Annotated in this window: 49 protein-coding genes (1 of these 49 running past the window's edge); 25 read left to right on the top strand and 24 right to left on the bottom strand. The window is 68.6% G+C overall.

The genetic code is table 11. The annotated features are described in order from the left end of the window. Together ACFVJX_RS25205 and ACFVJX_RS25200 are read left to right on the top strand one after the other, a co-directional pair. Nucleotides 1-1149 carry the 3' portion of a mobilization protein gene (locus ACFVJX_RS25205; RefSeq protein WP_384128276.1) on the top strand. The gene continues 594 nt to the left of window position 1, outside the view, so 1149 of the gene's 1743 nt are visible here — the last part of the coding sequence; the start codon falls outside the window, past its left edge; it ends in the stop codon at nucleotides 1147-1149. A gap of 108 nt (nucleotides 1150-1257) precedes the next feature. Continuing rightward, on the top strand, nucleotides 1258-1638 hold the full coding sequence (locus tag ACFVJX_RS25200; RefSeq protein WP_384128277.1) for a hypothetical protein: 381 nt from the start codon (nucleotides 1258-1260) through the stop codon (nucleotides 1636-1638). A gap of 258 nt (nucleotides 1639-1896) precedes the next feature. Here ACFVJX_RS25200 and ACFVJX_RS25195 read toward each other — a convergent pair whose 3' ends face one another. Further along, on the bottom strand, nucleotides 1897-2715 hold the full coding sequence (locus ACFVJX_RS25195) for a DUF317 domain-containing protein (protein WP_384128374.1): 819 nt from the start codon (nucleotides 2713-2715) through the stop codon (nucleotides 1897-1899). 534 nt (nucleotides 2716-3249) lie between these two features. Here ACFVJX_RS25195 and ACFVJX_RS25190 point away from each other — a divergent pair. Continuing rightward, complete coding sequence (locus ACFVJX_RS25190) at nucleotides 3250-4176, top strand: hypothetical protein (RefSeq protein ID WP_384128279.1); 927 nt, start codon at nucleotides 3250-3252, stop codon at nucleotides 4174-4176. 148 nt (nucleotides 4177-4324) lie between these two features. On the opposite strand, the gene ACFVJX_RS25185 is transcribed toward ACFVJX_RS25190, so the two are convergent. Next, nucleotides 4325-5278 (bottom strand): FAD-dependent oxidoreductase, encoded by a 954-nt coding sequence (locus ACFVJX_RS25185; RefSeq protein WP_384128281.1) that lies wholly within the window; start codon nucleotides 5276-5278, stop codon nucleotides 4325-4327. A 10-nt stretch (nucleotides 5279-5288) separates the two neighbouring features. Then, entirely contained in the window at nucleotides 5289-6734 is a 1446-nt protein-coding gene (locus tag ACFVJX_RS25180) for a carph-isopro domain-containing protein (RefSeq protein ID WP_265690516.1), read from the bottom strand. 202 nt (nucleotides 6735-6936) lie between these two features. Between ACFVJX_RS25180 and ACFVJX_RS25175 the strand changes: the two genes are divergently transcribed. The 9 genes from ACFVJX_RS25175 to ACFVJX_RS25135 are packed head-to-tail and all read left to right on the top strand — an operon-like array spanning nucleotide 6937 to nucleotide 16216. Then, a complete protein-coding gene (locus tag ACFVJX_RS25175; RefSeq protein ID WP_384128283.1) occupies nucleotides 6937-7464 on the top strand; it encodes an ATP-binding protein in 528 nt (175 codons plus the stop codon). A 44-nt stretch (nucleotides 7465-7508) separates the two neighbouring features. After that, nucleotides 7509-8819 carry a glycosyltransferase family 4 protein gene (locus ACFVJX_RS25170; protein ID WP_384128285.1) on the top strand — a complete coding sequence of 437 codons (1311 nt, stop codon included), beginning with the start codon at nucleotides 7509-7511 and terminating at the stop codon, nucleotides 8817-8819. Next, complete coding sequence (locus tag ACFVJX_RS25165; RefSeq protein WP_384128287.1) at nucleotides 8816-9814, top strand: D-2-hydroxyacid dehydrogenase; 999 nt, start codon at nucleotides 8816-8818, stop codon at nucleotides 9812-9814. Before ACFVJX_RS25170 ends, ACFVJX_RS25165 begins: the two co-directional genes overlap by 4 nt. A 3-nt stretch (nucleotides 9815-9817) precedes the next feature. Beyond that, on the top strand, nucleotides 9818-10930 hold the full coding sequence (locus ACFVJX_RS25160; protein WP_384128288.1) for a radical SAM protein: 1113 nt from the start codon (nucleotides 9818-9820) through the stop codon (nucleotides 10928-10930). Continuing rightward, the gene (locus tag ACFVJX_RS25155) at nucleotides 10930-12048 is read left to right on the top strand and encodes a hypothetical protein (RefSeq protein ID WP_384128290.1); all 1119 of its coding nucleotides are present in this window, start codon (nucleotides 10930-10932) and stop codon (nucleotides 12046-12048) included. Before ACFVJX_RS25160 ends, ACFVJX_RS25155 begins: the two co-directional genes overlap by 1 nt. Nucleotides 12049-12064: 16 nt before the next feature. Continuing rightward, a complete protein-coding gene (locus ACFVJX_RS25150) occupies nucleotides 12065-12862 on the top strand; it encodes a radical SAM protein (protein ID WP_350686882.1) in 798 nt (265 codons plus the stop codon). Between the two features lie 23 nt (nucleotides 12863-12885). Further along, on the top strand, nucleotides 12886-14610 hold the full coding sequence (locus tag ACFVJX_RS25145) for a carbamoyltransferase C-terminal domain-containing protein (protein ID WP_384128292.1): 1725 nt from the start codon (nucleotides 12886-12888) through the stop codon (nucleotides 14608-14610). A gap of 5 nt (nucleotides 14611-14615) precedes the next feature. Then, nucleotides 14616-15230, top strand: a complete 615-nt coding sequence (locus tag ACFVJX_RS25140; RefSeq protein ID WP_384128294.1) for an HD domain-containing protein — start codon at nucleotides 14616-14618, stop codon at nucleotides 15228-15230. Then, nucleotides 15227-16216, top strand: coding sequence for a glycosyltransferase (locus ACFVJX_RS25135; protein WP_384128296.1), 990 nt, complete (start codon nucleotides 15227-15229; stop codon nucleotides 16214-16216). The genes ACFVJX_RS25140 and ACFVJX_RS25135 overlap by 4 nt, the downstream gene beginning before the upstream one ends. A gap of 11 nt (nucleotides 16217-16227) precedes the next feature. Here ACFVJX_RS25135 and gltX read toward each other — a convergent pair whose 3' ends face one another. From gltX to ACFVJX_RS25120, 3 genes are all read right to left on the bottom strand, one after another. Continuing rightward, nucleotides 16228-17601 (bottom strand): glutamate--tRNA ligase, encoded by a 1374-nt coding sequence (gene gltX / locus ACFVJX_RS25130; RefSeq protein ID WP_384128376.1) that lies wholly within the window; start codon nucleotides 17599-17601, stop codon nucleotides 16228-16230. Between the two features lie 321 nt (nucleotides 17602-17922). Continuing rightward, nucleotides 17923-19158 carry a hypothetical protein gene (locus tag ACFVJX_RS25125; RefSeq protein ID WP_384128298.1) on the bottom strand — a complete coding sequence of 412 codons (1236 nt, stop codon included), beginning with the start codon at nucleotides 19156-19158 and terminating at the stop codon, nucleotides 17923-17925. Next, nucleotides 19155-21563 (bottom strand): ATP-binding protein, encoded by a 2409-nt coding sequence (locus tag ACFVJX_RS25120; protein WP_384128300.1) that lies wholly within the window; start codon nucleotides 21561-21563, stop codon nucleotides 19155-19157. The genes ACFVJX_RS25125 and ACFVJX_RS25120 overlap by 4 nt, the downstream gene beginning before the upstream one ends. 305 nt (nucleotides 21564-21868) lie before the next feature. Between ACFVJX_RS25120 and dcm the strand changes: the two genes are divergently transcribed. Further along, nucleotides 21869-23833 carry a DNA (cytosine-5-)-methyltransferase gene (gene dcm / locus ACFVJX_RS25115; protein WP_384128302.1) on the top strand — a complete coding sequence of 655 codons (1965 nt, stop codon included), beginning with the start codon at nucleotides 21869-21871 and terminating at the stop codon, nucleotides 23831-23833. Between the two features lie 22 nt (nucleotides 23834-23855). Here dcm and ACFVJX_RS25110 read toward each other — a convergent pair whose 3' ends face one another. Then, nucleotides 23856-24302 carry a very short patch repair endonuclease gene (locus ACFVJX_RS25110; RefSeq protein WP_384128304.1) on the bottom strand — a complete coding sequence of 149 codons (447 nt, stop codon included), beginning with the start codon at nucleotides 24300-24302 and terminating at the stop codon, nucleotides 23856-23858. A gap of 57 nt (nucleotides 24303-24359) precedes the next feature. On the opposite strand from ACFVJX_RS25110, the gene ACFVJX_RS25105 reads away from it, so the two are divergent. Continuing rightward, a complete protein-coding gene (locus ACFVJX_RS25105; protein WP_145809442.1) occupies nucleotides 24360-24548 on the top strand; it encodes a hypothetical protein in 189 nt (62 codons plus the stop codon). Between the two features lie 18 nt (nucleotides 24549-24566). Here the strand turns inward: ACFVJX_RS25105 and ACFVJX_RS25100 are convergent, their stop codons facing one another. From ACFVJX_RS25100 to ACFVJX_RS25085, 4 genes are all read right to left on the bottom strand, one after another. Then, complete coding sequence (locus ACFVJX_RS25100) at nucleotides 24567-26576, bottom strand: AIPR family protein (protein WP_384128307.1); 2010 nt, start codon at nucleotides 26574-26576, stop codon at nucleotides 24567-24569. Beyond that, complete coding sequence (locus tag ACFVJX_RS25095) at nucleotides 26569-27579, bottom strand: PD-(D/E)XK motif protein (RefSeq protein ID WP_384128309.1); 1011 nt, start codon at nucleotides 27577-27579, stop codon at nucleotides 26569-26571. The genes ACFVJX_RS25100 and ACFVJX_RS25095 overlap by 8 nt, the downstream gene beginning before the upstream one ends. Next, nucleotides 27576-30362: a Z1 domain-containing protein gene (locus tag ACFVJX_RS25090; RefSeq protein ID WP_384128311.1), complete on the bottom strand. Its 2787-nt coding sequence runs from the start codon at nucleotides 30360-30362 to the stop codon at nucleotides 27576-27578. The genes ACFVJX_RS25095 and ACFVJX_RS25090 overlap by 4 nt, the downstream gene beginning before the upstream one ends. A 63-nt stretch (nucleotides 30363-30425) precedes the next feature. After that, nucleotides 30426-31901 carry an ATP-binding protein gene (locus ACFVJX_RS25085; RefSeq protein ID WP_384128312.1) on the bottom strand — a complete coding sequence of 492 codons (1476 nt, stop codon included), beginning with the start codon at nucleotides 31899-31901 and terminating at the stop codon, nucleotides 30426-30428. 226 nt (nucleotides 31902-32127) lie between these two features. On the opposite strand from ACFVJX_RS25085, the gene ACFVJX_RS25080 reads away from it, so the two are divergent. Then, nucleotides 32128-32838: a hypothetical protein gene (locus ACFVJX_RS25080; protein ID WP_384128314.1), complete on the top strand. Its 711-nt coding sequence runs from the start codon at nucleotides 32128-32130 to the stop codon at nucleotides 32836-32838. An 899-nt stretch (nucleotides 32839-33737) separates the two neighbouring features. Then, on the top strand, nucleotides 33738-34604 hold the full coding sequence (locus ACFVJX_RS25075; RefSeq protein ID WP_384128316.1) for a hypothetical protein: 867 nt from the start codon (nucleotides 33738-33740) through the stop codon (nucleotides 34602-34604). A 58-nt stretch (nucleotides 34605-34662) separates the two neighbouring features. Here ACFVJX_RS25075 and ACFVJX_RS25070 read toward each other — a convergent pair whose 3' ends face one another. Then, nucleotides 34663-34788, bottom strand: coding sequence for a hypothetical protein (locus ACFVJX_RS25070; protein WP_384128318.1), 126 nt, complete (start codon nucleotides 34786-34788; stop codon nucleotides 34663-34665). 471 nt (nucleotides 34789-35259) lie between these two features. On the opposite strand from ACFVJX_RS25070, the gene ACFVJX_RS25065 reads away from it, so the two are divergent. Next, entirely contained in the window at nucleotides 35260-36477 is a 1218-nt protein-coding gene (locus tag ACFVJX_RS25065; protein WP_384128320.1) for an alpha/beta hydrolase, read from the top strand. Nucleotides 36478-36666: 189 nt separating this feature from the next. Here the strand turns inward: ACFVJX_RS25065 and sigJ are convergent, their stop codons facing one another. Together sigJ and ACFVJX_RS25055 are read right to left on the bottom strand one after the other, a co-directional pair. Next, nucleotides 36667-37626: an RNA polymerase sigma factor SigJ gene (gene sigJ / locus ACFVJX_RS25060; RefSeq protein ID WP_384128322.1), complete on the bottom strand. Its 960-nt coding sequence runs from the start codon at nucleotides 37624-37626 to the stop codon at nucleotides 36667-36669. 196 nt (nucleotides 37627-37822) lie between these two features. Then, entirely contained in the window at nucleotides 37823-37993 is a 171-nt protein-coding gene (locus tag ACFVJX_RS25055) for a hypothetical protein (RefSeq protein ID WP_384128324.1), read from the bottom strand. 251 nt (nucleotides 37994-38244) lie between these two features. On the opposite strand from ACFVJX_RS25055, the gene ACFVJX_RS25050 reads away from it, so the two are divergent. Beyond that, entirely contained in the window at nucleotides 38245-39873 is a 1629-nt protein-coding gene (locus tag ACFVJX_RS25050) for an adenosine deaminase (protein ID WP_384128326.1), read from the top strand. A gap of 239 nt (nucleotides 39874-40112) precedes the next feature. Here the strand turns inward: ACFVJX_RS25050 and ACFVJX_RS25045 are convergent, their stop codons facing one another. Then, a complete protein-coding gene (locus tag ACFVJX_RS25045; RefSeq protein ID WP_384128328.1) occupies nucleotides 40113-40844 on the bottom strand; it encodes a TetR/AcrR family transcriptional regulator in 732 nt (243 codons plus the stop codon). Nucleotides 40845-40934: 90 nt separating this feature from the next. Between ACFVJX_RS25045 and ACFVJX_RS25040 the strand changes: the two genes are divergently transcribed. Continuing rightward, complete coding sequence (locus ACFVJX_RS25040; protein ID WP_384128378.1) at nucleotides 40935-41807, top strand: NAD(P)H-binding protein; 873 nt, start codon at nucleotides 40935-40937, stop codon at nucleotides 41805-41807. A 59-nt stretch (nucleotides 41808-41866) separates the two neighbouring features. Next, nucleotides 41867-42493 (top strand): precorrin-8X methylmutase, encoded by a 627-nt coding sequence (locus tag ACFVJX_RS25035; RefSeq protein WP_384128329.1) that lies wholly within the window; start codon nucleotides 41867-41869, stop codon nucleotides 42491-42493. A gap of 163 nt (nucleotides 42494-42656) precedes the next feature. Here the strand turns inward: ACFVJX_RS25035 and ACFVJX_RS25030 are convergent, their stop codons facing one another. Next, on the bottom strand, nucleotides 42657-43511 hold the full coding sequence (locus ACFVJX_RS25030) for a cobalt-precorrin-6A reductase (RefSeq protein ID WP_384128331.1): 855 nt from the start codon (nucleotides 43509-43511) through the stop codon (nucleotides 42657-42659). Between the two features lie 11 nt (nucleotides 43512-43522). Here ACFVJX_RS25030 and ACFVJX_RS25025 point away from each other — a divergent pair, with 11 nt between their 5' ends. Beyond that, the gene (locus ACFVJX_RS25025) at nucleotides 43523-44638 is read left to right on the top strand and encodes a cobalt-precorrin-5B (C(1))-methyltransferase (RefSeq protein ID WP_384128333.1); all 1116 of its coding nucleotides are present in this window, start codon (nucleotides 43523-43525) and stop codon (nucleotides 44636-44638) included. A gap of 304 nt (nucleotides 44639-44942) precedes the next feature. Beyond that, entirely contained in the window at nucleotides 44943-45749 is an 807-nt protein-coding gene (locus ACFVJX_RS25020; protein WP_384128335.1) for an SGNH/GDSL hydrolase family protein, read from the top strand. Nucleotides 45750-46025: 276 nt separating this feature from the next. On the opposite strand, the gene ACFVJX_RS25015 is transcribed toward ACFVJX_RS25020, so the two are convergent. Beyond that, a complete protein-coding gene (locus tag ACFVJX_RS25015; protein WP_384128337.1) occupies nucleotides 46026-46856 on the bottom strand; it encodes a class I SAM-dependent methyltransferase in 831 nt (276 codons plus the stop codon). 71 nt (nucleotides 46857-46927) lie between these two features. Between ACFVJX_RS25015 and ACFVJX_RS25010 the strand changes: the two genes are divergently transcribed. Both ACFVJX_RS25010 and ACFVJX_RS25005 read left to right on the top strand, forming a co-directional pair. Further along, nucleotides 46928-48769: a S9 family peptidase gene (locus tag ACFVJX_RS25010; protein WP_384128339.1), complete on the top strand. Its 1842-nt coding sequence runs from the start codon at nucleotides 46928-46930 to the stop codon at nucleotides 48767-48769. Nucleotides 48770-48899: 130 nt separating this feature from the next. Continuing rightward, nucleotides 48900-49904 (top strand): SURF1 family cytochrome oxidase biogenesis protein, encoded by a 1005-nt coding sequence (locus ACFVJX_RS25005; protein WP_384128341.1) that lies wholly within the window; start codon nucleotides 48900-48902, stop codon nucleotides 49902-49904. Here the strand turns inward: ACFVJX_RS25005 and ACFVJX_RS25000 are convergent. From ACFVJX_RS25000 to ACFVJX_RS24970, 7 genes are all read right to left on the bottom strand, one after another. Then, nucleotides 49871-51037: a hypothetical protein gene (locus tag ACFVJX_RS25000; RefSeq protein ID WP_384128343.1), complete on the bottom strand. Its 1167-nt coding sequence runs from the start codon at nucleotides 51035-51037 to the stop codon at nucleotides 49871-49873. The genes ACFVJX_RS25005 and ACFVJX_RS25000 overlap by 34 nt on opposite strands. A 125-nt stretch (nucleotides 51038-51162) precedes the next feature. Further along, complete coding sequence (locus ACFVJX_RS24995; protein ID WP_145767258.1) at nucleotides 51163-51738, bottom strand: SigE family RNA polymerase sigma factor; 576 nt, start codon at nucleotides 51736-51738, stop codon at nucleotides 51163-51165. Between the two features lie 375 nt (nucleotides 51739-52113). Continuing rightward, complete coding sequence (locus ACFVJX_RS24990) at nucleotides 52114-53178, bottom strand: aspartate-semialdehyde dehydrogenase (RefSeq protein ID WP_384128345.1); 1065 nt, start codon at nucleotides 53176-53178, stop codon at nucleotides 52114-52116. Continuing rightward, nucleotides 53175-54446: an aspartate kinase gene (locus ACFVJX_RS24985; RefSeq protein ID WP_384128347.1), complete on the bottom strand. Its 1272-nt coding sequence runs from the start codon at nucleotides 54444-54446 to the stop codon at nucleotides 53175-53177. Before ACFVJX_RS24985 ends, ACFVJX_RS24990 begins: the two co-directional genes overlap by 4 nt. A gap of 256 nt (nucleotides 54447-54702) precedes the next feature. After that, nucleotides 54703-55362, bottom strand: coding sequence for a DUF5063 domain-containing protein (locus ACFVJX_RS24980; RefSeq protein WP_384128348.1), 660 nt, complete (start codon nucleotides 55360-55362; stop codon nucleotides 54703-54705). 89 nt (nucleotides 55363-55451) lie between these two features. Next, entirely contained in the window at nucleotides 55452-56051 is a 600-nt protein-coding gene (gene recR, locus ACFVJX_RS24975) for a recombination mediator RecR (RefSeq protein WP_384128350.1), read from the bottom strand. An 81-nt stretch (nucleotides 56052-56132) separates the two neighbouring features. Beyond that, nucleotides 56133-56468 (bottom strand): YbaB/EbfC family nucleoid-associated protein, encoded by a 336-nt coding sequence (locus tag ACFVJX_RS24970; protein ID WP_073733753.1) that lies wholly within the window; start codon nucleotides 56466-56468, stop codon nucleotides 56133-56135. A gap of 385 nt (nucleotides 56469-56853) precedes the next feature. Between ACFVJX_RS24970 and ACFVJX_RS24965 the strand changes: the two genes are divergently transcribed. Further along, nucleotides 56854-57624 (top strand): SLATT domain-containing protein, encoded by a 771-nt coding sequence (locus ACFVJX_RS24965; protein WP_385745774.1) that lies wholly within the window; start codon nucleotides 56854-56856, stop codon nucleotides 57622-57624. Nucleotides 57625-57671 lie beyond the last annotated feature (47 nt).

The following is a 57671-nucleotide window of genomic DNA, read 5'->3' as shown; positions in this document are numbered from 1 at the left end:
GAGGAGCTGCGCGAGACCGTGCGCGGCGCGTCGGCCGGCGCCGCCTCCACAGATGAGTTCTTCGACCGTCTGGCCGCCGACGGCCTTCTGATCCGCAAGCGGATCGCACCCTCGGGCGATCTGCTCGGCTACAAGGTCGCGCTGCCCAGTGACCGCAGCAAGGACAACGAGCCGGTCTTCTATGCCGGCTCCACCCTCGCACCCGACCTGTCCCTGCCCCGCATCCGCGAACGCTGGTCCCTCCAAGCAGAAGCACTCACCGAGGGTGGGCCTGAGCCGGTGCAGCCCGCCCTGCCGCAGGTGACCCATCCCGCGTTCGCTCGGCGCCGGGCCGCAGCCGCCGGCTGGCAGGCCCTACTGATCATCGACCACGGCGACGACGGCATGGCGGCAGCGCAGATCGCCGAAGCGGGTGAGGTCCTGGACGCGCTCGCCAAGACCTCTGCCGCGCACACCCGTGCGGAACTGCGGGAGGCGGCCAACGCGTTCGAGCGGGCCGGCCGCTCCCATGTCCGCGCCGTACGCGGGCATGACCACGCTCTGCGGCAGGCCGCACACGATCTCGTCCACAGTGGCCCCGCACTCGGCCGCAGCGAAGACGGAGCCACCACGGCGATGGTCATCGACATGGCCATCTTCCTCGCCATCGCCGCAGCGAACTGGCACGCCAAAAGGCACCACAGCCAGCAGGCAGCCGCAGCCCAGCAAGCCGCCGAACACCTACGCACCGCCTACCAGGCAGCCGCAGCCCACCCCATCGCCACCCTCCGCCAGCGAGGCCAACGGATGGCACCGCGTATTCGAGAGAGGCAAGCCGATCTCCTGCACCAGGCACTGCCAGAGCTCGCCGAACGGATCCAGGCCGAGACCGGCTGGCCCGCCCTGGCCGCCACCCTCGCCGACGCCCGCCAAGCGGGCCACGACCCCGCCGCACTGCTCACCGACGCCGCCCGGCGACGCGAGCTCGGCAGCGCCGACTCCATCAGCGATGGCCTCGTCTGGCGCCTGCGCCGCAGCGCCCACCTGCCCGCAGCAGCACCCGAAAGCCTCCAGACCGCAGGCACCCGAGACGGCCGGCGCATCCCGACATCGGCCTCCGCCACACCGCCCGCGGCTCAGGCGTCGAACCACTCCAGCCGCAGGCACTGACCCGGGGAAACGGGCGCAACATAGCCGACGATCGCCGGTTAGCCCAACCGGCGATTCTCCAGACGATTAATGCTCCTCACCCAATCCCACAAGGAGCGTCACACCCGTATGACCGCACCCTCATCCCGACCCGACATCATCGCCCTCCTCGCCGACGCGGACTTCAAGTACCGAGCCGACACCAACACGTGGAGCCATCGCGATGGACGGCCGTTCAGCAAGGAGGAACAGGCTCATGTCCTCACAGCGACTCGCAGCGAGTTCCTCGATTTTGACGCGCAGTTCAAGCGCTTCGTGAAGCACCGGCAGGCACGGTCTGACGCCTCGGAAGCACTGCAGCGCTTCCTCGCCCCGTTCATGCAGCAGCTCACCGTGAAGAACCTCGGCAACGCCCATGAGCTCATGAGCGAAGAGGACCGGACGGAGTTCAACCGCTTGCTCGGCCTCGTAGCCAAACCCCCGCGCCCCTTCACCGCCAACACCTACTGACGAAGGGCCGCGTCGTTGTTCGACCAGGGCGAGGAATCGGCCTGGCCGGAGTGTCTGCCAGCCTCAGCGATCGGAGCGACGAGAGATCAGATAGGCACCGTCGCTCAGCGGTGCCAGCAAGCGGGACATAGCACCCAGTGTTGACACGGTCCCGCCCCAGCAGCCACGAGTCCGCTGCACACAAGACCTGCTAGAGCAGCACAAAGCCGGGCCGCCCAGACGGGAGGCCCGGCTTTGTTACGCGGGGGGGGGCGCTTCTCAGCTGGCGGGGGCGCACAGGAGCTGGTCCCGCGTGCTGTCCGGCAGCACCCGGCGCAGTACCGGTGCCGTGGAGCTGAGCGAGGAGGCGAACGCGGCGACCAAACGATGCGGCACGCTCGCGCTGAATGAGGCGGCCCACAGGTACGGAGCCCCCATTGCAGGCTCAGCCCACGCCTGCCAGCCCATCGCCACCTGCCCGTCCCCCTCGACGGTCAGGACGCTGGGGTCGGCATCCTGGATGAGGGGCGGCACCTCACCGAGGCTGAGGCGGGCGGTGAAGGTGGGGTGCATCGCCGCCGCGTGGGGTTGGTCGGCGTCGCGGAGCCAACCGTGCCCGGCGGCCGCAGCGAGGACCACCTCGGGATCGTCGTACAAGGTGGTGGGCTGGCTGCATTGGTCGAGCGCCAGGAGAAACTCGGTGATGGCCTCTCCCGGTACGCCTGGGGTGAAGTAGGCGGACCAGTCCGCGAGCGAACTGGTGGTGTCCGAGCGGGCCGAGACCTGCCACGCGACCGGCAGGCCACCGAGGTGGAACGGCTCGTCCGCCAGCATCCACTGTGCCCACCGAAGAGCGTCGGGACTGATGTGCAGGACGGTGCTGCGCACCACCTGGTGATCTCCCAGCTCATCGAAGTCTCGCCGTCCTCGCACGGCTGTCAGACTCGCCCAGCCCAGACCGGCGAGGCTGTCCGCGACGACATCGCAGAGACGGCCGTCATCGCCGGCCAGGTGTCGGGGGCTGACCCAGTACGCGGGAAGAGCGCCGGCCGCGAAAGAGGGATCGAACGGGTAGTTCGGATTCAGGAGTGCCTCCAAGGGCCGGGTTCGGGCGCACTTGCCGTCGGCAACGCGGCGCGGAAGCGCCTGGACGGGAGCCTGCCGGTTCATGGCGACGACTACCTCGGGCGGAAGGCGCCCGAGGTACACCGCCGGGGCGCCGGGCGGCAGCCCGGGTGTCGCGGCCGTACCTCGGGCGGCAGGCGCCCGAGCCCGCTGTCGGCGTCGCGCCGCCAGCTAGTTAAACGAGTGGTGAAGCTGCGGCCAGGGGGAGCCGCAGGCGCACCGATCAGCACTCTGACCTGGGGCTCTGGCGGGTCGTCTACGTTGACATCCCTCTGCCCTCGCTGGCCAGTCTTTCCTGGCTCTTCCCTGTCTGCCCACGGCGAACTGGGACACGGGCGACGCTTGAACGGTCTCAGATTTCGCTGCACAGTCTCACTCTGCGCTTCATATCAACTGCACTTATACAGCGATCGTGAGACATGACGGTCGGAGTTTTCCCCGCGTGGTGAGCGGTGGCTGTCAGGAAATGACGCCCGTCATGTCGGTGGGTGTCCGTACGCTCTCGGCATGAATGACGAAGAGACGCCAGAGGGCGAAGAGGTCCGCTTCCTGGACGTGCCGATCACCGACGCCTTCGCAGAGGCTGCGGCCGAGGTGCTTCGGGAGTACCGGGAGATGGTCGAGAAGAGCCTCGCGCAGTCCGAGGAGAGCGAGGATGCGCTGTTCCTGGCGGAGATCACCAGCATCATCAGCACCCCGAAGGTCGGTATGGCGAGAGGATCCCTATACGGGATGCTGCTGGAGATCGCGGGCATGTCGTGGGATACAGCCCTTGACCACGTGAAGGCCCTGGAGCACGACATAGTCCGGAAGCCTCCACCGGTCTGGTCGACCCTGGTCATGGCACGGGCCGTGCTGGAGAGCTGCCTCTTCTCCGATTACCTCTACGATCCATCAGTTTCTGGCTCGCTTCGGCTAGCCAGGTGCGCCGGGCTATGGCGCAAGGACACGGACCACAGCGCGAACCTCGCGCAGGTCCTTGAGCAGGAAGACGAGTTCGCGGAAGTCGACGACTACGTCACAAAAGCGCTGGCCGACTGCGGCATTGAGGCACGCCGAAGCAAAGCCGGAAAAATCACTGGGTACATAGTGGACGGCGAGGCTTCGAACCTCGACTTCAACATCACGGAGCGGGTCAGGAGCCGTCTGCCCGAGTGGCTGCCGATGCCATACGGCCTTCTATCAGGTGCCGCCCACGGCCGTCCTTGGATGACCAACAGAGCCCGGACCGTGTCGAAGGACCAGGATGGTCTTGTTGGCGAAGCGGCCACAGTAGTGACCGCGATCATGGTCGCGATGGCGTCGATGGAGATGTGCCTGCGGGACTTGCAAGGGTGCTTCGGCTACGAACTGGATGCTGCTCTGGCCGAGCTGGAGGAGTACCGCAAGGTCATGTCATTGCGTCTCATCGGTTTGGCGCACGCCCCGGAGTAGCTAGGAAGGCGTCCCGACGCTTCGGCCTGGACCGGATTACCGTCTCACCGGTCGCCCGCCACACTCCGGTGTCAGAACCACGTTGAGTCACGTCGTCCCTCCGAGAGCGTCGCGCGAAGCGAGAAATAGGGCGGCTGCAAATCCAGAGTCAGCCTAGAGCGAGCAAGCCCCAGACCTCCTCGGCACACCCCCACGACAGAGTGACACCGGCGCCTCCGTGACCGTAATTGTGCACGACCAGCGCACCGTCCTCCCCCCGCTCCGCCTCCACGCGGACCGTAGGACGGCTCGGCCGAGCGCCGATCCGGTGCTCCAGGACACGGGCGCGGGCGAGGCCGGGTTCGACCTTGACGCATCGAGCAAGAATGCCAGCCGCCGCCTTGTCGTCGGGGGCGAGGCCGCCTTCGCCGTCGATGGCTGTGCCGCCCAAGACGACGGTCTCTCCATGCGGGTAGAAGCACAACAGATCCGGTGAAGTGCCGGTGTCCTCGGAAAAGAACTCGGTGAGCCCCGGGTTGGTGACGACTACGTGCTGGCCGCGGATCGGCCGCAGTTCTGGATCCAGGACCAGGCCGCGGGCCCCCATGCCCGCGCAGTTGACGATCACGGTGGCCGGACTGACATCCGCGAACGAGGCCAGACGTCGCTGCTCAACCGTGCTGCCCGCTGCATGCAGCCGCCGCAGGAGGTAGTCGAGATACGCGGGCATGTCGATCAGCGGCACTGTGAACCGGTACCCGGCGGTGAACCCGGTCGGAAGTTCGGTCGGCTCGCACGGCCGGAACCCCGGCAGGGTCGTAGCCCAGTCCGGCGGAGACTCGGCCGTACGCGATGCCTCGATGCCGCTGGTGAGCCGGACACCCGTGGCCTGGTCCTCGGCCAGCTCCCGGAATACCTCCAGGGACCGCTGCCCCCACCGGTCGACCTTGTCCTTCGGCTCCACCAGGTACGGGCCCCACATCGCCCCGGCGGCCAGCGAGGTGACACCGGGCACCTGCTCGGCGATCACTCGCACCAAGGCCCCGGCCTCGGCGAGAACGACGGCGGTGGTCAGTCCTGCCACCCCAGCCCCGACAACAACAACGCGCTCCCCTGCGTTCATGATCTCGACATTAACGGCCGGGTGGCGTGGATGGAGCATGTCGGGCGAGGGCGTCTTCGAGGACCGGCAGGAAGCTGCGGACGTGTGGGTTGCGCTGGCGGCGGCGGAGGTCCGCGGCAAGCTGGTGCAGTAGGGCGGCGCTCCTCGGTGAACGCACGGCGTCAAGGCGGTCAGCCGCGATCTGTCCGATCTCGCAGGCCGCCTCCAGGTCTCCGTGAGCGCTGTGCCCCAAGGCCAGCCAGGCACCTTCGAACATGGCCCTCCGTTGGCTGGGATCGCCACGCGGAACGTCGTATGCCCCGGACCGGAGCATCTCGGTCCCCTGCGCGAGGAATCGTCGGGCCTTCGTGCTGCCGTCGGCCTTCTGCCGCGCGCGCCCCATCTGGATGAAGCCGTAGCCGGCCTGGCAGTCCAGGTGGTTGTCGGTCAGGAAGTACATCCACCGGGGCTCCTCCTGGCTGCCGTCCCGACTTGCGATCAGTTCTCGGGCAGAGCCCCGGGTGTGCGCGAAGTCGTTGTCACGGCCGGCGGCGGCATACGCGTAGGCGAGCCGAGAAAGGACGGATGCCCGGGCGGCGGGCGGAGCGGCTTCGCTGGCGCGGCGGGCGGCCTCGCCGAGGGCGATTGCGTCCGCTGGGTGTCCTCGGCTCGCTGCCTGGAAGGAGAGGTCGCCGAGGATATGGGCGCACAAGGGAAGGTCGTTGGCCTGATGCGCGGCTCGCAGTGCCGTGGCGAAGTAGCGCTGTGCCAGGCCGTGATCGGCGGCGTCGAAGGCCATCCAGCCGGCCAGCTGGCCGATCTCCGCGAGCGCGCGGATAAGCCTGCTTGTCACGACGGGCGAGTGACCACCATCGTGAATGAGTAGTCCCACCGCACGGAACTGAGCACCTACGTAAGGGAGATGTCGCGCTCCTCCGTGCTCGTCGTCAAGCAACTGGAGCATGGGCAGGTGCTGCTCAACCTGGTCGACAAGTGGATCGGCGCCGTTCGACGGAGCTATCCGGGGCGCGTACTGGCCTCGGCCTGCCGTTCCGTCAAGGTATTGGGCGACGATCGCGAGTAGCCCCGCGCCCGAGATCGCAAGGAATCGACGTCGGTCGACGAGCCCTCCCATCACCCAGTCTTCCACGATCGCCTCCATGCCCTGCACGGTCCAGGGCCGTGCGAGATCCGTGTCCGCAGGGACGAGAGCCGAGGAGTCGCCCGCGCGGCCTTGCCACAGTTCGGCCACCGAGATGGCTCTGCCCAGTTCCTGGGAGAGCACGTAGGCAGCCATCATCGGCAACGGCGAACGCGGAAGGGAACCGCCGTCCCTCCAGTGGTACGGCGCCGACTCAGCGACGGTGCCCGCTCCGAACACCCGGTTGAGCTTGCGAGCAAGCGCCTTGGGGCTCCATCCGAGTTCGTCGAGGCAGCCCGACAGCACGGCGTTCGGTCCCCCTGCCTGTTGTGCCACGTGCGACCACCTCGCGTCCCAGGGGTTCGTCGACCACTTCGCGCTCCCCATGGTGGGGCAGGCAGCTGCCGAATCTCCTACCTATCAAGGAAGTTGACCGAGTTGACCGGCTGATCGGGTGCTGCACGACCGGCCTCCTCCGGTGTTCTTGAGTCACGGCGGAAGGCGCCGCCTTCGACGCCGGCGGAGAAAGAGGTGGGCTTTGAGGAACCACACGAGCACCTCCCGAGACCGTCCGGGCAGTGTGCTGGAGCGCGACACCGGGCGACCGGTCTCCGCGCCCTCACACGGGTACGCCGATGGTGGCGGTACGACCACGCTGATCACGGACCTGCCATACGGACCGAGGGCGGCTGCGGTCGCTCGGGAAGCCGTCGCTGTGGCGCTCCTCGGCACAGAGGCGGACCTGCTCGACGACGCCCGACTGATCGGGTCGGAACTCGCAACGAATGCGTTCGCCTCAGGGAACCCGCCTCTGGTCCTGTGCGTGGACCGCAGGATCCCGGTCGTCGGTGGCCTGGAGGTCGAGATCACCGTGACCGACGGTGGCTGCCTTCGACCCGCGCCTACCTCTCACCCGGCGCCCGAGGAGCAGGTCGAATCGGGGCGGGGCCTGGTCCTCGTCGAGGCACTGGCCGACGCCTGGTCCCTGACGACCGGCGCCGACGGCACCCGCGCCTGGTGCCGGCTTACGCGCGCGTCCAGCGCTTCGCCTGCGAGAACGCTCTGATGCTCGCGCCTGCAAAATCCTGTCTTCGAAGGAGGCACCACACGGTGCGCATCGACCATGCGACCCCACCGCCCCCGTTCGCTGAAGCGCCGACGGCCGTCCGCCATCCTCGCGTAGTCGTCGCCCTTCACGAGGGCCTTTACGGCGCTGAGTCGGGCACCGGCTTCAGTAACCGTGCCTTTCTCACGGCGCTCGCTCGCCTCCTGCCGACGGGCCGCCTCTCCGTGATCTCCCCACCCGTCTCTGAAACAGCGGTCGCGCACGATCGGCGGTGGAGCCGCGAGGTCCAGCTCATGCTGGACGAGGCGGAGGCCGAGGTGTTCACGATTCCCGAGGTCCAGATGCCCCCGGATTCGGTCCGCGGCTCCACGCACCTGTGCGCCCTGGCGGGGAAGGCTGCCGCACGCGTCGCCGATCGCACGAGCCGCTGTCTGCTCGTCGGCCTCGACGTTCCCTTGCTCGGCCTCGCGGCTTACACGCCACCGACCACAGACCTGCTGCTCATCCCCCGCTCCGCAGCGGCCCTGACGCGGCCTGGAGACCTGTCCCGAATCCGCTGGGAACGTGAGGCCCTGCGGGCGGCGACCGCCCAGCGCGGTCGTATCGGGGCCATCTCCACCCACATGCGAAACCACCTCGTCACGAACTGTGCCATCCCGCAGGCGCACATCGTGAACATCCCGAACGGGCTGATCCGAGAGGAGATGGCCAGGCCGACGCATGTTCGGCCCCTGCCCTTCAAGGCCCGAGCCGGCTTTCTGCTTGCGATGGGGCGCGCGGTGCCCAGCAAGGGGTTCGAAGACCTCCTGGAGGCGCTGCACGTTCTGAAGGAACGAGGGGTCCGCCTTCCGCATCTGCTCCTGGCGGCCGTCACGTCATGTGAACACGAGCACCTGAGCTCGTACCAGAGGCACCTGGCAGCAGGTATCCGCGCCTCCGGCTTGGACGCGACGCTGATCACCCGCTTCACCCCCTCCATCCGCTCCTGGCTGCATAGCCCCGCGCTGCACGCGGTCGTCGTTCCCTCGCGCGAGGAGCCCTTCGGACGGATACCTCTGGAGGCGTTCGCGGCGGGGGCGGGGCCGGTCGTCGCGACCAGCGCCGGCGGACTGGCCCAGACCGTCATCGAAGGCGAGACCGGCTTCACCGCCGCACCCACGGACTCCCAGTCCCTGGCGTCCGCCCTGCACCGAGCCCTGACCGCCCTGCCCCGAGAACGCGAGCGGCTCCGGAACGCCGGTGCGGCTCTGGTGCGTTCACGCCACGACTACGAGGCCAACATTGGCTCCGCCATCGGCCGCATCGCCCCATGGGCTTTGGCCCCGTCGTCCACCGAGGAATACAGGGGCCGATGAGTCGGACGGTGGTACTCATCAGCCTGGAATCCCCGCACTCGTTCTGGCGGTTGTCCGCCGAGCACAAGCGTTCCCTTCGTGCTTCCTTCCCGGGCGTGGATTTCCGTACGGCCGCCGAGGAGGACGTGCCGTACGGGCTAGCGGAAGCCAGCATCTACTTCGGCTGGCGGTTCGAACCCTCCTGGCTGGCCGGCGCACCGCATCTGAACTGGATCGCATCCCCGGCCGCCGGCACCGACCATCTGCCCGTTGCCGAGGCGCACTCCGCCGGGGTGGCCCTGACCCGCTCGTACGGGTTCCACGGCCGTCCCATGGCCGAGCACGCCATGGGGCTGATCCTGGGCTTCTCTCGCGGGTTGTTCACGAGCCAGCGCGTTCAGCGGAACCGGATCTGGTGGAAGGACGACCTCGCCGAGGAGTTCTTCGACCTGGCCGGGTCGACGATGACCATCGTCGGTTGCGGCAGCATCGGAGGCCACCTCGCCCGCACCGCCCGCGCCTTCGGCATGGACGTGATCGGAGTACGCCGGACGCCGCCTGTGGCAGCGGGGGACGGGATCACCTGGATGCACGCCTCGGCGGTGCACCAGGCCGTCGCCATCGCCGACGTGGTGGTCGACCTGCTGCCGGCCACCCGGGCCACGCACCATCTCTTCGACCACGCCCTCTTCACGGCCTGTAAGCCGGGAGCCATCTTCCTCAACCTCGGCCGTGCGACAACCGTCGACCAGTCGGCCCTCCTGGCCGCCCTCCATACCGGCCACCTGCGGGGCGCCGCGCTGGACGTATCCGACCCGAGACCCCTGCCCGCTCGCCATCCGCTGCGGCTCCACCCCCGGGTCGTGCTCACACCGAAGAGCTCGACGCTCTGCCACACGTACATGGACAAGGCGGTCGCGTTCTTCGCCGAGAACCTGCGCCGCTTCCTTGCTGGTCAGCCGCTCACCGGTCTGGCCCAACCACCCGACGCACATTCCCCCCTCGCAGGAGGCTGACCCATGCCCACCACCCGCCACCGTGACCTGATCGCAGCCTTCGCGGCTACCGGCCGCAACCACCCCTACCTGGCCTTCACCCTGAACTCGTTGTGCAACCTGGACTGCGTGTTCTGCAAGCCCCGCTGCATGCCGGACTATGGGCACAAAGACCGCCCCCTGACCACCGCCGACTACGCGGCCATCGCCGCCGAAGCCGGGGTTTGGAAGATCCGGAAGGCGCACTGCTCCGGCGGCGAACCGACCCTGCGGGCGGACATCCTCGACGTGATCGAGGGCCTCGCCGACGGCCTCGGGTCCGACGCCGCGATCGGCATGACGAGCCACGGCAACCTACGCCGCGGGCTGAGCGTGGAGAAGCTGCACCGCGCCGGACTGACGTACCTCAACCTCAGCCTCCACAGCCTCGACCCGACGCGATCCGCCACGATCATGGGCGGCGGCGATCCGCGCACGACTACGCGCACCCTCGACGAGGCCCTCTCCCTCGGAATGCGGGTGAAGATCAACTGCGTCCTCCAGCGCACCTACCTGGACGACGCCTTCGCCGTGGCTGAGTTGGCCCGCGACCTACCTGTCGCCGTCCGTCTGATCGAACTCCAGAACATCGGGCCCGCACAGGCGCTGTTCGACACCGAGTTCATCAACGAGGCGGACGTCCGTGATCGTCTCCACGAATGGTTCGCGGGTGCGGGGGAGGTCTCTCGTGAACAGCTCGGGGTCCGTAGCCCCGGGCAGTATCTCCGTCCGGAAGGCTGGGCAGGCTCGATCGGCTTCATCTCCAACTCCAGCTGTGCCACGTGCTCCGACGCCAATCGCATCAAGATCACGCCCACTGGTGTGGCCCGCCCTTGCATCCTCCACAACCGTGACATCCCCCTGAAGCCCCACCTCGCCGACAGCACCCTCGGCAATGCCTTCGCCCACCTCTTCCAGGCCATGCTCGACCGCAACACGAACGACGCCTGGCAGGGCTTTCATTACGTCGACTACGACCTTCGCTGGGACCGGATGGAGCGTCCCGAGGGCACCCCGGTCCTGCTGCCCCTGCTCCCCGTCCTCCCCTCGGACGCGGCCCAGCCCTCGTGCACCCGAGCCTCCGCCGGAGAGCAGTGATGGTCGCAGCCGAAGCGCCGCCGCTCTACCCAGGTCTCGGAACGCTGTACGAACACGAGCTGGACGCCCACGAGGTCGGGGCCGTGATGCTCACGCACAAGTGGCAGCTGGCCGATCTGCTGGCTCCCCACTCCGACATCGACGTGCGTGTCCTCCTTCCAGAGGCACCCGCGAACTGGGAGGAGTGGAATCACCGTCTGGCCGCCGCGCATAAGTCCGCGGTCCGCCGGGAGGTCTCCCACGGGCGGCTTCTGGAGCATCCTCCCGGGTTCGCATTCACCGTGCCCGAAGCGGACGGACGGCTCGTCTGCGCACCTGAGCTCGCGACCTGGTCGCTGATCAGCGGTAGCGCCCGGGACTTCCAACGCTGGAGGTCCCGGGCCCAGATGGCCCCCTGGTGCGAGACCGACGAACGCTTCTACCGGGCAATCCTCCAGTCGAGGCTCGGAGGCCGGTACCAGCTCGCGGCGGATAGCACGGACAACGTGGTCGAGGACATCACCGCGTACAGGCGTCACTGCGTGGCCTGGCACTACCTCGCCCCCTGCTGGTTCGCCGCCGCCGCACTCGCGACACGGACGCGCTGCCCCGGCAAGACCGCCGCGCTCACCCAGTGGCGTCCGGACGGGCTGGACGCGTACGCCGAGCTGTTTCTTCGGCACTCCGAAGACGGACCCAACGGGCGACCCCGCAGCCCGCGCCACCTACTCCGGGCGGCACACGTCTCCCTAGAAGCGGCCATGCGCCGCATTCCACAGGCAAGCCACCCTCTCGACGAGGGCCAGGAGTCCGCTCCTACCGACTGGGCAATGACCGCCGGAATGCTCCGCGTACGTGTCGCCCGCTGGCTGTACTACCTCGATCCGCCGCCCGGTGTCGCGACCGAGTACCTGATCCGGCGGGAGGCGAAGGAACTCCGTTCCGCCGCACAGACCCTGAACGCGCTCGCGGAGGACGGGGCCACTCCCGCCCAACGTCTGGCCGCCCGAATGGCCGGGCTGATCCCCACCGGACCGACGACCCCCGACACCCTGCGCACCACCCTCGCGCTCTGGAACCGGCAGAAGTCCACGGTGCAGGAATTCCTGAGCCTCCCGCCCAGTGCCATCCACCCCTGACACAAGGAGCCCCGCCATGCCCGCGCGTGCGTCCCAGCCCCGCGCCCTGAAGACGGCGAAGATCAAGATCACGACGAAGTGCAACCGGTCCTGCGACTTCTGCATATTCGCCGACGGCGCCCAGGGCGAGAACATGGCCCCAGAGCTGTTCTCCACCATCCTGACCCGGCTGGAGACCATCCCTTTCCAGCAGTTGCACATCAACGGCGGCGAACCCACCGTGCACCGGGACTTCCCCGCTCTCAGCGAAGCCGCCCGGACACGCCTGCCGGACAAGGTCATGGTTCTGGGCACGAACGCCATCACGCTGGCCCGCAACCAGCGGATCATGGAGGCCACGCTCCGCTCGTACGACCAGATCCTCATCGGCTGCGACGACGAACACGAGAACTACGCCGAAGTGCACGCCGTCGTGCCCCGTCTCCGCGAAGCCGGCAAGACCGTGGTCGTCAACAGCGTGCTGGAAGGCATCAGTTCTTCCCGTCTCGTGGAGCTCGCGAGGCTGTGCGACACGTACGGCGCGATCCACGTCACCAACCACGTGCACCACGTCGACGTCGGCCAGCCGTCGAACGAGCTGCGCGGCATCTGCGACCGCTACCTCGACCAGCACCTGATGATCGAGATGGACGGCTCCTGCTACCGCTGCTTCAACGCCATGGCGAAGGTCGACAGCGAATTCAGCATCTGGGACGAGGACTTCGCAGCCAAAGTGTTCGCTCCCCGAGGCCATCACTTCCGGTTCTGCCTTCGCTGCCACGAGTACACCGACTCGGGCGCCGCTCTCCTGCCTGCCCGCATTCCGACCGCATGACTCCAGACCGGAGGTACACGACCATGCCCGCAGTCCTCGGGCTGAACTTCCACCACGACACCGCCGCCACCTTGATCGTCGACGGCCGCCTCTACGCGGCAGAAGAGGAACGCTGGAGCGGCGTCAAGCACAACCACCCCACCCGCAAGGGCACGCTCGCCGCACCGGTCCGTGCCCTTCAGTGGTGTCTGGAGGCCGCCGGCATCGAACCGCAAGACGTCGACGCCGTCTGGGCCGCCTCCATGCGTCCCAATCCTGCCGCCGGCTGGTGGCTCACCGAGGAGCGGGACGAACTCGCCGCTCTCTTACCTGCCCCGCTCGGTGACCATCTCCGCCTCCTCTCCCACCACACCGCCCATGTGCTCTCCGGGTACCTGCTCTCCGGACACGACCACGCGGCGGGCCTCGTCATTGACGCCGGCGGCTCCTCCTTCGGCTCCGACTTCGGTCCGGGGCGGGAACGTATCACCGGCTACGACCTGCGGCCGGATCGCATCGACCGCGTCCACCAGAGCATGCCGACCGTGGTTCCCGGCCCTGTCGGACCTCGGCGCGTTCACTCCGCCCTCGGGCACTTCTACCGAAACCTGGCCCGCAGAGTGATCCCGCCGGGCGACGAACCCGAGGGCAGCATGATGGCGCTTGCGGCGTTCGGCGACCCCCAGCGTTACGGGCCGCAGATCCGCGAACTCGTACGGCTCGGCGACGACGGCGAGGTCCGGATCGGCCATCCCTGGGGCTCGGCGGACAGCAGCACACCGCTGCTGCTCCGTGGCGGCGTCTGGACCGCTGACAACGTCGTGGAGCAAGCCGACTCGGATCGGGCCGACCTGGCCGCCGCAGTCCAGGATGTCTTCTCCGAGTCGGTCATCCACATCGCACGCCATCTTCAACGGCTCACAAGAGCCTCGGCGCTGGTGTTCTCGGGTGGGTGCGCCCTGAACTCCCACCTCAACGGCCGGCTGGCCGACGACAGCGGCTTCGGCACCCTCTTCGTGGCGCCGGCACCGCATGACGCGGGCACCGCTGTGGGCGCTGCCTTGTACGGCTGGCACTACCAGCTCGGGCAGGAACGTCTCCGGGTGCCGACCGACGCGGCCTGGGGCCCTAACCCGGGCATTCTGAAAGCGGGTGCGATGCCATCCGGGTACCGCGCTCTGACCGGCCTGGGGGCGGACCTGGCACCGGCGGCGGCAGCGCTGCTCGCTCAGCACCGCATTGTCGGCTGGGTACAGGGACCGCTCGAATTCGGGCCCCGGGCCCTCGGGCACCGCTCGATCCTCGCCCACCCGGGCCACGCCGCCACGCGGGATCGACTCAACGCGATCAAGCAACGAGCTGCGTACCGCCCGTTCGCCCCGGCCGTCCTCGCCGAGCACGCCACGGAGTGGTTCATGTCGGCGGGCGACCCCTTCATGAACCGCGTCGCCCACGTCCGCCGGTGCCGAGCCGACCGCATAGCCGCGGTCACCCACCACGACGGCACCGCGCGCGTCCAATCCGTGGCCACAGACCACCAGGGCCTGCACGAACTCCTCCAGCGGTTCCACGAGCACACCGGCCTGCCGCTGCTGTTGAACACCTCCTTCAACCTCAAAGGCACGCCGATCCTGCGATCCGCCGAGCAGGCCGTACAGGCGGCAGCCGGCCTCGGGCTCGACGCCCTCGCCGTCGGAGACACCCTCCTGATCGCCGACCACGTCCCCGACCCCCGGGCTCTACCCCAGCCATCCTTACGAGAGGGGTGACGGAAATGGCCGTTGCCAATCTGCCTCACATCCTGACCACACTCGCCACCAGCACATGGGCCGTCGGGGACCGTTCCCGCGCCCGTGTGGCTGCCGGTCTGGCCCTCGCGATCTACGCCGGGCATACCCGAGATCAGGGCACCCCGTACGTCCAGCATCCGCTCGCCGTCGTCGCGGTTCTGCGGTCCGAGCTCGGCGTCACACAGCCCGAAACCCTCCTCCTCGGCCTTTTGCACGACGCACTGGAGGTCGATCCGGGCTCAGAGGCTCTCGTCACCCACCAGCTGGGGGCACCCTTCGCTGAACGCCTACGCGCGATGACGCCCGACCATCGGCTCGAACGCCGGCCCAAGGTTCCGGGCGACGAGAACCGATGGCGCGTGAAGACAGCGGCCCTCCCCGCGGAGGAGCTCCTGGTACGGCTGGCCGACCGTATCCACAACCTGCGCGACCTGGCCGCCTCGCCGAACCATGAACGCCGGCGGAAGTTCGTACGGAACCTCACTGACTTCCACCTCCCCCTGGCCGCCGCCGCACGCCGCCTCAGCCCTCACCTGGAAGCCGCGCACACGCTGCTCAACGCCGAGTACATCCACCACCAACAGGAGATACGCCCGTGAGACGGATCGTGTACTCGATGGAGCCGGTTGGTCGGACCGGCGGCCGGGTCTACCTCCGGATGCTTCACGAGGCGACCGCCGGCGATGTTGAGTGGCACACGGTTCCGGACCACAAGCGCACCTACCGCGTCCGCCGCTGGCGGAAGATCCGCCACCTCGCCCGACTGGCCCCGACCGTCCGGGCGCTGAGTTCCGCCGCCACCGGCACCTTCGTGTGGGACGACCTCAGCCTGCTGCTCTTCACACCGGAGATGCGGGCCCGCACGGTGTTCCTCCTGCACCACTACGAGCCGTTACAGCACGACTCCACTCCTGTGGAGGCCATGCTCTGGGAACGGCTGTTCCGGGTGCTGCCGCAGTGTGCGGCCGTGGTGTGCGTATCCCCGTACTGGGCTGACTTCCTCCGGTCCCGCGGTGTCCACAACGTACGGGTGATCTACAACGCCTTCGACATGACCGAGATCGAACGGGCACGCGCCCTTGACCGGGCCGAGTGCCGCGCCGAATTCGACCTGGCCGCGGACACGATCGGCGTGTACGCGGGCAAGGCCGTCCACTGGAAGGGCACCGCGGAGGTCGCGGAGGCCCTGGCCGGCGCACCCGGGCTTCAAGTGATCACCAGCGGCAGCAACACCATCGGCTTCGGCGGTACGCACTACGACGTGGAGCGCGAGCGATACCTGCGGCTGCTGCGGGCATGCGACGTCGGCGTCTTCCTGCCCCGGATGCGGGAGGGCTGGAGCCGCTGCGCAGCCGAGGCACTGCTGCTCGGGCTGCCCTGCCTGATCCGACCGGTCGCGGGCCTCGGCGATCTCGCAGCCCTGACCGGCCAGCCGGCACCAGACCTCGACCGTCTGTCGACGCAGGTCCGGGAACACGCTACGGCGCGCCGAACCGAAGCCAAGGCCGCGTACGAGGCCCTGGCCCGGTTCGACCTGCACTACTTCGGAAACGCCTGGGGCGACCTTCTCGCGCAGGTGGCCTGACCAGGGGCCGCTTACGCCTGCGCGGCCAGCTTCTCGACCGCGGCGTCCAGACGGGCCAGCACGCGGTCCCGGCCGAGCAGCTGCATGGACTCGAACAGCGGGAGTCCGATCGTTCGGCCGGTGACCGCGACCCGGATGGGCGCCTGGGCCTTGCCCAGCTTCAGCCCGTGCTTCTCTCCCACGGCGAGCGTGACGGCCTTCAGACCGTCCGCTTCCCAGTCCGCGACGGTGGCGAACTCGGCGCGGACATCGGCCAGGATGCCGTCGGCGCCCGCCTTCATCGCCTTGTTCCACGACGCCTCGTCCTCGACCGGCGAGTCGAGGAACAGGAAGTCCACGTTGTTGGTGATTTCGGACAGCAGCGCCAGCCGGGTCTGGGCCAGCGGTGCGACCGTCTCGAAGACGGCCTGGTCGAACGCCTCCGGCTGCCACGGCGCGTACGGGGCGACGAGCCACGGCGCACAGGCGGCGGCGAACTGCGCGGGCGCCAGGGCACGGATGTAGTCACCGTTGAACGCCGTCAGCTTCTTCACGTCGAAGAACGCCGGGGCGGTGTTGACGTCCTCGATCCGGAAGAGCTGCTCCAGCTCCTCGTACGGCATGAGCTCCCGGTCACCGCCGGGGCCCCAGCCGAGGAGCATGAGGTAGTTCACCATCGCCTCGGGAAGGAAGCCCTCGGCGAGGTAGTCCTCCAGCGCGACCTTGTCCCGGCGCTTGGAGAGCTTCTGCCGCTTCTCGTTCACGATCACCGGCAGGTGCGCCCACACCGGCGGCTGGGCACCGAGCGCCTCCCACAGCAGCTGCTGCTTCGGCGTGTTCGACAGGTGCTCCTCGCCGCGGATGACCTGAGTAATGCCCTCATCCAGGTCATCGACCACGTTCGCGATCAGGAAGACGGGGGACCCGTCACCGCGGGCGATCACGAAGTCCTCGATCGCACTGTTCGGGAACGCCGGCTCCCCGCGGATCAGGTCGACCACGACGGTCTCGCCCTCATCCGGCGTCTGGAACCGCAGCGCCCGCCCCGCCTCGAAGGCCAGCCCCCGGTCCCGGCAGAACCCGTCGTACCCGAGGTGCTCCGACCCGGTGCGCTCCTTCAGCTGCTCCCGGGTGCAGTCGCAGTAGTACGCCTTGCCCGCCGCGTACAGCTGCTGGGCAGCCTCGCTGTGCCGGGCCGCGTTGTGCGACTGCAAGTACGGCCCCTCGAAGGCCGCGTCCTCGCCATGAATACCGATCGCCGCGAGCGCGTTGATGATGCCGTCGATCCACTCCGGCTTGTTCCGGGCCGCGTCGGTGTCCTCGATCCGCAGGACGAACGTGCCGCCGGACTGTCGTGCCACGGCCCAGTTGTAGAGAGCGGACCGTGCGCCACCGACATGGAACATGCCGGTCGGAGACGGGGCGAAACGAACGCGAACCGGGGCAGTAGACATGTGCTCCAGGGTACCGACGCCGGGCGCCCGCCCCCGACCACTCCGGCTATCCCCGCGCCCTCGTTTTCCGGCGGCCCTCGTCATCTACTCGTACGTCTGCTTCCACAGCTCCCGCTGCGGCCGACCCCTGCCCCAGACCGTCCAGTGCGCCGAGCGATAAAGATGGGTCTGTTCGCCGCTCCACCGCTTCGGCTGCGCAATGCACCCCAATTTCCCGCGGGTCGCGTCGTCGGCGACGGGTACGGACCACAGCCGACACCAACAGTGCAGAACTCAGGGGGTGATCACCGCCCCGTTCTGCGGGGCGGAGGACAGCTGCTCTGGGAAGCTCCCGGATTTCGGCTTCGTGAGCCCAAGCCGCATCTGCACCTCGTCGAAGCTGAGGTCCGGCGTGCCGATACGACCGACGGATCGGCTATATGCAATCAGCATTGCTTCGGAGAAGGGGCTATCGAGGGTGGCAACCCGCTTCCAACCCCGTGCCTCATCGAGCGCGACGGAGCTTACGTTCTCGAAGTCGATCACTAGATCCGGAACATCCAGATAGCGAGGGAGAGCACGGTAACGATTGTCATCGACTCTGAACGCGCGCTGCGCTAGGCCCTTGTCCCTATTACTCTTGGCGCTCGACTGCCACGCAACGATGGCCGGGGACTCGGAGCTGTTCCCCTCATCGGTAAACACCCGGTCTGCTTTGGCCAGGTGCACGTACTGGACCTTCGCCACACGAGGCTTCGAAACCCTTGATTCAGGACGGTCCTCGTAGAGGTCGCAAGCCGGCGTAAGGACCAGCCACCAGCCGCCTTGTGGGTCGATAAGGAGGTCTGTCGCCGTGAGGTGATGGGTCACAGGGGGCATCAGATAGACCCGTGCCGCCTCGGACCGCCGTGCTGTTGCGACGAGGTCACCCTCCACGACGCGATCCAGCTCATGAAGACCGTTCTCCTTGAGCCAGGCTGCGAGACGATTGACGATGACAGGAGCGATCTCATTCGGGTCGGCAGCTGCCATCTCGGTCCAGTGCGGAGCAACCACGTCGCGCATAAAGTCGCGGACTTGGCGCTCCACGAGGCCGGAAATGCGACGTGTCAACGCCGGCACTCCTGAGAGCAACCCCTCCCTGACCGCAGGGGCGATATCATCCAAAGCGTTCTTCGTCACCACTCGAATGAGGGGAGGCTCCTCCAAGCCGCGTACTTGCTGGGGGACGCCCGTGAAGAAGACCACTGGCACCCACCTGACGCTGGCGATCTTCTTGTACAGCTCACGTCCGCGCCCCTCGGCGTCTGCGGACGGGCTACCTTCAGTAACGTCCCGGACATCGAGGATGACCAAGTCGAAGTCTTCTTGGTTCAGCCGCTCCTCGGCGGTGGCAAAGTCTTGCTCGACTTCGAACTGGATGACTCCCAGATCCGCGAGCTCTTCCGTGAGGAGCCCACGAAGGTCCTCGGTCATCTTGGCGTCGTCGTCAACGATGAGCACGCGATACGCGGCGTCCGCCGTTGTCACCCAACTCTCCTTCGCAGTCGTGCCCGGAAACTCGCGCCGGAGAGGGCGCCGGGGCTTACCAGCGACAGGTCACCATCGTAGAAGTCCTTCACGACGCTGCCTGCGATACTGAGGCCGAGGCCGATGCCATCCGGCTTGTCACTGAAATAGGTGTCGAAGATCAGATCTTTGATCTCCGCACGCACTCCGGGCCCACTGTCGCTGACCGTGATATCCACCACGTCGGCTTCGCCCTCTTGGTTGCGCTCAGTTTCGATCAAGATCTCGCGGTCTGCCTCGCTGGGCATCGTTGACAACCAGTAGACCGCGTTATTGACGAGATTTAGCACGAGTGTCCTGATATCACCCGGCTCGGCCGTGACCTTTACGTCCTCTCCGCCGATTGTGACGGTCACACCGTACTTGGCGATCTCAGATTCCAGTACGGAGACAGCTGCAGAGACGCTCTGGTGAAGCGAGAGTTCTCGTGGCCGCCCACGCTGCCGACCACTGAGAGGTTCGATGCGAGTGAAGAGCCGGTCGATAGCCCTCTCCTGCGCAGTGAAATCCGTGTGCAGTTCCCCGAGCGCGTCGGACAGGTCGGTGTCATGGACCTCGACCTTTTCCGTGATCTTCCTAAGTCGGCGAAGGTCGAATGCGATGCGGGCCAGGGCGGTCCTACCCTCGTGGAGGACAACGTCGACAAGGGTGCCTAGTGTCGCGAGCCGGGAGAACTGGGAGATGATCTCCTGGACTTTTCGCACACCTTCGTTGATCGTCTCCGTGGCCTCCTCGATGGCTCGCCCCAAGACGACATCATCTGGATACCGCTCGCTGGCGACTTGCCGAAGAGGATCCAGGTTGAAACTCCGGAAGACTCCGTGACCTCGCCCTTCGGGAGGACTGACCAGGGGTTCGTCGGCCACTTCCACGGTGGACTCCGGACGGCGCAACTTGTAGCGCAGGATCTCGAGTTTCGAGATCGCCTGCACTATCACCATCTTCAGTTCCTCGTACTCCGGACTATCAATCAGCCCTTCCCGGTGCGACCGGTCCTGGAGGCCCGGGTTCTCGTCCGCCGAGATATAGACGAATCCGGCAACCTGGTTATTGGACAGCCGCATGGTCGGGTTATTGACGCGTCGCTGGTCGAATCCAAGCCAGTCGTAGCCCGGTTCGCCGAAAGGCTGGACTCGGAACCCGTCCCGGTACAGCGCAACGCCGCTGTTGTCCCGGATCAGTTTCCGCACCTCGGTGAGGTTCTTCGACCCGGTATCAATATGGAAGAGCGGGTCCAGCGCCGACTTCTCCAGGTCCCATACGCGAAAGTCCAGCTTCAGTGGTCCGCAGGAAGGTCTGTCCGAATCCTTCCGGATGTTCTCCTCGACGATCACCGCGGGTTCGCTCCCGCTGGAGTAGATGGCCAAGTGGGCATTACCGTCGGCATCCACTGTGCCGACGAGCCGATAGAGCGGGTGTGCCAGCGTTTCGCTCGCGGCGACAAAGCCATGGTGGTGACGAAGGGGACCATCAGGGGTGTCTATGTAGATGGCAAACTCAGGCTGGTCCGGTACCGACAACTCAGCAGGAGGCGGCGGAGGCAGGAGCCGTGACAGGGAGCGTTTTAGGGCCTCAACGGCGTCAGGCCCCCAGGGCATCCGCAGCTTCTCAAGTCGGACTACGGTTCCGTGGCCAACCGACGCGTCGATCGATGCGGTCTGGAACCCCGTGACCACGTCAGCGAAGTTCCGCGCCGCCTCGCCACCCACCGCGAAGACGGACGGCAAGGCGGTGGACCAAGTGACCGGAACCTCGTCCAGGTAGGCGTCACCCTGCGTGAAGTTTCCCCAGTTGATACGGAGGGTGACTTCTGGGTCGCTGACCCGTCGCGTCGTGATGGTGGTGACGTTGGCCAAGCGGGCGGCTGCGAACCGACCGATGCCCTTGGCCCCGAGCACACGCCGCACACCCGACTCGCTGCGGCGGTTCCGGTGCCTATGCGGAGTAGCGATCTCCATCCAGGTGCCACGCACTGTGTCCGGGGACATGCCGTGCCCGTCGTCCCATACTTCGATCGAGCCATGCCCCTCCACGAGCGGCGGGTTGAAGCGGATCAGCACGAGGCTGGCATCGGCGTCGTAGGAGTTCTTCACAAGTTCGGTGAGTGCCACCCGCTCGTTGCTGATCAGCTCCTCACCCAAGGTGCTCATCAGCCGCGCGCGCGGCCGGAGATACGCTTCCGTACCCTCCGAATCCAATCTGGGCCTCACTTTCGGTCCGTCACGGTCCAGCCTCAGCGCAGCCAGAGAGGTAGATTGTATCGACGTTGCGGATGACCGCTCGTGTGCGGCCGTGCGACCGAGGGCACGTTGCTCGGAAGTGGCCGAATACCGCCCCTGAGTGGCGCCGACCAGGAAGAAGGTCACTCGGATGTTCCTTCTGGTGAGCCGCCCCGTTGAGGCGTAGGGGGTGGAACGGGGCGCTTGTCCGCAAGGCCCGTGATCGAGCTGTCGGTGGCATCCCGTACGATCGATCATTTCGAGGGGTGTCCCAGGAACATCACCTCGAAGACACAGAGTGCGGACCTCACCGATCATGAAGCCCACTGGTGAATCAAGCCAGGTGGATGCCGGGTGTTCGGGTGGCTCGACCTCGTCGAAGTTGTTGCTTCCGCGAGCGTGTCCGTGATCTCCTGGTGCTCGTTCGTCTCGTGCCTGTTGGAGGTTGTGCTGTGGAGAAGGGGAAGTACGGCGTACCCCTGGAGCGGAGCGACTACCTTCCGCTCGAACGGCACGCGGAGAGCTGCTCTCCGGAGGACTTCCGGAAATGGCTGAAGACCCACGGTAAGGGCCAGCGGCTCGCCGTCGACCTATTCTCCGGAGCCGGTGGTCTGAGCTACGGCGTGAAGCAGGCGGGTTGGACAGTCGCGGCTGCCGTCGACTTCGACGAGCGCGCTCTGGAGACCCATGCGGCGAACTTTCCCGGCATGAGTCTCCACATGGACCTCGGTAACCCTGACGAGCGTGACCACTTGGTTGAGCTCCTGACGACTGCTGACATCGACCTGATCGCAGGCGGGCCTCCCTGCCAGCCCTTCAGCCGCGCCGGACGCAGCAAGATCCGGGATCTTGTGACGAACCACAAGCGGGACCCGGAGGATCTTCGCAAGGAACTGTGGCGCGCCTACGTGGACGTTGTCACGCGTGTCAGGCCCCGGGCCATCCTCATGGAGAACGTGCCAGACATGGGGCTTGGAGACGACTTCTTCGTGGTGCGCACAATCGAGCAGCACCTGGAGGATCTTGGGTACGCCACGCAGGTCCGCCTTGTCGACGCCTGGCACTACGGTGTTCCCCAGCACCGGAAGCGCCTGATCCTGCTCGCGAGGAACGACGTCGAGCGCTTCGACTGGCAGCCGAAGCAGGACGGCTTCACCAACCTCCGTGAGGCGATCGGTGACCTTCCCGGCCTCGATCCGCAGCCCAGGAAACGCGTCGGCGAACGAGAGATGGCCTACCGCATGCCAGAGGCTCCCTCAGCCTTCGTGGAGATGATGCGTAAGGGCGCCCCGGAGGGGCTTGTCTGGGACCACATGACGCGCCGGGTCCGAGACGACGACTGGAAGATCTTCTCCGAGCACATGGACTCCAAGACCCTGTACTCGGATATTCCGGAGGAGTTCCGTCGCTACAGTGCCGAGAACTTCACGGACAAGTACAAGAAGCTGGCCTGGGGCGAGCGCAGCCGTTCCATCACTGCGCATATCGCCAAGGACGGCTACTGGTACATCCATCCGGACGAACCCCGAACACTCACTGTGCGTGAGGCGGCCAGGGTGCAGACCTTCCCAGACTGGTTCCGGTTCGCCGGCACCCGTAGCGACGCCTTTCGGCAGATCGGGAACGCGGTACCACCACTGTTGGGCAAGGCGGCAGCCGAAGCACTGGCACCCGTGGAAGGCGTACAGGCACAGCTCGGAGGACTACAGCCGCATTGGCGGCAGGTCAGAGAGGAGCTAGTGGCCTGGGCCCGGGAGAGGCGGAACGGCGACGACTGGTGCCACCTCCCCGGCGAGCAGATGTCACAGCTCTCGGCGGCCGTGATTGCGCTTCTCTCCGGCGCCAAACCGTCGGCAGCCCAACTGGACGAGATCCTGAAGGACGTGAGATGGCGCAAGACCCTCACGTCCAAGGCGTTCCATAACCTCTTGGAAGCAGCCCCCTCCGAGAAGGTCAGGACACGACTGGAACGGCTTGCTCCCCTCGTCGATGACGCAGCTGCCTGGCAGGAGAGCAGGCGTCTTGAGATTCCCAAGCGCCTCGCTCTCAAGCCGGCGGAAGCATCTCTCTATCGCCTGCTGGTGGGCGAGGACCTCCTCTGGGTGGGCCAAGGGGCGCTGCGGGTTGCCGCACGTCTGAACGACAGCGACGCGGACCGTACGAACAGACTCAGTGACGGCCGGGTCAACCTGGTGAGGCTCGTGGGCGCCGGGGGCGAGGATGCACCGCTCCGCATGGCTGCGTTGCGTCTCATCAGCAGCACCGTCTGCAGCGCGCGTGAACCGATGTGCGCCGAATGCCCGCTGAGTAAACACTGCAAGCGGAAGTCCGATGCCTCAGACGTCTCAGTGACCACAAACGGCAACAGGGCATCAGGAGTCAAAGGACGCGGAGATAGGAAGCGCCCTTCGGCGTAGGGGGCACGCTGGAAGAGGGCGTTCAGGAGGACTGCCCGATGCAAGCTGTGTACACCCTGCGCGCGGCCTGCTCGACATCGGTGCGGATCTCGCACTCCCAGACGCGGACGACGGTCCACTCCTCTGACTCGGCCGCCATTGTGTTGCGGCGGTCCCGCTCTCTGTTGATCTCGATCTTCTCCCTCCACAGCGAGGCGTTCGGGCCTCGGAAGTCCTTGGGCCCGTGTACAGGGCAGCCGTGCCAGAAGCATCCGTCGACGAAGACGGCAACGCGGTACCTGGGCAGGACGAAGTCCGCTCTGCAGCGGGCCGCCACCCGGCGCTGAAGTCGGAACCTCAGCCCGAGCCGATGCACGGCGCGGCGCAGAGCGACCTCCGGAGCGGTGTCACGTACGCGCCGCCCGCGCAGGTGACCGCTCTTCTCGGTACTGACCCAACCGGTGCCCGCCGTGTCGTCTCCCGTTGCCATGTTCGTTGTCCCGCCGTCGGCCGATCTGGGCGAAGGGAGGGGTGCCACACTCTTCCCATGCTTAGGGAACCATCTGAACTCCGGATCGACAGCCAGGGCCGGATCGAACTCCCCATGAGCCTGCTCGCGGAGGCGGGTATCGCGCCGGAGGCCGCGCTCATCGCGTTCAGTGACGGAGACGGACGGATCGTGCTCCGCCGCGCCGAGGACGCGATGAGGGACCTGATCGAGCGGGGGCAGCTCTGACCGTCGGTGGGGTGTCGTCTACGCCCCGGGGGTGAACCCGAGGGACAGGGCCTCGCTGCGAGCGTGCAGGGCCTGCACCGCCTGCGGCTCGGGGACCTCTTGGTCGAGTTCGAGACGCCTTCCGACGTACTGGGCCAACTGACGCTGTGCGGGTACGAGGTTGTGGGTCTCCTTGGCCCACTGCTCGAGCGCGTACCACTCGTCCGCGGGGACCACCGTCACCTCATCCCTGGCCCCCTCGGCTCCCTCGGTGCCGCCCGCCAGCGCCTCCTCGTCCAAGGGATGCTCGCGGAGCTCCGACTGCAGGTCGCGGGGGACGGTCCAGCGAACCCTGGAGACCGCGTCCCAACAGCTGGGCTTCTTGGCCCATTCGCCGACGTGGTTACCTTCGCGTGGATTGGTCACCACCGCCATGACCCGGGGACACAGATCGTCGATCGCGTCTTCGAGAGCCGGCGAGATCCGCTGTTCACGCCAGATCCGGTCGAGGTCGATGCGCCGGTCCGTGGCGAGGGACAAGCGTGCCACCGTGTAGGTCGTGATCATGCTCTTGTAACTGCCTGCCTCGTGGGTCGCCGCGATGCGGTCGACCGCTTTGAACAAAACAGCCATCGCGATCACGCGTTGGCAGTACTGCACGTCGACGTGAGGGGGCGCCTCGTCGATGCGGACCATGAACGCCGCAAAATTCTTCTGCGCTCCACGACTGACCTGGAACGGAAGGTGGTTCCAAGAGTTGACGTACTTGGCGAGGTCCGCCTTCGTGAACTTCTGCCTCGTAGGGTTGAGCTTCTTGAAGGTGCGCTGCTTCGCAGGGGTCCAGGCCTTGGCCACCTCGTCGGTGTACTGGCCGCGTGCACGCTCGTAAAACCAGTGAGTCTCCTGACCGCTCCCGTCGGTCGCCGACGCCCAAAGGGATCGCGTGATCCGCTGGACGGCCACGTGGTACTCGTGGTTCGAACTGAAGTCGACCAGCGTCACCCGGTTCTGTGTGTTCGAGTACTCGGAGATCATCGGGACGATCTCCGCGAGCCGCTCGGGGGACACCTCCGTCAGTTTCATCTGTACCGACACATGCGAGAGATCCGCTTTGTCGCGGCTCTGCGCGTAGTGCAGTGACGCCGTCGTCTGGCCACCGTTCACCACTTGGATTCCGTGAACACGGGAAATGCCTGTCGGCTGTCCGTCCGGGCCGTGCACGAAGTCGACCTGCGAGGCGGTCGCCGTGATGCCGTTGTTGTACGCCAGGAACCTGCCGGGCGCGCTCAGGAGCGTCTCCCTGATTCCCCGGTTCACCGAGCCACGGGCCTGCAGGAACGACCGGACGTTGAGTTCGAGGAGTCGGGTGCCGTACTCCCCGTACAGCTCGGCCAGTCTCCGCCCCGGGATGACCGCCATGGCCACCGAGTGGTCCGACTCGCTGCTGGGCGCGGAGACGCACGGCAGCGGAGGTTCGAAGGAGACCACGATGGGCTCGCTGATGCTGCCGGACGTCGCATGGCGGTGCAGCCGCGCTAGGTCCCACACCTCGTGGGTCACGGGGAGACCGTCGAAGTCGGTGGGCGGAACCACGGTGCTGGTGCCGACACGGTTACTGAGGAGGAAGAGCCGGATCCTCTGTACCTCGGTGAGGGCCTTCTCGACCGCCGCGCACATGTCGTAGACATCGAACGACTCGTCGATGTGCTGACGCAGCCCGTCCCGGCACCGTTTTACGAACGTCAGCAGCCGCTTGAAGGCCGTCTCGGTCTGGCTCTTCGTGAGCTTGGACTCCGAGGGGCCCAGGGTGAAGTCCGTGACGAACAGGTCGAGGCACTCCCCGGACTCCCCGATGCCATATCCGTGGACCAGATGCCCTTGCGCCTTGTGGTAAGCGGTGAAGGTGTTGGAAGCGATGCCCGCCTGCTCCAGGTCTTCGAAGACCCGTCGGGTGAACGCCTCCGAGGGGTTGCTTCCCTCAGCGTCGGCGGTCGCCTGGACATCTGCCACGAGATCGCGTGAATACTCGGACAGGTCGAGCTCAGGCATGCAAGCCCCCGATCAGTTCGGTCACCTCGTCGGTCGTGGCGCGGTACTGATCCAGCCCCGAGGTACTCACGTGGTAAGTGCAGTCGCCGACACCTGCGGCGAGATCCGCTTCAACAATTCTCGGAAAATCCCCCCGCACATGCCAGAAGTGCAGATCGCGAAGGGTGTAGCGGGGCTCGTCGTACATGTCTCGCTGTCCGGGAAGGTATCCGGCTTGGACGAGACGCCCATCGAACTGAGCCCGGTCAGCGGAGCTGGTGAGCCGCTCGCGTATCCGTTCGACGAGCCGGTTCAGACTCTCGCCCGATCCACCACGCCGTTCGTCGAGCATCGCCAGTGCCAGCAGCAGTGCGGGTGTGCCGGTGCCGTCCAGCTGCCGCTCGCTGGCGATACGGATGCTACGCGGACGCCTGGCGGTGCTGGCCTTCGCCTCGATCGCCACCTCGGATAGCTGGAAGTCCTGGTTGGCTCCGCTCGGACCAGTCCACGCCTCCACGGCATCAGCCGGGTCGACGGCGGGCAGGACGTGCTCTCGGAGTACAAGAAGCTCGCCCACAAGGCCGCGGCGTGCCTCGGGAGCCAGGCCGTCCTTACTTACGGAGCGAAGGAGGTCCTGCCACCGCTCGAACCTGTCCACGGCGGCGGTCAGGGCGGCAGCGGCCTCGGGGGCGTCCCTGACGGTGTCGGCAACGTCGGTGACGAGCGGGTTGAAAACCTCACGCAGTTCGTTCGCGGTCAGGACCACCTGGAGTTCGTACTCGAGCCGCGACACCGCGCTCAGGTTCATCTCCAGTCCGGCCGCACGCGGCAGCCGCCCCACCGAGCGCACGATGTGGTCCGCGGAGCGGGCGTCGGTCCTGAGGACCAACATGCGTTGGTGACCAGGGTGGGTGACGGACAGGAAGACGTCCAGAGGAGCGTTCGGGTGTAGCCGAAGCCGGGACCTACCGGGCGTGCTCTGGGGGGTCTCCAGGCCCTGCCACTCGGCCTCGGTGACGGTCACTCCCCGCCCTCCTCGTCGTCGAAGGCGTCGAGGCCCTCCTGCTGCCAGATGGTATTGACGACGTACTCCGTGTCGGACTGGTGCTCGGAGCGGGGGAAGCTCACCTTGAAGCCCACCAGAGGCGGCTCTGCCTCACCGTCCGGAGAGGCCGCCGGCCGCTCGATCAGGTAGATCAGCAGCAGGGCCTGGTCGGGCCTCCTCTGCCAGCGCAGGTGCTCGCCCGAGGGCATCTGGGGAACCTTCTCCTTCTTCTTCATCGCCGCGGCCATCTGCGTGGCGTCGAGAGCGGCCTTCACCTGGGCCGGTTCGAGGTCGAGGTACTCGTCAGGCGGGCTGAGCACCCGGCGGATCGTGTAGCGCCCCTCCGTCCTGAAACCGGGATTGATCGCCGCGCGGGTCACCGGCCCGATGGTGTGTCCAGCGACGTTCTGCGCATCCTGTGCCGCGGACTTGCCGACCAGGTGCACCGTCCACTCGTGTAGTTCGCCCACCGCCACGCACTGGTCGATGTACTTCGCGATGAACCTGGGACGGACGCGCTGCGCCATGCGGTCGGTCTCGTAGCTGGAGAGGAAGTCGGCGATCACCTCGGAAGGCACCGACTTCCACGCGACATTGCCGCCCGGAACCTTCGACTCGGCCGCCGCGACGCCGTCGAGCCGCTGGACGAAGTCCTCAAGTGCCTTGAGGTTTTGGTCAACGGTCTTCTGAGCGAGGTTGAAGATCACGGTCTCCGGGCCCTCGCCGGAGTAACTGAGCATGACCTTCGTACCCTGGCGCATCTTGTTGGTGGCTGTGATCGCGAGGCCGAGCGAGGAGGCACGTACCTTCAGCCCGAAGTTCCTTGGGGTGAGGTTGAGCGCGGCCATTTCCTCCACCTCACGGCGAAGTTCGTCGGTCGCGGCGGTCACCTCGACGTACTTGGCCTGGAGGTCGGACGTCGTGTAGAGACGGCACAGGTCCTCGTACCCCGGGCGGAATCCGAACCACCGGCCCATCTGCAGCAGGGTGTCGTAGGTGTTGGACGTACGCAGGTAGTAGCTGACGGTCAGCCCTTCCAGGGTGAGTCCGCGGGAGAGTTTCTGACCTCCGATGGCGATGACGGAGAGACCGGTCCTACGGTGCTCGTAGTAGTCGAGCGCGTCACGTGAGGCGCCGTTCACCGTCTTGACCACGATCTTGCGCAGGGCCGGCATGACCTGTATGGCCACCTCCTCCCAGGTCAATGGCTCGGCCTCGTCCGCGGGGAAGTGGTCCGTGGTGGGGACGAAGTCGCGCTCCCACAGGGTTTGGAGCTCTGCCATCCGCTCCGGAGCCTGCCCGTACCGGTCACGGAGCGAGTCCACTAGAAGGCCCAGATGGTCGGCCACTTGGTCACGAACGATCCCCTGGACGGCGGTGAAGCGGGTGACGTGCACCAGCATGGAGTTGTGCACCTTCGTCTGCCCCCGCGCCCTGCGAGCGGCACACGAGAGCACGAACGAGGCAATCGCCTCACGCAGAGACTGGGGTAGGTCGTCGGACGGGACGAAGGCGGACTTGTGCTTGCTCGGAACCCAGCTCTCGGCGTCGTCCACGGGACGCACGAGCGGCAACGGGGGCACGTCGTCCTCGTCGTCGTTGTCGACCTGGAGTCCGAAGACCCGCTCCGGGCCGAGGTAGTTGGACGGTGAGGGCAGCGTCCGGATGAAACTGTCGGGGAAGAGGTCGGCGCCGAGGGCGGCGTGGTCCACATCGGGATCGATGTAGATGTTGGCGTACGGCGTCGCGGTGTACCCGACGTAGGCCGACTTCTCGAAACTCTGCATGAGGTCTCGGATCGCGGCGTTGGTCTTCGTCGGATCCGCGTCAGGGTCCCGCTTGGTGTTGATGGAGGCGTTGTCGGCCTCGTCGTCGATGACGAAGAGCGGGATGTCACGCACGACCTTGCGGCCGGTCTCATCCTCGGCGCCTTGTACCTCCGTCACCCAAGTACGGAGGTACTCGAGGATCTTCCAGTGCTTCTTCACGACGAGGACGACCGGGAACCGGCCGAGGGGGAAGTTGACCGCGTTGGCCGCCTGACGACCGAAGTCGCCCTTCTCGGAGCTGTTCGTGGGCGACGCGATGTCGAGCCTCTTGGCGCCGGGCATCCGCCCAGCACCCATGAGACGGGACTTCCCGTTCTGGTTGGACCGCTGCTGGTGCTGTGTGTCGAAACCCAGGAGGCCCTCGTCGACACGCAGCTGCGTCTGGCTGCGGAGGTCGTTGTGGATTCCGGCCAGGACCACCACGAACTGGTATCCCGCGTCCACGGCCTTTGCGGCGAGCCCGATGTACTGCCCTGTCTTGCCCGACTGAACCTGACCGATCACAAGGCCGGTACGGCGCCAGGATCCGATGCGGCGCGGGTCCTCCAGCTGGCTCAGGACCTCGTCCGTGCTCTGGTCCAGCCGACGCACGACTACCGGGGGCAGGCTACGGACGTCCTCGAGGTAGCGACGGTAGCGCTCCCAGAAGTCCCATTCGCGGTCGTTCTTCGCCTCCGGCAGCCACGGCTCGTGTCCCCTGTCGCTCTCGAGACCGGAGGAGCCCTCCTGGAAAACGGCGGTTATGGCCTCGATCTCCTTGGCCAGCTGGTCTCGATCGACAACCTCCCCTTGGCCGGCCAACATCCCGAAGATGACGGTAACGGCGTTCTGCACCTCTTCCGGAGTCGGCTGACGGTCCTGGGACAGCAGTGCGAGAACCAGGCGCCTGGCTTTGGCAAGGGACTCGAAGGAGTCCTCAGGGGTGGAACTCACAGCTGACCTCCAGCTGAACGGGGACGGTATCGGGCAGGGTAGGGGCGACTACTGAGAACGGGCTCACCCGCTCCAGAAGCCCTGCATTTGATCGAAGGGGGGCATGGTCCGGAGTCGCTCCCGGGCGGCTGCGGGCGAACGACCGTCGGAGACCATCGCCTCGTAGATCCGTTGTGCGACCTCCGTCGCGCCGGCGTCGGCAGGTCCCGGACCGCCGAAGGGCTCGGGGTCGTCACTGGTGTCCGTCTCATGCATCACACGGAGGGCCGTAACCGGCACGGTCTCCTCCAACAGGCGGATCAGGGCTCGCACGTCGTCTGTACTGGCGCCGCCGGGGCGTAGCGCCGCCCTCACCAAGGGGTGACCACGGTTGATCCTGCAGGTGACCTGGTCACTCGCACGGCGGACGTTCCACGCGTAGAGGAGTGGGTCACCGTGCGTTCGCGCCGCGATCTGCCCGCGGTGGCGCAGCACGTCGGCGGCTCTCCTCCGAGCCTGCAGAGCGATCCGGCGGAGGTGGGGACGCAGGCCGACGGGCGGCACAACGCTGGACTTACGGACGTCGACGCCCCACTCGACGTCCGTCCCGGCGGAGATGTCCACGGCGATCCGTGCCAAATTGTACTTTTCCTCGCGGCGTACACCGCGCTGGCCAAGCCAGTCGCCGGCCAGGATCAGACGGTCCCGCCGGTACACGTAGAACCCCTGCTGGTCGAGCCAACCGCGTGGGCCGCTGGCCTTGTCGTACTCGGCAGGCGTGAGCCGCTGCGCGCTGGGGAGGACGAACGCCTCCACTCGTACGAAGCCGGTGCCGAGCGGAAGTTGCTCCACAGGGAGGGGCTGAACAGAAGGGTGACCGGAGAGGAAGGGGTCCCAGGGCTCGACCGGGCTACCGGAGACACGCATCGTGCGGCGACGACTGCCCGTCAGGAACCGGGCGAAGACCATGCCCAAGTGCGACTCCGCGCGGGCAGCCTCTGCGTAGAACTGCTTCTGGGTCCGCTCGTCGTCCTCGGTCACGCCGTCGACGTGGTATCCGTTTAGCCGCCGCCACAAAACGACCGTGCCATGGTCAGCCCTACCGCGGATCCTGTCGAGCAGGTCCGCCGTCGCCTCGTCCACGCCGTGCAACAGCCTCCACTCACCGAACTTCTCAACGACGTCGAGATCCCACGTACGTACGTGCCACTCTCCGGAGACAGCGGTCGCGACGGTGAGCTGACGGGCCTGGGAGAACGACGCGGACTTGAGTCCGACGCCGAAGCGCCCCAAATCCGTGGCGGTACGCGGTGTGGCGGGACCGCGCGCAGCCACGGTCATGGCGGTCACGAGATCGTCCGCGCTCATCCCTTCGCCGTTGTCGACGACAGCGATCCACGAGTCCTGTCCAGCCCATGTGAACTCGATGTCGATGTTGGCTGCCTTCGCGGAGATGCTGTTGTCCACGAGATCCGCGATGGCGGCGGGCAGTGAATAGCCGAGAGAGCTGAGCGAGGCGACCATGCCTGCAGGTTCAGGGGCTGCGATGTCGTATTTCATGCCCAGTTCCAGTCCTGCTCCCCGTTGCAACCGCTTGCCGACGCGTGGTGTCCGAGCGATCCATGGAGCTGAGAACCGAGACGTTCCTCTGGACGTCTCGTAAGTAGCTCTGTTCTCATCCCCCGGGCCAAATCCCCACCTACCCAGGATGGTAGTTGAGCCTGGCCAGCAAGGTCGGTGCCTCGGCTGGTCTACATCGCTTTCCGCACCGGCGTAGTCTGCAGGGGTGCTCCACGAAGTCACCGAGGATGGCGGGCTGGGCTTCTGCCATCACATCCTTCCGGGTCTGCTGCCACCTGGCTACCACGGTCCGTTGGTCGTCGCCGTCGACTCAAACGTCCTGATCGACCTCCAGCGGCATGGGGCCGCGCTCATGAACGATGAGTCGCTGCCCGATCGAGTTGCGGAGGACATCGCCTACACCAACGAGCTGTACGGCCTCGCGGACCTTCTCAACCTGTGGCTGTTGCGCGACATTCGATTCGTGGTAACTCCCCGCTCAAAGACCGACGCCAAGAAGGTCACCGAGCGCTTCCTGGAACACAGGCTTCCGTCGATCAACGCATTAGCGGACAGCTTGGCATTCCAGGTGGGAAACTGGTCTGTGCCTGCGCCGTCGCACGGACCGTCGACCACTCCCGTCGGTGAAGTTACCGGCCTTCCTGATGGCGCTGACCGCGACTTGGTACTTGAGGCTCAGGCCGTTGGCGCTCACGTTTTCCTCACCCGCGACCGGCTTGTCTTGGAACGTGTGGAGCTCGCCGGGCCCCCTATGGCCCTGCTCCCGCCCCAGGGTTTGGCGGCCGAGCTCCTTGCCGCCGGAGTCCAACTTCTCCTCGGGGGCACGTGCGGCGGCGACGGGTGCCCGTACCTTGACTGGGGGCTCCCCGCCCCAGATTTGGGCAAGTGGGGCGGACTCCTCTCCGTGCTGGAGTAGCCGGAGAATCGAGGTCGGGCGGCGGCATTCACTGGGCGAATCTGGCATGGACTTTTTTGAGTTCGGGAGGCTGCCGGACCATGACTTCTAGGTGGTTTTGCCGAGAGCCGTTCAGCAATCTCCCTGTCATCCCGCTGGAGATCTTCCCGCGCGGCCGGGACTGTACGGCAGAGCCGAGCCCGTGTTCGCGCTCCGGGAAGCGGAACGGAACACACGGCTCCAGAGGCGCCGGATCCTGCGGGATCCGTTCCGGGTGTTCCGACGCTGCTCGCGATCAAGCGCTGGTCACCGACCTGATGCGCAAGCTCGGCAACAGACGATGCCCGCTGGGAGCCATCTGGGAGCCAGCCCGCTCCCGAAGCCTCGTCCAGACAGCCCGAGACCACTCCAATCCAACCTCCTGAGCAGGCAAAACACTAAACTGCTCGGTGTCGTACTTGATCGAACCTCATTCGGGACGAAGAGGTCGTGGGTTCAAATCCCGCCACCCCGACAGCCGTAAGACCAGGCAGGGGCCTGATCCACTTAGTGGATCAGGCCCCTGAGTGGTTTCCGGGGTCATCTTGTGGGGCGCCGAGCAGTGGGCCTGGACCGCGATCACGGCCGTACGATCCGCGCGGCCGCCCGAGAGAAGCACCGGTGACGACGGCGGTAGCCCATCGGACACCTTGACGCGTGGTAACGCCGCCCTGCCGGGGAGTGCCGGGGTCGCCCTCATGGCGCGTTCCGTATTCTCGGCATACCGTCTCGGGTTCAGGCGCAGGTCGTCCGGGCTCGCGACGATATTCCAGCAGTTCCACAGCTCGCAAGAGATCCACCTTTGCACGGAAAGCCGGAAGCCGTCGCAAAGCCCCCGGAAGCCGTCAGAAAGCCCTGCCGATCTGCAACGGGATATCTCCATGATGTATAACCTGCTGGTTGCCGGCGCGATGGAAACAAGCATCCTGGTAAAGATTCTGGAATCGGCCTTTGACGTGCGTGGTTCGAATGTGGATGTAGCCGACTCCTTCGGTGATCCCGGCCTGAGGAACTGGGAAGCCGCCGTCGCATGCCAGTACAGCGCCCTTCACGGAGACCTGTCTTGGGAGTTGGACGTCTACGCGCAGGAGTTTGTTGCCGACCCTCCCGCGGAATCGGTGTTGGCACAGCGCATAGCCACAGCCGCCGGGGTGGTGGTGCTCTTCCCTGCCGAGTCAATTCCGCCGAGCGCCTACTGGGCGGCCACCCCGGAGGGGAACGTCACGCGGGTACGCCTCTATGCGTCCGACGACGAAGATCCCGTCTATGTGGTTGATGCCGTGGAAACCCCGGTTCGGCAGCTGCCGAACACGACGGTCACGAGGATCCCGGAAGTGGTCCGAGAGCTGAGGATCCCCACTCCGATCGCGGACAGCTTCCGTGAACAAATGCCCGCAGATTTCCTGGCCCAGGAAGGTCCCGAGTGGGAGTTCTCGAACTGTCTGGGAGCGTGGGAAAAGCTCGTCGCCCACATGGCATCGGGGTGGGCCGGTTCGGGCTGGTGCCCCCCGGACATCTACCAGGAGCGGCTGGCCGCGCGAGATGGGCTGACTATCGTCCCCGGCACACTCCCCCTTTCCGCTGCGGCCGTACTGCGACAGGGGCTTCAGCAGCTGGACAGCACCTATGCCCGCCTCACCACGGAGGATCCGCAGGGCTCACTGATCGGACTGCTCCTGGGCGCGGAGGCGAGTGGCAGACAACTGGGTTGGTGGTGGCGCCGACGGCCCGACCCACTGCCCTGGTAATTCCAGTGGGCCCGCGCGCTGAACTCCGCCACCGCGGTCCGGCGGCGGTGGACGCCGGCTACCGGTGCCCGTGTTCGTCGGTCGCGCAGATGTACAGGACGGCCTCGCCCCCGTCTTCCTCGGCCTGGCCCCCCGTCATGCCGAGCACGAGGCTTCTGGAGATGACCGGGCTGCGGCCAACCATGGTCGGGGCAGGGTGAGTTCATTCTGAGGCCGGCGGCTCCCCTAGGGGGCCGTCCAGGGGCTTGCCGGATAGCGGGCGGGGCGCACGCGAACGATCCTCGTAACCTCGGACGACGTGAGGAGCGGTGCTGTGGTGGCCGGAGAAGCATCGGGCGGGACGCGGATTCACCGGTGGAGAGGGAGGTCGCACCTCGTCTGGGGTGCGGTGTTGGCCGTCGTGATCGGCTGCGTGGGTGGCGGGACCGCGAGCGGAGCGCCGGGGCCGGGCGTGGGCGGAGCGGCGGTCGAGGCGTGGGTACCGGGGCCCGTCGGGGCTGGTTCGTCCATTCGCTGGGAGCCGTGCGCGAAGGATCCATCGGCGGAGTGCGGCGCGCTGTCGGTTCCGGTGGACTGGAGCAGGCCGGACGGAGAGCGGTTCGATCTCCGGCTCGCCCGGCGCAGGGCCACGGGGCCGGGGGCACGTGTCGGTTCCATGGTGTTCGGGCCCGGCGGGCCCGGGGATTCGGGCGTCGACCGGATCGTGGGCAAGGGCAATATGGACCGCTTCAGCGACACCCTCCGCAGCCGGTTCGACATCGTCAGCTTCGATCCACGCGGTGTGGGACTCAGCAACCCGATCCGTTGCTCGCAGGCACTCCTGGACAGACGTCCGTCGCCGGTCATGAAGAGCCGGGCCGAGTTCGACGCCACGGTGAAGTACAACCGTGAGCTGCGGGAGGACTGCAGGAAGAACACCGAGCACGGGCTCTTCGACCACGTCGACACTCTCAGCACGGTGCAGGACCTCGACGCCGTTCGAGCTGCCCTCGGCGAGAAGTCGCTCACCTTCCACGGCAGTTCCTACGGGACGCTGCTCGGCGAGCAGTACGCGGAGCGGTACCCGAAGCGGGTCCGTGCCGTGGTCCTGGAAGCCGTGGTGGACCACAGCCTGGGCACGAGGAGGTTCCTCTCCACACAGGGCGCCACGCTCCAGGACTCCTTCGACGAGTTCGTGGCCTGGTGCGGACGGACCCGGAGCTGCGCCCTGCACGGATCGGATGTGCGGGCGGTCTGGGCGGATCTCCTCGACCGCGCCGAGCGGGGGAAGCTGTCGGACAACGGCAGGGCCGTCACCCCGTTCGACCTCAACGTCGCGGTGATGAAGCAGTTGTACGACCCCGAGTGGGCGACGCTGGGCGAGTTCCTGCGCCGGCTCGCCGGGAGCGCGCCCGAGTCGGCGAAGCCGGCCGGAGCCAACGGGACCAGGGCCGAACCCGCCCTCGGAACCAATGCGTTCGAGATCTTCTGCCAGGACTGGAGCCTGCCGGTCCACGGCTACGAAGGCTACGCACGGGAATTGCGCCGTGTCGGCAAGGTCGCACCGGACATGAAGTACGCCCGCGCCCTGATGTCCGTATCGGCCTGCCTCGGCGCGCCCGCTCCCGGCAATCCGCAGCACCGGCTGAAGGTGAGGGGCAGCAGGCCACTCCTGCTCACCAATTCCCTTCACGACCCGGCATCCGGCTACAACTGGGCCACCCATGTGGCTGATCAGCTCGGCAGTAGCGCGGTCCTCCATACGTACGAGGGCTGGGGCCACGGCACGTACACCAGCAGTCCCTGCGCGCAGAAGGCGGTCGACGCCTATCTGATCTCGCTGAAACTCCCTGCCCGCGGGGCCAGTTGTCCCGCAGTGGAGCCGACGGGATGACCGGGACATCATCGGTGCGGGGGCGGAGGCGGCCTGTCGCGGGTGACTGTCCTGAGCGGCAGCACCCGCGTCACCGCGATCACCGCGATCACCGGCCGCGAGCATCCCGACCGTCGGGCGCCTGGCGTCGGCGCGGACGCCGTTCTGCTGCGCGAGGGCCTGGTCGGGCTGTCGGCCCGTCCGCGGCCTTCATGCCTCCGCGTCCTCCGCCAACGTCCAGGGGCGGAGCTTCTCCGGGTTGCGGACCGCCCAGATGTGCGTGACACGGTCGGCGGCGAGACCGAACGCCGCCACTGTCACCGTCGTGCCGGCGTGCTGGGCGACCAGGCCGGGGCGGCCGTTGACCGTACGCTCCAGGAGAGTCAGGCCGGGGGCCTTGTCGGCCATGAGGATCAGGTACTCGGCGATGCGCCTGCCGCCCTCGACCGGGCGGCGGACGGCGCCGACCAGGCCGCCGCCGTCGGCGGTCATCGTGGCTTCCGGGTCGAGGAGGCCGACGAGGGCGTTGATGTCCTTGGCCTCCCACGCCTCCTTGAAGTGCTTTACCAGACCGGCCTGTCCGGCCGTCGGCGGCTCCGGGGCCCGCGCGGCCCGGACGCGTCGGCGGGCCGATGACGCCAGTTGCCTGCTGGCCGCGGGCGTCCGACCGATGATCACGGCGATCTCGGGGAACGGGTACCGGAAGACGTCGTGCAGGATGAACGCCACGCGCTCGGCCGGTGTCATCGACTCCAGTACGACGAGGAAGGCCATGTTCACCGACTCGTCCAGGGTGACCTGGTCGGCGGGGTCCGCCGACTCGGCCCTGCCGACGGCCGACCGCCCGCCGAACCACTCCGTACGGTCGGGCAGCGGGTCCGGGAGCCATGCGCCGACATAGGCCTCGCGCCTGACACGCGCCGACTTGAGCACGTCGAGGCAGATGCGGCCGGCGACCGTCGTCAGCCAGGCGCCGGGTGACTCGACGCCCTCCTGCTGCTGCCGCGACATCGCGTACCAGCGGGCGTAGGTCTCCTGTACGGCGTCCTCGGCCTCGGCCAGCGAACCGAGCAGCCGGTAGGCGACGTTGATCAGTCGGCGCCGCTCTCCGACGACCACGTCCGGGACCGGCCCGGGGAGGACATGCTCTGACTCGGACGAGGTACTCATGGCCGTGATCGCTCCGTGGTTCTTCTCAGCCGTTTCCGATTCCGGCGCACCGCCGGAAACGCCGCACCGGACTCCCTCGCCTCGCGGTTCGCGGGCCCGTTCCGTCGAACTGTCGAGACATTGTCGAACCCTCATCCCCCCTGCCACGAGGCTGAGGAGGGTGCCGGCGCCGGCACCCGGCTGCGGCCGTCGCGCCTCAGTCGGGCAGCACGAGCGGTTCGAGCCCGCGCCCGGCCTCGCGGCCGACCGACACCTTCCGGTGCCCGATGCGCCACCCCTGCTCCGTCCGGGCCCCGGCGTCACTCAAGTGGCCGTGGAGTGCGATCACCTCATGGATCTCCAGGCGGTCGTCCGCGGTCAGGCTCATCGCAACTCCAGACAGACGCTTCGGTGAACTCGCGCCGACCGGCCCTGCCGGCCGCGCATTCGCTCAACTCCTCGGGCGGTACCGAGTCTGCTGCTGATGCGAGTCGCGATCAACGGGTTGCCCGGTGTGCCGATCCGTGGCGCGTACGGCGTGCGGGTGCGGCAGGTACGGCACACTCGATCGGGTGGAGGTTTCTGGTCATTGATGCCGTTTAGGTGAGAAATGACCTCTCAGGGCGCGATCATTCGGCCGTGATCTCAACATTCCGGACGGAACTCCGTCCCAAGTCCCGCCTCCTGGCCGGGCTCGGCGCTCTCACCGCACTGACCCTGCTCCCGGCGGTCCCGGCCACCGCCGCCGCCACGGCCGTACCCGCGAAGGACACGGCGCACCGCGCCGCCGCCCAGGCGTCGCCCCGCGTGGTGACTCCGGCCGAGCGTCGGACCGCCGCCCGCCTCGCTTCCCTCCAGGGCAGGCCCGAGCGGTTGAAGGCGTTTTTCAAGGCGCTTCCCAAGGGCGGCGACCTGCACAACCACCTCTCCGGCGCGGCCACGACGGAATACCTGATCAAGCTCGCCATCGAGCGCGGCCTGTGCATCGACGCGACGATGACGGCCGTGGCGCCGCCGTGCGGGACGGGCACGAGGCCCGCGTCCGACGCGCGGGCGGACACCGCCTTCCGGCAGCAGATCGTCCGGGCCTGGTCCATGCAGGACTTCCCCGCCGACCAGTCCGGGCACGACCACTTCTTCGACACGTTCGGCAAGTTCAGCCTGGCGACCTGGGACCGCGGCAAGCTCCTGGCGAACGTGGCGGACACCGCCGTCGAGCAGAACCAGTTCTATCTGGAGACCATGGTCACCCCGGCGTCGGACAGCGCCAAGAAGCTGGCCGACGCGGTGGGTTACGACGCCGACCTGCCCGCCCTGCACCGCAAGCTCCTGGCCGGCGGGCAGCTCGACCGGGTCGTCAACGAGGCGGTCCGGGAGGCCGATGACGCCGACGCCCAGTTCCGGGCGACCGCGCACTGCGACACCGCGCGCCCCGACCCGGGCTGCCGGCTGCCCGTCAGGTGGATCTCCCAGGTGTCGCGGGGCAGCACCCCGGCGCGCGTGTTCACCCAGATCGCGGTCGGCATGCGGCTGGCGGAGCGCGATCCGAGGTTCGTCGCCGTCAACCTCGTACAGCCGGAGGACGGGGAGAGCGCGCTGCGCGACTACAGCCTCCAGATGCGGATGCTGAAGTACCTACGCGGCCAGTACCCGGGTGCCCATCTCACCCTGCACGCCGGTGAGCTGGCCCCCGGCCTGGTCAAGCCCGAGGACCTGACCTTCCACATCAACGAGGCCGTGCGCGTCGCCGGTGCCGAGCGCATCGGCCACGGCGTCGACCTGGTCCACGAGAACGACTGGCGCCAGCTCGCGCGGACGATGGCCCGGCGCGGCGTCGCCGTCGAGGTGCCGTTCTCCAGCAACAAGCAGATCCTCGGCATCGCGGGCGCCGACCACCCGTTCGAGGCGTACCGGCGTTACGGCGTCCCGGTGGTCCTGTCCACCGACGACCCGGGGGTCTCGCGGATCGACGTCAGCCATGAGTACCAGTACGCCGCGGAGACCTACGGCCTGAGCTACACCGAGCTGAAGGACCTGGCCCGCGCTTCACTTGAGTACGCGTTCAGGGACGGCCGCAGCCTGTGGGCCCCGGGCACCGCACCCTCCGGCTACCGGCCGGCCGCCGCCTGCCGCAGCGACCGGCTCGGCGACACGCACCCGAGCCCGCGCTGCTCGCGCCATCTCGCCGCCAGCCCCAAGGCGGCTACGCAGTGGCGTCAGGAGACGGCCTTCGCCGCCTTCGAGCGCGACAACGGCGGCCGGGGCTGACGTAACACCGCACGTACGTACGCGTCCGGGCGAGGGTTCGCAGTTCGCACTCCTCACCCGGACGCACTGCTGTCCCGGGTTCTGACATCACGGGTTCTCCGCCGCCGTCACGGGTGCTGCTGCCGCGGATTCGCGGGTTCCGCCGCCCTCACGGGTACTGCTCTCGCGGATTCGCGGATTCACGGATTCCGCCGTCACGGGTACTGCCGTCACAGGTTCCGCCGTCACGGGTACTGCTGTCACGGCCGCTGACCGTCGGAGGCGATCCGGTCCAGCCACTCCCTCAGCAGTTGCTGCTCCGCGCCGCTGAGCAGCGTCTGTTCGGGCAGTGCGGCGCGCAGGGCGCGGGCGGCGCCGGCCGGGCCGGGGGTCTGTACGGCCGGTTCGCGGTTGGTCACGGCGGCGACCATGGACTCCCGGAGCGTGGTCAGCAGGGCGGGGTCGCGCCGCTCCTCGGGCAGGGACAGCCAGGTGAGCACCGCGCCGCGTGCCGTGGCGTGGATGAGCCCCGCCGCGAGCTCCTCGCCGACGCGGAGCCAGCCACCGGCTGCCAGGCGCCGGATCCGGCCCATGAGGATCTCCATGCCGGCCGTGAACGCGGCCGACTCGGGCCGGGTGGGCTCGCTGTACATCAGCGAGAACAACGCCGGATTGGCCAGACCGAACTCGACCGCCAGATCCCATCCGCCCCTCAGGTCCTCGATGAGGTCCGGCGGGTCGGGGTCCACGTGCTTGGTCGCGAGGAACCGGGCGAAGCCGTACTCCGCCACCGCGTCGAGCAGCCCGTCCTTGTCGCCGAACATGCGGTAGATGGCCGGTGGCTGCACGCCTGCGGCGACCGCGACCGCGCGCGTGGTGACCGCGTCACGGCCCTCGCGCGCCAGCAGGTCCGCCGCGGCCTCGATGATCCGCTGCCGGGACCGGGGCTCGGCGGCGACGGCGCCGCCTCCTTCGTTCGAACGTGATGGCATATATCAATGATACAGCCCATGTGGTTCCGTCGATAGTTCCGGTGTTACGGTGATAGTGATACCAACGGAACCAAGATGCTGGAGCACATCATGATCATCGTTACCGGAGCCACCGGAAAGCTCGGACGGCGGGTCGTCGAGAGTCTGTTGACGCGCGTACCGGCGGAGCGGATCGGCGTCAGTGTCCGCGACCCGCAGAAGGCGAAGGCGTTCGCCGACCGCGGGGTACGCGTACGGCAGGGCAGCTTCACCGACGCCGCCGGGCTGGCCCACGCCTTCGAGGGCGCCTCGCAGGTGCTCCTCGTCTCCGTCGACAAGATGGGCGAGGAGTGCGTGCGGCAGCACCGTGCGGCGATCGACGGAGCCGTCGCGGCGGGCGCCCGCCGCATCCTCTACACCAGCCAGATGGGCGCCTCGCACGACTCGCACTTCCAGGCCTGCCGCGACCACGCCGCCACCGAGGACGCGCTGAGCGCCTCGGGCGTGCCGTTCACCTCACTGCGCAACGGCTTCTACGCCGCCAGCGCGATCCAGCTCGCCGGCCACGGACTGGAGTCCGGCGAGCTCGCGCTCCCCGCCGACGGGCCGGTCACCTGGACCGCGCACGCCGACCTCGCCGACGCCGCCGCCGCGGTCCTGGCCGACGAGGGGCGCTTCGACGGCCCCACGCCGCCGCTCACCGCGGGGCAGGCGCTCACCTTCACCGACCTCGCCCGCCTCGCCGGTGAGGTCACGGGCCGCACCGTCACGAGGACCGAGACGTCCGACGCCGCGTTCCGGGAGCAGCTGATGGGTTACGGCGCCCCCGCCGAGGCCGCCGACCAGGTGCTCGGCATCTTCGCGGCCGCCCGCGCCGGCGAGTTCACCGCCGTGGACCCGACGCTGGCCGCCCTGATCGGACGTGAGCCCATCGGCTTGCGCGCGTTCCTGCGCGAGCAGCTGACCGGCGACGACTCCCGCTGACCGGAGATACTGCCCGTACGGCCGTTTCCCCGGTACGAGACGAAGAGAGCGAAGGCACTGTGCACACGTACGAGAAGGACGGACCGGCGATCTACCGCCAGTCCTTCGCCACGATCCGCGCGGAGACGGATCTGTCGGGGCTGCCCGCCGATGTGAGCCGGGTCGCGGTCCGGATGATCCACGCCTGCGGCATGGTCGACCTCGTGCACGATCTCGCCTTCACACCGGACGTGGTGAGCCGTGCCCGTGCCGCGTTGCGGGCCGGGGCGCCGGTCCTCTGCGACGTCTCCATGGTGGCCAGCGGCATCACGCGCAGGCGGCTGCCGGCCGGCAACGAGGTGGTGTGCACCCTGTCCGATCCGGCGGTGGCCGGCCTCGCGGCGGAGCTCGGCACCACCCGCAGCGCGGCCGCCCTTGAGCTGTGGCGCGACCGGCTGGACGGTGCGGTCGTCGCCGTCGGCAACGCGCCGACGGCCCTGTTCCGGCTGCTCGAAATGATCGAGGAGGGCGCGCCACGGCCGGCCGCCGTCATCGGGGTCCCGGTCGGCTTCGTCGGAGCCGTCGAGTCCAAGGAGGCCCTGGCCTCGCACCCGTCAGGACTGGAGCATCTGATCGTGCGCGGGCGTCGCGGCGGCAGCGCGATCGCGGCCGCCGCCGTCAACGCGATCGCCAGCGAGGAGGAGTAGCGAGCTCGGGGCGGGCCCGGACGGCCGTCGCCGGGCTCCGGGCCTGCCGTGATCCCGACGACCGCCGCCGGGCCCCGGTCCTGCCATGGATGGGCCCGGGCACCAGGTCCACGGGCTGTCCTCGGGTCTCCTAACCCGCCCTCAGGCCCCCCTCAGGCCCCCCTCAGGCCCACCTTGGCCGTCCCCAGGCCCCCGGGCCGTGCTCAGGCCTCTGAACCTCCCTCAGGCCCCGGGCCCCCCTCAGCCCCCCAGTCCCGCCCCCAGCCCCCTGGCCGCCCAGGCGTTCGCGCAGCAGGGCGACGGCCAGTTCCGGGGTCGCGGCCACCGGCACGCCCGGCGGTACCGGCGGGCGGCGCACCACCACCACCGGAATCCGGGCCTCGCGGGCCGCAGCGAGCTTGGGGGCGGTTGCCTCGCCGCCGCTGTCCTTCGTGACGAGGACCTCGATGCGGTGCCGGGCGATCAGCTCGCGCTCCCCGTCGAGGGTGAAGGGGCCCCGGGCCCGCAGGACCTCCAGACCGCCCGGGTACGGCGGCTCCGGGGCCTCCACCGACCGCGCAAGGAACCACAGCGCGTCCAGCCCCGCGAACGCGGCGATACCCGTCCGGCCCGTCGTCAGGAAGACCCGGGTCCCCAGCGGGGGCAGGATCTCGGCGGCCCCGGCCAGGGAGCCGACCGGGTGCCAGTCGTCGCCGTCGACAGGCACCCAGCTCGGGCGGCGCAGCGCGAGGAGAGGAACATGGGCGGAAGCGGCAGCGGCGGCCGCGTGGAAACTGATCGTCCCGGCGAAAGGATGGGTGGCGTCGATGAGCACGTCCACCTGGTGCGTGAGCAGCCATGCGGCCAGGCCGTCGGCCCCGCCGAAGCCGCCGACGCGCACCTCGCCGGGCGGCAGCGTCGGCCCCGTCACCCGGCCGGCCAGGGAACTGGTCACCGTGGCCCCCGCGGGCAGCTCCGCCACCAGGAGCCCGGCCAGCCGGCGGGCCTCGGCGGTCCCGCCGAGTACGAGTACGTGCATCGGGTCCCTCCATGGGTGAGCCGTCGGGCGGACGCGGCGCCCAACTCAAACACACCGGTCTGCGGCCGGGCTGGACGACCGGCGCCTGCGCGACCGCGGCCACCACCGCCGCGTACACCGCCCTGCTGACCGGCGACTTCCCCGACCCGGTGACGATCACGCTGCCCGGCGGCCGGACCCCCGCGTTCGCGCTCGCGGTGGAGGAGCTGGGCGGGGGCGTGGCGACGGTCGGGGTGGTCAAGGACGCGGGCGACGATCCGGATGTGACGCACGGCGCCCTCGTCCGGTCCACCGTGCGGACACTGCCGCCGGGCTCGGGCGTGGTGTTCAGGGCCGGTCCCGGCGTGGGTACGGTCACGCTGCCCGGCCTGCCGCTCGACGTCGGTGAGCCCGCGGTCAACCCGGTTCCGCGCCGGATGATGCGCGAGCACATCGGGCAGGTCGCCGCGGCGCACGGCGGTACGGGGGACGTGGAGATCACGCTGTCGGTGGACGACGGCGAGGAGATCGCCCGCTCCACCTGGAATCCGCGGCTCGGCATCCTGGGCGGTCTGTCGATCCTGGGGACGACCGGTGTGGTGGTGCCCTACTCCTGCTCGGCGTGGATCGACTCGATCCGCCGTGGGGTGGACGTGGCCCTGGCCGCCGGGCAGCGCCATGTGGCCGGCTGCACCGGATCGACCTCGGAGAAGACCGTGGTGTCCGAGTACGGCCTGCCGGAGATCGCCCTGCTGGACATGGGGGACTTCGCGGGCGCGGTCCTGAAGTACGTACGCCGTCATCCCGTCGAACGGCTCACGATCTGCGGGGGTTTCGCCAAACTGTCGAAGCTCGCCGCCGGCCATCTCGACCTGCACTCGGGCCGTTCCCAGGTCGATCCGTCCTTCCTCGCCGGGCTGGCCGGGCGAGGCGGCGGCGACGAGGCCCTGGTGGCCGAGGTGGCTGCCGCGAACACCGGTCTCGCCGCGCTCCGTTCCTGCCTCGCCCGGGGCGTGCCGCTGGGCGACCTGGTGGCCGTGGCGGCACGGGACGAGGCGCTGTCGGTGCTGCGGGGCGCGCCGGTCGCCGTCGATGTCGTCTGTATCGACCGGGCGGGCACGGTCGTCGGGCGCAGCAGCGTGCGCTGAGCGAGCCAGGCAGGGACGCCAGGCGCAGCACCCCGCACTCCCCCGGCGCCTCACGACGTATGACGAGCATGCGCGCGGCTCTCGCGCGGTCACCTGCGAAGTGACGGCCCGATCACCGTAAACCCCTTGTTTCGGGGGGAGTTCGGGGTTTATCTACGCGCGGAGCTACGACTGCCGAACGATCATTCGGGCAATTCCGACACGTTCGCGCAAGCCTATTACCGACTGGTACCCGAAGCTGCTAAAACAGTTGACGCTCACTCAACCCCCCACCCACCCCCCACAATTCGGAGGGCTGACAGCTATGTCAGTACGGAGATTCTGGGCGTCCGCATCCACTCTGATCCTCGCCGCCGTGGCCGCTCTGGGCATCGCCCAGCCGGCCTCGGCGTCCTCCCCGGCTGCCGCCGGGGGGTACGTCGCCCTGGGCGACTCGTACTCCTCCGGCGTCGGCGCGGGAGACTACCTCTCCGACAGCGGTGACTGCCGTCGCAGCACCCATGCCTACGCCTACCTCTGGGCGGCGGCGAACTCGCCGTCCTCGTTCGACTTCGTCGCCTGTTCGGGCGCCACCAGCGGCTCGGTGGCGAGCAGTCAGCTCGGCGCGCTGAGCGCGTCGACCTCCCTGGTCAGCGTGACCGCGGGCGGCAACGACGTCGGGTTCGCCGACGTCATGCAGGACTGTGTGCTGTCCGGCGAGGCCGCCTGCCTCGCCGCCGTCGACTCGGCCGTCTCGCAGATGAACGGCTCGCTGCCGGCGGGCCTCAGCTCGCTCTACGGGTCGATCCACTCGAAGGCCCCGCAGGCACATGTCGTGGTGCTCGGCTACCCGCGCTTCTACAAGATCGACGGAAGCTGCATCGCCGGGCTCACGGAGGCGGAGCGCACGGCCATCAACAACGCGTCCGACGTGCTGAACGGCGTCATCGCCAAGCAGGCCGCCAACGCCGGATTCACCTTCTCCGGCGTCGCCGACGAGTTCACCGGGCACGAGCTGTGCTCCGGCGACGCGTGGCTGCACAGCGTCTCGATCCCCATCGAGAACTCCTACCACCCCACGGCCGAAGGACAGTCGGGCGGCTACCTGCCCGCGTTCAGCTCGGTCGCGTAGGAACCGAAGGAAGCACGAGCAGCACGAGCAGCACGAGAAACACGAGCTGCACAGGCAGGACGAGCTGCACAGGCAACACGAGCAGCACAGGTAACAAGAAGCACAGCAGAAGCACGTCGCAGCGGCGCGGCAGCGGTCCCGGAGCCCCCCACATCCGAGGCCCTGCCGCGCCGCTGCCGTGCCCGGTATGTCTCTGCCCGGACGGACGGCCCCGGCCCCGTCCGGTCCGGCCCCGTCCGCCCCTGTCCGCCCGGCCCGGCCCGCCCCGGCTGCCGGCTACCGCGGCCGGGTCGCCTTGAGCGAGTACATCAGCGGGATGCGCGGCCGGTCCGCCGGGAAGCGGAAGCAGCCGTCCTGCTGCCGCTCAAGCACCGGGAAGCGGGCGAAGAGCGAGGCGTCGTGCTCGTGCAGGAACTCGATCCGCAGCCCGGCCGCGGCCAGTGCCGAGACCACGCTGCCCACCGGGTGCTGCCATTCGACACTGCGGTTGTGGACGGTCGGCGCGTCGAAGTCCGCGTACGTCCCCGGCGTCTCGTCCACCCAGGCGTCCCGGCTGAAGTAGTCGTGCACGATCCTTTCGCCGGTCGCGTCGTCGAGGCAGTCGGTGAACGGATGGAACTCCGCCAGATAGAGAAACCCCCCGGGCGCGACCAGCGAGGCCGCGGTCTCGGCCCAGCGGTCGATGTCGGGCAGCCAGTTCAGCGCGCCGACACCGGTGTAGACGATGTCGTACGAGGAGTCCGGGACGGCCTCGGCCGCGTCGTGGACGTCGGCGGCGACGAACGCCGCCCGGTCCGGGCCGAGGCCCAGCTCCGCGGCCAGCGAACGGGCGGTCTCGACGGCCGGTTCGGAGAAGTCGAGACCGACGACCTGGGCGGCGCCGTGCCGGGCCCAGGACAGGGTGTCGAGGCCGATGTGGCACTGCAGGTGCAGCAGCGACCGGCCGGTCACGTCCCCGACCTCAGTCAGCTCGAAGGCGCGCAGGGAGTCCTTCCCCGCGCGGAAGGAGTCCAGATCGTAGAAGTCACTGCCGGTATGGATGGGCACACGTTCATCCCACATCGCGCGGTTGGCCTCGCGCCAGTCGACGGGTATCGGTGCATGCATGCCCGCGAGGTTATCCACAGGCTGAGGAGGGGGCGAACGGATTGTCGGCGGCCCGGCGCAGAATGGGGGGCATGACTGAGACCACTGGTTCGACGACCGATTCCGCTCCGGAGTGGGAGCAGCGCTTCCGGGCTCCCCGGGTGTCCCTGCCCGACTGGGCGGAGGACGCGCCGGACCGCGCCCTGTTCGTCTCCAATGCGACGGGGACGTACGAGCTGTACGCCTGGGACCGGGCCTCGGGCGAGCAGCGCCAGGTGACCGACCGGCCCAACGGGACGACGGACGGTGTGCTGACGCCCGACGGCGAGGCCATCTGGTGGTTCGACGACACCGACGGTGACGAGTTCGGGGTGTGGCTGCGCCGCCCCTTCCGCGCCGACGCCGAGGGGGCTGTGGACGAGCCGGCGGCACCCGGTCTCGAGCCCTCGTACCCGGCCGGGCTCGCGATCGGACGGGACGGGACGGCGGTGGTAGGCCGTTCGACGGACGAGGACGGCACGACGGTCCATGTCGTGCGCCCCGGGGCGGAGCCCGTCGAGATCTACCGCCACCGCGAGTCGGCCGGGGTGGGCGACCTCTCGTACGACGGGACGCTGATCGCGCTGGAGCACACCGAGCACGGTGACGCGATGCACTCAGCACTGCGTGTGGTGCGGCCCGACGGCACCGCGGTCGCCGAGCTGGACGACACCGAGGGGGGCACGAAGGAGCTGGGTCTGGCCGTGCTCGGCTTCGCCCCGGTGGCCGGGGACACCCGGCTGCTGGTGGGGCATCAGCGGCGCGGCCGCTGGGAGCCGATGATCTGGGACCCGGTGACGGGCACGGAGACGGATCTCGCCATCGACCTGCCCGGCGATGTGGGCGCCGAGTGGTACGCGGACGGCTCCGCGCTGCTGATCGAGCACGGTTTCGAGGCCCGCAGCGAGCTGTGGCGGTACGAGCCGGCCGCGGGCGACGGCACCCTGGCACGGGTGGAGACGCCCACCGGTTCCGTCTCGGGCGCCACCGCCCGGCCGGACGGCACGGTGGAGTACCTGTGGTCGTCGGCCGCCGAGCCGCCCGTCGTCCGGTCCACGGCCGGTGCGGTGGTGCTCGATCCGCCGGGTGCGAAGGCTCCGCGTTCCGTACCGGTCGAGGACGTGTGGGTGGACGGCCCCGGGGGCCGTGTCCACGCGCTCGTCCAGCGGCCCGCGGCCCCGGCCGAGGGCCCGTTCCCGACCGTCTTCGAGATCCACGGCGGCCCGACCTGGCACGACAGCGACGCCTTCGCGAGCGGGCCCGCCGCCTGGGTGGACCACGGCTACGCGGTCGTCCGGGTCAACTACCGCGGTTCGACCGGCTACGGGCGGGCGTGGACGGACGCGCTCAAGCACCGGGTCGGCCTGATCGAGCTCGAGGACATCGCGGCGGTGCGGGAGTGGGCGGTGAAGTCCGGCCTCGCGGACCCGGCCAAGCTGGTCCTGGCCGGCGGTTCCTGGGGCGGCTATCTGACCCTGCTGGGCCTCGGTACGCAGCCCGGCGACTGGGCCCTGGGCCTGGCCGCGGTCCCGGTCGCGGACTACGTCACGGCGTACCACGACGAAATGGAGGCCCTGAAGGCGATGGACCGCACCCTGCTGGGCGGGACACCGGAGGAGGTACCGGAACGCTTCGAGGCCTCGTCCCCCCTCACCTACGTCGACGCCGTGCGGGCCCCGGTCTACATCTCGGCGGGCGTCAACGACCCGCGCTGCCCGATCCGCCAGGTGGAGAACTACGTGGACCGGCTGAAGGACCGCGACGCGGTGCACGAGGTCTACCGGTACGACGCGGGTCACGGCTCGCTCGTCGTGGAGGAGCGGATCAAGCAGGTGCGCCTGGAGCTCGACTTCGCCGCCCGCCACCTGGGCACGCCGGGCGGTGGCGTCGAGTAGCTCCGGCGTCGCACCGGGCGCCGCCGGGGCACTCGGAGGCCCGCGTGGAGCCGCGTAGGGGCCGGATAAAGGGCGGCTCCACGGGTGCCCCCGCTCCGGAGGCCCGGAGCGGGGACCGTACCGTGGAGGGGTGTACCGGTTCCTGCTGACCCCGCGATGGTGGGGGATCAACCTCTTCGTCGTGCTGGCCATCCCGTTCTGCGTGTTCATGGGCACCTGGCAGCTCGGCCGCTTCGAGGACCGCGTGCAGACGCACGAGGCCGCCGAGCAGCGGCCCGCTCCCGGCACACGGGCCGCCGAGCCGCTCGACGAGCTGCTGCCCGTCGACACCGAGACCTCCGGCCGGCCCGCCACCGCGACCGGCCGGTACGCCGACCAGTTCCTGGTGCCCGGCCGGAAGCTGGACGAACGGGACGGCTTCTACGTGGTGGGGATGCTGCGCACCGACGGCAGCGGCAAGGCCCTGCCCGTGGTGCGGGGCTGGCTGCCCGGGAAGGCCGGACACACTCCGGTACCGGCCGCGCCCACCGGCACCGTCACCGTGACCGGTGACCTCCAGGCCTCGGAGAACGCGGGTACCGCCGGGGTCGACGCGACGGGCGGACTCCCCGATGGCCAGGTCGGCATGATCAGCGCCGCGTCACTCGTCAACCTCGTGCCGTACGACGTGTACGACGCATGGGTGACGCTCCAGCGGTCCGACGTCAGCACGGGCGGGGCGTCCGCCGCTCGGGCCTCGGGCGGAAAGGCCGCCGTCCTGCGACCCGTGCCGGCCACCGCCGCCCAGGGCACCGGGCTCGATCTGAAGGCGTTCCAGAACCTCGGCTACCTGTGCGAGTGGTTCGTCTTCGCGGCGTTCGTGCTCTTCATGTGGTTCCGGCTGGTCCGGCGCGAGGCCGAGGCCGCCCGGGATCTGCGCCTGGGCCTCGTCGCCGACGCGGAGGCCGAGGCGCAAGCTTCCATGGAGACCGACGCGCAGGCCTCCGTGAAGACCGACGTGGAGGCGGGAGCTTCCGTGGAGACCGAGGCTTCCGTGAAGACCGACGCGGAGACCGCGGCCTCGGCGGAGACCGGCCCGGAGGCCGGTTTCGAGTCCACTTCCTACGACGCGGGTTCCAGCGCGCCCGTCCGGTAGATCGTGCCCGCGCAGGCGTTGCTGATCTTCGTCTCGGCGACCGGCGCCCCCGGCTCCGGGGTGTGCTTCACGGAGACGCTGCCCTGCGCCGTACCGGCGCCGTCCTCGCTGCCGAACTGCGTCTCCGCACCCGATTCCGTGTCGCCGGTGCCGCCGCCCGCACTCGTCCCGGCCGCGCCGTCGGTGCTGCCACCGGCGCCTTCGGTCGGCGTCGGGGAGGGTGAACCGCCGGACGTCGGACAGGTCTCGCCCGGCACCCAGGCGAACTGCACCTCGTACGCCATGTCGGGCTTCAGCAGGACCGTCGTCTCCTCCGTTGCCGGGTCGGGCAGCCCGGACGCCGCGTCCCCCGCGGTGTGCCGGACGACCGCGATCCTGGCCGGGTCCGCCGCGCCCATCGCCTCGAACCCCACCGTGCCGCCGCTGCTCACCGAGCAGTTCGTGGTGGAGACATTGGTGATCCGGAACGCTCCGTACACCGTGCCGTCGGCAGCCGCCGCGCCGGTCCTGGCCGATGCGACAGCGAGCTGGCCCGGATCGCACGCCGGCATTTCGGCGGCCGCGCTGGCGGCCGCGTCGGCGGAGCTGCCGGCCGCCTCGCCCTCCAGGCCCTGGCCGTTGCCGGCGGAGGGGCCGGCCTCGCTGTCGGGGATGCCCTGACCGGCGTTCTCGCGCCCGTCGCCGGCACCCCCGTCGTTCGCGCCGCCGGTGCCCGGTCCGGGCTCCTGGCCGTTGCCGCCGTGCGCCTGCTCGCCATGACCGGCGATCGCCGGGCTGGCGGTGCTCGAGCCCTCGGAGCCGGCGACGTGGACGAAGGCGGGTACCGCGGTTCCGATGAGCAGCGCCGCAGCCGCGGCTCCGACGATCGCCTGCCGCCGTCGGGCCCGTCGTGCGGGCACCGCCCGGCACAGCCGGTCGAGGCTGCCGTCGCCGGGTTCGAGGCCCTGCACGGCGCCGTGCATCAGCCGACGCAGCACGTCCTCGTCGATATCCACGCCGTCGCGGAAACCGCCGCCGTCGCTGGAGCCGCTGGAGCCGCTGGAGCCGCTGGAGCCGCCGAAGAGATCGGTCAGCCGCGCGACCGGTTCCGGGTCGCGGTCCGTGCCCGGGGTGTTGTCCGGCCCGTGGTTCACAATTCCGTTTCCAGTCCGGTCAGTCCGGTCAGTCCGATGTCCGCGTGTGAGCTCGTGCCGGTGTGCGTCCCCGCCGTCGTGTCCGCGCCCGCCGTCGTGTCCGCGCCCGTGGTCGTCGCGCCGGCTCATGCCTGCGCCTCCATCACCACGCGCAGCGCCGCGATGCCGCGGGAGCCGTACGCCTTGACCGAGCCCAGGGATATGCCGAGCGTCGTGGCGACCTGCGCCTCGGTCATGTCCGCGAAGTAACGCAGCACCAGCACCTCCCGCTGGCGCCTTTGCAGCCCCCGCATCGCCTTGATGAGCGCGTCCCGTTCCAGCTGGTCGTACGCGCCCTCCTCGGCGCTCGCCATGTCGGGCATGGGCTTGGAGAGCAGCTTCAGCCCGAGGATGCGTCGCCGCAGCGCGGAGCGGGAGAGGTTGACGACGGTCTGGCGCAGATACGCGAGTGTCTTCTCGGGCTCCCGTACCCGGTTGCGCGCCGAGTGCACGCGGATGAACGCCTCCTGCACGACGTCCTCACAGGACGCCGTGTCGTCCAGCAGCAGGGCCGCGAGGCCGAGCAGCGAACGGTAGTGGGCGCGGTAGGTCTCGGTGAGATGGTCGACGGTAGTTCCGGCTGCCACGCTGTCGTCAGCGCCCTCGCGCTGTGACGGCAGCCCCGTGGGGCGCGCAGCGGGCATGGGCGCGATCACCGGCATTCCGCCGGACGCGCGGGGCCGTCCGAGCGGTCGCACCGAAGCGCCGCGCAGGGGGCCCACCACTGTGATATCGAGTACCTCTGCCACGCCAGTTGGACACGTTTCCCCCCGTCAGGGTTGTACGCATACGGCACCGCGTTTGACGCCCTGCGATATGCCTTCATACGTAACCGCTCTTCCCCAAATGCCCCGAATGTGCGCCCCGCTGCGCAAGAAGTGACGGCTTAGACGCACGCCGCCCGACCGGCGGTTGCAACGAGCCGAAAGGTCATCGTCGGACACCGTGACGTCCCAGCTCAAGAGGTTCAGACCAGCAAGTTGCTCACAGGGCGTTCACAGAACATACAAAACAGGTTCGATCGGGACCGGGGAAATTCAGGGGCCGGAGAATTCCGCGGCGACCGCTTCGGCGATCTGGGCCACGTTCAGCGCGGCACCCTTGCGCAGGTTGTCGCCGCAGACGAAGAGTTCGAGCGCCCTCGGCTCGTCCATCGACCGTCGGACCCGGCCGACCCAGGTGGGATCGGTGCCCACCACATCGGACGGGGTCGGGAAATCGCCCGCGCCGGGGCTGTCGTACAGCACCACGCCGGGGGCGGTCGCCAGGATCTCGTGCGCCCGGTCGACCGCGACCTCGTTCTCGAAGCGGGCGTGCACGGACATCGAGTGGGCCGCGATCACGGGCACGTAGACGCAGGTCGCCGCCACCCGCAGGCTCGGCAGATCGAGGATCTTGCGGCACTCGTCGCGGATCGCCAGCTCCTCGGACGACCAGCCGTCCCCGGCGTCCGTCCCGGCCCACGGCACGACGTTGAGGGCGACGGGCGCGGCGAACGGCCCGCCGTCCGTGTCCCCCACGACCCGGCGTACGTCGCCCGGCTTCGTACCGAGTTCCGTGCCCGCGACCATCGACAGCTGCTCGCGCAGCGCGGCGACGCCGTCGCGTCCGACCCCGCTCACGGCCTGGTACGAGGAGACGACGAGCTCCCGCAGGCCGAATTCGGCGTGCAGTGCGCCGACCGCGACGATCAGCGCGAGTGTCGTGCAGTTGGGGCTCGCCACGATGCCGCGGGGTCTGATCCTGGCGGCATGGGGGTTGATCTCGGGGACGACGAGCGGGACGTCGCTGTCCGTCCTGAAGGCCGCGGAGTCGTCGATGACGACCGTGCCCTTTGAGGCGGCGAGCGGCGCCCAGCGCGCGGACACCTCGTCGGGTGCCAGGAACAGCGCCACGTCCACGTTGTCGAAGACGTCCTCGGAGAGTTCGAGGACCTCGGTCTCCTCACCGCGCACGACCAGCTTGCCGCCGGCCGAACGCGGTGAGGCGATGAGCTTCACCTCGCCCCAGACATCCGCGTGTTCCGAAAGGATCTGGAGCATGACGCCGCCGATCGCCCCGGTCGCGCCGACGACCGCGAGCGAAGGGCGGCGTGCGGTCATCGGCCGGTGCCCCCGTACACGACTGCCTCGTCGGAGTCGCTGTCGAGACCGAAGGCGGTGTGCACGGCGCGCACGGCCTCGATGACGTCGTCGGCACGGGTGACCACCGAGATGCGGATCTCGGAGGTCGAGATGAGCTCGATGTTGACGCCCGCGTCGGACAGCGCCTCGAAGAAGCCCGCCGTGACGCCCGGGTTGGTCTTCATACCGGCGCCGACCAGGGAGATCTTGGCGATCTGGTCGTCGTAGCGCAGCGACTCGAAGCCGATGGCACCGCGGTTGCGCTCCAGGGCGTCGATGGCCTTGCGGCCCTCGGACTTCGGGAGCGTGAACGAGATGTCGGTCAGACCGGTCGACGCGGCGGAGACGTTCTGCACCACCATGTCGATGTTGACCTCGGCGTTCGCGATCGTACGGAAGATCGCGGCGGCCTCACCCGGCTTGTCGGGCACGCCGACGACGGTGACCTTGGCCTCGGAGACGTCGTGGGCGACTCCGGAGATGATCGCGTGCTCCACCTGCTGGTCCCCTTGCGGCTCGTTGCTGACCCAGGTCCCGCGCAGTCCCGAGAAGGACGAGCGGACGTGGATCGGAATGTTGTAACGGCGTGCGTATTCCACGCACCGGTGCAGCAGCACCTTGGAGCCGGACGCCGCCAGCTCCAGCATGTCCTCGAAGGAGATCCACTCGATCTTCCGGGCCTTCTTGACGACCCGCGGGTCGGCGGTGAAGACACCGTCCACATCGGTGTAGATCTCACAGACCTCGGCGTCCAGCGCGGCCGCGAGCGCGACGGCGGTGGTGTCGGATCCGCCGCGGCCGAGGGTGGTGATGTCCTTCTTGTCCTGGGACACGCCCTGGAACCCCGCGACGATCGCGATGTTCCCCTCGTCCAGTGCCGTACGGATACGGCCCGGCGTCACATCGATGATGCGCGCTTTGTTGTGGACCGAGTCGGTGATGACACCGGCCTGGCTGCCGGTGAACGACTGGGCCTCATGGCCCAGGTTCTTGATCGCCATGGCCAGCAGGGCCATCGAGATCCGCTCCCCGGCGGTCAGCAGCATGTCGAACTCTCGCCCGGCAGGGATCGGGGACACCTGCCCCGCGAGATCGATCAGCTCGTCCGTCGTGTCGCCCATCGCCGACACCACGACAACCACCTGGTTGCCGTTCTTCTTGGCATCGACGATTCGCTTGGCGACGCGCTTGATGCCCTCGGCATCGGCTACGGAGGAACCTCCGTACTTCTGCACGACAAGGCCCACGTGCGCTCCTCGCTCCATCCATTGCTGCGGTCGGCTCAGTTTAACGAGCAGTCCGGAAACGCCTCGCTGATATCGCATGCTGAGATGTCCCGCTCACCACGTGATCATCGACGCGTCGTTCCGAACTGCTCGTACGAGGCTGCTGCCCGACGATCGCCCGGCCACTCCCGTTTGTGTCCCAGCCCACACGCTCAGCCCACACGCCCGGCCCGCATGCCCGGCCTGCCCACACGCCGGCGCCGCACCGGCCCGGCGGTTACTTGACCGGCCGGAGCCCCAGCGGGCCAGCGATCTCCTCGACCATCACGCGGCCCGCCTCCTCGGCCAGGTCGTCGTCGCCCGCGTCCTGGTCGGTGTCCAGGCCGTCGAGCGCCTGGAGGGGCTGGTTGAGCCGGATGTGGGCGATCAGCGACTGGAGGGCGCGCAGGGCGGCGGAGGCCGTGGAACCCCAGTTGGAGAAGTAGGAGAACTGCCACCACCACAGCGCCTCGGTGGTGCGGTCCTCCTCGTAATGGGCCAGGCCGTGGCGCAGGTCCGTGACCAGATCGGCCAGATCGTCGGAGATCCGGGCCGGGACCGGGGCCTTGCGGGGCTCGTACGGGTCGAAGACCTCGGAGTAGACGTCGATCGGCTCCAGCAGGGCCGCGAAGCGCTCGCGCAGACCGTCCGCGTCCGGTTCGGCGCCCAGGTCCGGTTCGTAGCGCTCGTCCGGGAGGATGTCCTCGTAGGCGCCCAGCCGCCCCCCGGCCAGCAGGAGCTGGGAGACCTGGAGCAGCAGCACCGGGACGGCTTCCTCCGGCTCCTCGACCTTGGAGACCGCGGTGACCGCGACGATGAACGTCTTGATCTGGTCGGCGATCTGGACCGCGAAGTCGTCGGGATCCTGGGTGACAGTGTTCAGCGTGGCGTCAGACATCGAGGGGACCTCCCGTGGGCACGGTCGCAGACGGTGGGTAGAACATAGCTGCGCTGAACGTAAAGCCGTCGTGAGGGGCGGGGCCGGTGTCAGACATCGAGCAGACGCCTCCCCTCGAAGGCGCGGCCGAGCGTGACCTCGTCCGCGTACTCCAGGTCGCCGCCCACGGGCAGACCGCTGGCCAGCCGCGTGACCCGCAGGCCCATCGGCTTGACCATCCGCGCCAGGTACGTCGCGGTGGCCTCGCCCTCCAGGTTCGGGTCCGTCGCCAGGATCAGCTCCGTGATCGAGCCGTCGGCCAGCCGGGCCAGCAGCTCACGGATGCGCAGATCGTCCGGCCCGACGCCCTCGATGGGGCTGATCGCCCCGCCCAGGACGTGGTAACGGCCCCGGAACTCACGGGTCCGCTCGATCGCGACGACGTCCTTCGGCTCCTCGACGACACAGATGACCGTCAGATCGCGGCGCGGGTCGCGGCAGATCCCGCACTGCTCCTGCTGGGCCACGTTGCCGCAGACCGCGCAGAAGCGGACCTTGTCCTTGACCTCGAGCAGGGCGTGGGCGAGGCGGCGCACATCCGTGGGCTCCGCCTGGAGGATGTGGAAGGCGATCCGCTGCGCGCTCTTGGGACCGACGCCGGGCAGCCTGCCCAACTCGTCGATGAGCTCCTGAACCACGCCTTCGTACAACGGAAAGCCTTTCCTGTGCCTGATCGGCCGGGTCGTGGTACGTACCGTAGGGGGTGCGTACCGTCTTGGATACGCCCTTGGTCAGAAGGGCAGGCCGGGCATGCCGCCCAGCCCCTGGGCCAGCGGGCCCAGCTTCTGCTGCTGGAGCGCCTGGGCGTTCTCGTTCGCCGCCTGGACCGCCGCGACGACGAGGTCCGCGAGCGTCTCGGTGTCCTCGGGGTCCACCGCCTTGGGATCGATCACGAGGCCGCGCAGCTCGCCGGAACCGGTCACGGTCGCCTTGACCAGACCGCCTCCCGCCTGGCCGTCGACCTCGGTCCTGGCCAGCTCCTCCTGAGCCTCGGCGAGGTCCTGCTGCATCTTCTGGGCCTGCTGCAGCAGCTGCTGCATATTGGGCTGACCACCACCGGGAATCACGGTCACTCCAGGCATTTCGACGACAAATGTTTCGGTAAGCCGAGCCTACGTGGTCCCCGGGCGGCCCGCTCCACCCACTGACGAGCAACTCTTTCGAGTGAGATGGAGTCAGCGGTGCCGTGGCTCCTATACCTGATCACAGCCCCTGCACACCCGGGAAAACCGCGATTTCGACCCCGCGGCCCACCATTCGGCGGTAGGAAGGGCATGCGTCCCGGCACACGCACGTGCACCAACCGTCACGCAAGGTTACGCACGGGGTACTGCCGGTCGCAGCGAGCGCCAGGGAGCAGAGGGCAGAGATCCCGCCCATCGTCGAGGACGCGGTCGGCAACACGCGTCGCTATGCAGCATGCAGAGGAGTACCCCGGTGAGTCAGCCGGAGATGCAGCCCGAAGGGCCGCCCCGCAATGATTCCGGTGTGCCCGGTCCGGCCGGTTCCGCCGCTCCTTCGGGTACGGGCTCCGGCGCGCCGGGCCGGGATCTGACCGGAACGCCCTTCCCGCTCGGCGACTGGGGCGAACCGGCCCAGCGGCTCGACGAGCTGTACCGCTGGGTCGAGGCCGACGCGCTGCGCACCGCCGACTGGTATCTGGGCGACCGGGTGTGGAAGCGGCGCGGGGCCAGGGTGCTGCGGATGGGGACGGCGGGCGGTGCGATCGCGGGCGCCGCGCTGCCGCTGCTCGACCTGACGGGGGCGTTGCACGGCGCGGCGGGCTGGGGCTATCTGTCGCTGCTGCTGGGCGCCGCGTGCATGGCCTGCGACCGGTACTTCGGACTGACCTCCGGCTGGATAAGGAATCTCGCCACGGCACAGGCCGTACAGCGACGGCTCCAGGTGCTCCAGTTCGACTGGGCATCGGAGTGCGTGCGGGAGGTGCTCGGCCCGACGGAGGGGACGGCGAGCGAGGCGGCCGAGCGGTGCCTCGGTGTGCTGCGGCGGTTCTCGGAGGACGTCACGGAGCTCGTGCGGTCCGAGACCGCGGACTGGATGGTGGAGTTCCGGGCCGGTCCCGCGCCGATGGGGATGCAGGCCCTGGTCTCCGGCGGGACGGGCGGCGGGCGTGCGGACCAGGGAGCGCAGCCGGGGCGGTTCCCGCTGCAGTCGATGGGGCGGCCGAACATGCCGCGGCAGCGCCCGCCGGAGGCACGGTAGGCGGCACGGACGCCGGGAGCCGGCGAGGTCCGGGGTCAGCTGAAGAT

The organism is Streptomyces sp. NPDC127177 (genome assembly GCF_042672475.1).
GTDB lineage: Bacteria > Actinomycetota > Actinomycetes > Streptomycetales > Streptomycetaceae > Streptomyces.
Note: the sequence above shows the minus strand (reverse complement) of the source record. Positions and strands in the feature narration are given on the sequence as shown.

Excerpts from the sequence above, each read along its gene's own strand:
- ACFVJX_RS25200 (WP_384128277.1), top strand. The coding sequence starts at position 1,258 with ATGACCGCACCCTCATCCCGACCCGACATCATCGCCCTCCTCGCCGAC.
- ACFVJX_RS25190 (WP_384128279.1), top strand. The coding sequence starts at position 3,250 with ATGAATGACGAAGAGACGCCAGAGGGCGAAGAGGTCCGCTTCCTGGAC.
- ACFVJX_RS25185 (WP_384128281.1), bottom strand. The coding sequence starts at position 5,278 with ATGAACGCAGGGGAGCGCGTTGTTGTTGTCGGGGCTGGGGTGGCAGGA.
- ACFVJX_RS25165 (WP_384128287.1), top strand. The coding sequence starts at position 8,816 with ATGAGTCGGACGGTGGTACTCATCAGCCTGGAATCCCCGCACTCGTTC.
- ACFVJX_RS25160 (WP_384128288.1), top strand. The coding sequence starts at position 9,818 with ATGCCCACCACCCGCCACCGTGACCTGATCGCAGCCTTCGCGGCTACC.
- ACFVJX_RS25155 (WP_384128290.1), top strand. The coding sequence starts at position 10,930 with ATGGTCGCAGCCGAAGCGCCGCCGCTCTACCCAGGTCTCGGAACGCTG.
- ACFVJX_RS25150 (WP_350686882.1), top strand. The coding sequence starts at position 12,065 with ATGCCCGCGCGTGCGTCCCAGCCCCGCGCCCTGAAGACGGCGAAGATC.
- ACFVJX_RS25145 (WP_384128292.1), top strand. The coding sequence starts at position 12,886 with ATGCCCGCAGTCCTCGGGCTGAACTTCCACCACGACACCGCCGCCACC.
- ACFVJX_RS25140 (WP_384128294.1), top strand. The coding sequence starts at position 14,616 with ATGGCCGTTGCCAATCTGCCTCACATCCTGACCACACTCGCCACCAGC.
- gltX (WP_384128376.1), bottom strand. The coding sequence starts at position 17,601 with ATGTTCCATGTCGGTGGCGCACGGTCCGCTCTCTACAACTGGGCCGTG.
- ACFVJX_RS25110 (WP_384128304.1), bottom strand. The coding sequence starts at position 24,302 with ATGGCAACGGGAGACGACACGGCGGGCACCGGTTGGGTCAGTACCGAG.
- ACFVJX_RS25105 (WP_145809442.1), top strand. The coding sequence starts at position 24,360 with ATGCTTAGGGAACCATCTGAACTCCGGATCGACAGCCAGGGCCGGATC.
- ACFVJX_RS25100 (WP_384128307.1), bottom strand. The coding sequence starts at position 26,576 with ATGCCTGAGCTCGACCTGTCCGAGTATTCACGCGATCTCGTGGCAGAT.
- ACFVJX_RS25085 (WP_384128312.1), bottom strand. The coding sequence starts at position 31,901 with ATGAAATACGACATCGCAGCCCCTGAACCTGCAGGCATGGTCGCCTCG.
- ACFVJX_RS25075 (WP_384128316.1), top strand. The coding sequence starts at position 33,738 with ATGATGTATAACCTGCTGGTTGCCGGCGCGATGGAAACAAGCATCCTG.
- ACFVJX_RS25070 (WP_384128318.1), bottom strand. The coding sequence starts at position 34,788 with ATGGTTGGCCGCAGCCCGGTCATCTCCAGAAGCCTCGTGCTCGGCATG.
- ACFVJX_RS25065 (WP_384128320.1), top strand. The coding sequence starts at position 35,260 with ATGGTGTTCGGGCCCGGCGGGCCCGGGGATTCGGGCGTCGACCGGATC.
- sigJ (WP_384128322.1), bottom strand. The coding sequence starts at position 37,626 with ATGAGTACCTCGTCCGAGTCAGAGCATGTCCTCCCCGGGCCGGTCCCG.
- ACFVJX_RS25055 (WP_384128324.1), bottom strand. The coding sequence starts at position 37,993 with ATGAGCCTGACCGCGGACGACCGCCTGGAGATCCATGAGGTGATCGCA.
- ACFVJX_RS25045 (WP_384128328.1), bottom strand. The coding sequence starts at position 40,844 with ATGCCATCACGTTCGAACGAAGGAGGCGGCGCCGTCGCCGCCGAGCCC.
- ACFVJX_RS25040 (WP_384128378.1), top strand. The coding sequence starts at position 40,935 with ATGATCATCGTTACCGGAGCCACCGGAAAGCTCGGACGGCGGGTCGTC.
- ACFVJX_RS25030 (WP_384128331.1), bottom strand. The coding sequence starts at position 43,511 with ATGCACGTACTCGTACTCGGCGGGACCGCCGAGGCCCGCCGGCTGGCC.
- ACFVJX_RS25025 (WP_384128333.1), top strand. The coding sequence starts at position 43,523 with ATGGGTGAGCCGTCGGGCGGACGCGGCGCCCAACTCAAACACACCGGT.
- ACFVJX_RS25020 (WP_384128335.1), top strand. The coding sequence starts at position 44,943 with ATGTCAGTACGGAGATTCTGGGCGTCCGCATCCACTCTGATCCTCGCC.
- ACFVJX_RS25015 (WP_384128337.1), bottom strand. The coding sequence starts at position 46,856 with ATGCATGCACCGATACCCGTCGACTGGCGCGAGGCCAACCGCGCGATG.
- ACFVJX_RS25010 (WP_384128339.1), top strand. The coding sequence starts at position 46,928 with ATGACTGAGACCACTGGTTCGACGACCGATTCCGCTCCGGAGTGGGAG.
- ACFVJX_RS24995 (WP_145767258.1), bottom strand. The coding sequence starts at position 51,738 with ATGCCGGTGATCGCGCCCATGCCCGCTGCGCGCCCCACGGGGCTGCCG.
- ACFVJX_RS24990 (WP_384128345.1), bottom strand. The coding sequence starts at position 53,178 with ATGACCGCACGCCGCCCTTCGCTCGCGGTCGTCGGCGCGACCGGGGCG.
- ACFVJX_RS24980 (WP_384128348.1), bottom strand. The coding sequence starts at position 55,362 with ATGTCTGACGCCACGCTGAACACTGTCACCCAGGATCCCGACGACTTC.
- ACFVJX_RS24965 (WP_385745774.1), top strand. The coding sequence starts at position 56,854 with ATGCAGCCCGAAGGGCCGCCCCGCAATGATTCCGGTGTGCCCGGTCCG.